The sequence below is a fragment of the Polaromonas sp. genome (genome assembly GCF_039930745.1).
Classification (GTDB): domain Bacteria; phylum Pseudomonadota; class Gammaproteobacteria; order Burkholderiales; family Burkholderiaceae_C; genus Polaromonas.
Window position 1 is genome coordinate 56,028 of the sequence record NZ_JBDTTH010000004.1, and the last position, 55,081, is coordinate 111,108.

The 55,081-nt window shown below is 62.8% G+C and carries 57 protein-coding genes, 1 tRNA gene and 1 pseudogene (2 of these 59 only partly in view); 32 read left to right on the top strand and 27 right to left on the bottom strand.

Annotated features, from left to right (window positions below):
- Positions 1-529 carry the 3' portion of a histidine kinase gene (locus ABI660_RS02755; protein WP_348064703.1) on the top strand. Its footprint begins 515 nt before the window's first position, so the window shows 529 of its 1,044 coding nt (coding positions 516-1,044); the start codon falls outside the window, past its left edge; it ends in the stop codon at positions 527-529.
- Entirely contained in the window at positions 526-1,356 is an 831-nt protein-coding gene (locus ABI660_RS02760) for a LytTR family DNA-binding domain-containing protein (protein WP_348064705.1), read from the top strand. The genes ABI660_RS02755 and ABI660_RS02760 overlap by 4 nt, the downstream gene beginning before the upstream one ends.
- Before the next feature lie 26 nt (positions 1,357-1,382).
- On the opposite strand, the gene ABI660_RS02765 is transcribed toward ABI660_RS02760, so the two are convergent.
- Positions 1,383-3,398, bottom strand: a complete 2,016-nt coding sequence (locus tag ABI660_RS02765; RefSeq protein WP_348064707.1) for a prolyl oligopeptidase family serine peptidase — start codon at positions 3,396-3,398, stop codon at positions 1,383-1,385.
- 112 nt (positions 3,399-3,510) lie between these two features.
- Between ABI660_RS02765 and ABI660_RS02770 the strand changes: the two genes are divergently transcribed.
- From ABI660_RS02770 to ABI660_RS02780, 3 genes are all read left to right on the top strand, one after another.
- A complete protein-coding gene (locus ABI660_RS02770; RefSeq protein ID WP_348064709.1) occupies positions 3,511-4,131 on the top strand; it encodes a DUF924 family protein in 621 nt (206 codons plus the stop codon).
- A gap of 457 nt (positions 4,132-4,588) precedes the next feature.
- Positions 4,589-5,047, top strand: coding sequence for a hypothetical protein (locus tag ABI660_RS02775; protein ID WP_348064711.1), 459 nt, complete (start codon positions 4,589-4,591; stop codon positions 5,045-5,047).
- A gap of 246 nt (positions 5,048-5,293) precedes the next feature.
- Positions 5,294-5,881: a DUF3455 domain-containing protein gene (locus ABI660_RS02780; RefSeq protein WP_348064713.1), complete on the top strand. Its 588-nt coding sequence runs from the start codon at positions 5,294-5,296 to the stop codon at positions 5,879-5,881.
- Between the two features lie 84 nt (positions 5,882-5,965).
- Here the strand turns inward: ABI660_RS02780 and ABI660_RS02785 are convergent, their stop codons facing one another.
- Positions 5,966-6,373, bottom strand: a complete 408-nt coding sequence (locus ABI660_RS02785; protein ID WP_348064715.1) for a hypothetical protein — start codon at positions 6,371-6,373, stop codon at positions 5,966-5,968.
- Positions 6,374-6,520: 147 nt separating this feature from the next.
- On the opposite strand from ABI660_RS02785, the gene ABI660_RS02790 reads away from it, so the two are divergent.
- From ABI660_RS02790 to ABI660_RS02835, 10 genes are all read left to right on the top strand, one after another.
- Entirely contained in the window at positions 6,521-8,347 is a 1,827-nt protein-coding gene (locus ABI660_RS02790; protein WP_348064717.1) for a glutamine--tRNA ligase/YqeY domain fusion protein, read from the top strand.
- 59 nt (positions 8,348-8,406) lie between these two features.
- Positions 8,407-8,637 carry an addiction module protein gene (locus tag ABI660_RS02795; protein WP_348064719.1) on the top strand — a complete coding sequence of 77 codons (231 nt, stop codon included), beginning with the start codon at positions 8,407-8,409 and terminating at the stop codon, positions 8,635-8,637.
- Entirely contained in the window at positions 8,634-8,792 is a 159-nt protein-coding gene (locus ABI660_RS02800) for a hypothetical protein (RefSeq protein ID WP_348064721.1), read from the top strand. Before ABI660_RS02795 ends, ABI660_RS02800 begins: the two co-directional genes overlap by 4 nt.
- A 39-nt stretch (positions 8,793-8,831) precedes the next feature.
- On the top strand, positions 8,832-9,809 hold the full coding sequence (locus ABI660_RS02805; RefSeq protein ID WP_348064723.1) for a hypothetical protein: 978 nt from the start codon (positions 8,832-8,834) through the stop codon (positions 9,807-9,809).
- Between the two features lie 35 nt (positions 9,810-9,844).
- The gene (locus tag ABI660_RS02810; protein ID WP_348064725.1) at positions 9,845-10,681 is read left to right on the top strand and encodes a methyltransferase domain-containing protein; all 837 of its coding nucleotides are present in this window, start codon (positions 9,845-9,847) and stop codon (positions 10,679-10,681) included.
- Between the two features lie 149 nt (positions 10,682-10,830).
- Complete coding sequence (locus ABI660_RS02815) at positions 10,831-11,121, top strand: nucleotidyltransferase family protein (protein ID WP_348064727.1); 291 nt, start codon at positions 10,831-10,833, stop codon at positions 11,119-11,121.
- Between the two features lie 106 nt (positions 11,122-11,227).
- Positions 11,228-11,473: a HepT-like ribonuclease domain-containing protein gene (locus ABI660_RS02820; RefSeq protein ID WP_348064729.1), complete on the top strand. Its 246-nt coding sequence runs from the start codon at positions 11,228-11,230 to the stop codon at positions 11,471-11,473.
- A gap of 142 nt (positions 11,474-11,615) precedes the next feature.
- Positions 11,616-11,837, top strand: a complete 222-nt coding sequence (locus ABI660_RS02825; protein ID WP_348064731.1) for a hypothetical protein — start codon at positions 11,616-11,618, stop codon at positions 11,835-11,837.
- Between the two features lie 8 nt (positions 11,838-11,845).
- Positions 11,846-12,724, top strand: a complete 879-nt coding sequence (locus tag ABI660_RS02830; protein WP_348064733.1) for a peptidoglycan DD-metalloendopeptidase family protein — start codon at positions 11,846-11,848, stop codon at positions 12,722-12,724.
- Positions 12,725-12,974: 250 nt separating this feature from the next.
- Positions 12,975-13,502 carry a hypothetical protein gene (locus ABI660_RS02835; RefSeq protein ID WP_348064735.1) on the top strand — a complete coding sequence of 176 codons (528 nt, stop codon included), beginning with the start codon at positions 12,975-12,977 and terminating at the stop codon, positions 13,500-13,502.
- A gap of 277 nt (positions 13,503-13,779) precedes the next feature.
- Here the strand turns inward: ABI660_RS02835 and ABI660_RS02840 are convergent, their stop codons facing one another.
- From ABI660_RS02840 to ABI660_RS02850, 3 genes are all read right to left on the bottom strand, one after another.
- On the bottom strand, positions 13,780-14,127 hold the full coding sequence (locus tag ABI660_RS02840; protein ID WP_348064736.1) for a metalloregulator ArsR/SmtB family transcription factor: 348 nt from the start codon (positions 14,125-14,127) through the stop codon (positions 13,780-13,782).
- Positions 14,111-14,572, bottom strand: a complete 462-nt coding sequence (locus tag ABI660_RS02845; RefSeq protein ID WP_348064738.1) for an SRPBCC family protein — start codon at positions 14,570-14,572, stop codon at positions 14,111-14,113. The genes ABI660_RS02840 and ABI660_RS02845 overlap by 17 nt, the downstream gene beginning before the upstream one ends.
- Before the next feature lie 106 nt (positions 14,573-14,678).
- Positions 14,679-16,928 carry a PAS domain S-box protein gene (locus ABI660_RS02850; RefSeq protein ID WP_348064740.1) on the bottom strand — a complete coding sequence of 750 codons (2,250 nt, stop codon included), beginning with the start codon at positions 16,926-16,928 and terminating at the stop codon, positions 14,679-14,681.
- A 324-nt stretch (positions 16,929-17,252) separates the two neighbouring features.
- On the opposite strand from ABI660_RS02850, the gene ABI660_RS02855 reads away from it, so the two are divergent.
- Together ABI660_RS02855 and ABI660_RS02860 are read left to right on the top strand one after the other, a co-directional pair.
- Positions 17,253-17,328, top strand: a tRNA-Ala gene (locus tag ABI660_RS02855).
- Positions 17,329-17,411: 83 nt separating this feature from the next.
- A complete protein-coding gene (locus ABI660_RS02860; protein WP_348064742.1) occupies positions 17,412-18,020 on the top strand; it encodes a pseudouridine synthase in 609 nt (202 codons plus the stop codon).
- Between the two features lie 20 nt (positions 18,021-18,040).
- Here ABI660_RS02860 and ABI660_RS02865 read toward each other — a convergent pair whose 3' ends face one another.
- A complete protein-coding gene (locus ABI660_RS02865) occupies positions 18,041-18,592 on the bottom strand; it encodes a DUF2242 domain-containing protein (RefSeq protein ID WP_348064744.1) in 552 nt (183 codons plus the stop codon).
- A gap of 223 nt (positions 18,593-18,815) precedes the next feature.
- Between ABI660_RS02865 and ABI660_RS02870 the strand changes: the two genes are divergently transcribed.
- Entirely contained in the window at positions 18,816-19,472 is a 657-nt protein-coding gene (locus ABI660_RS02870) for a GDSL-type esterase/lipase family protein (RefSeq protein WP_348064746.1), read from the top strand.
- Between the two features lie 149 nt (positions 19,473-19,621).
- On the opposite strand, the gene ABI660_RS02875 is transcribed toward ABI660_RS02870, so the two are convergent.
- Both ABI660_RS02875 and ABI660_RS02880 read right to left on the bottom strand, forming a co-directional pair.
- Complete coding sequence (locus ABI660_RS02875; RefSeq protein WP_348064748.1) at positions 19,622-20,227, bottom strand: hypothetical protein; 606 nt, start codon at positions 20,225-20,227, stop codon at positions 19,622-19,624.
- Between the two features lie 354 nt (positions 20,228-20,581).
- Positions 20,582-21,154 (bottom strand): carboxymuconolactone decarboxylase family protein, encoded by a 573-nt coding sequence (locus tag ABI660_RS02880; RefSeq protein WP_348064750.1) that lies wholly within the window; start codon positions 21,152-21,154, stop codon positions 20,582-20,584.
- Between the two features lie 150 nt (positions 21,155-21,304).
- On the opposite strand from ABI660_RS02880, the gene ABI660_RS02885 reads away from it, so the two are divergent.
- Positions 21,305-21,631, top strand: coding sequence for a helix-turn-helix domain-containing protein (locus tag ABI660_RS02885; protein ID WP_348064752.1), 327 nt, complete (start codon positions 21,305-21,307; stop codon positions 21,629-21,631).
- A gap of 21 nt (positions 21,632-21,652) precedes the next feature.
- Here ABI660_RS02885 and ABI660_RS02890 read toward each other — a convergent pair whose 3' ends face one another.
- The 3 genes from ABI660_RS02890 to ABI660_RS02900 form a co-directional block, all read right to left on the bottom strand.
- A complete protein-coding gene (locus ABI660_RS02890; RefSeq protein ID WP_348064754.1) occupies positions 21,653-22,594 on the bottom strand; it encodes a DHHA1 domain-containing protein in 942 nt (313 codons plus the stop codon).
- 12 nt (positions 22,595-22,606) lie between these two features.
- Positions 22,607-23,020: a hypothetical protein gene (locus ABI660_RS02895; protein ID WP_348064756.1), complete on the bottom strand. Its 414-nt coding sequence runs from the start codon at positions 23,018-23,020 to the stop codon at positions 22,607-22,609.
- A gap of 67 nt (positions 23,021-23,087) precedes the next feature.
- Entirely contained in the window at positions 23,088-23,552 is a 465-nt protein-coding gene (locus ABI660_RS02900) for a YetF domain-containing protein (protein ID WP_348064758.1), read from the bottom strand.
- A 432-nt stretch (positions 23,553-23,984) separates the two neighbouring features.
- Here ABI660_RS02900 and ABI660_RS02905 point away from each other — a divergent pair, with 432 nt between their 5' ends.
- Positions 23,985-25,028 (top strand): class I SAM-dependent methyltransferase, encoded by a 1,044-nt coding sequence (locus tag ABI660_RS02905; RefSeq protein WP_348064760.1) that lies wholly within the window; start codon positions 23,985-23,987, stop codon positions 25,026-25,028.
- A gap of 88 nt (positions 25,029-25,116) precedes the next feature.
- On the top strand, positions 25,117-25,584 hold the full coding sequence (locus tag ABI660_RS02910) for a TerB family tellurite resistance protein (RefSeq protein ID WP_348064762.1): 468 nt from the start codon (positions 25,117-25,119) through the stop codon (positions 25,582-25,584).
- 104 nt (positions 25,585-25,688) lie between these two features.
- On the opposite strand, the gene ABI660_RS02915 is transcribed toward ABI660_RS02910, so the two are convergent.
- Entirely contained in the window at positions 25,689-28,025 is a 2,337-nt protein-coding gene (locus tag ABI660_RS02915) for a xanthine dehydrogenase family protein molybdopterin-binding subunit (protein WP_348064764.1), read from the bottom strand.
- A gap of 139 nt (positions 28,026-28,164) precedes the next feature.
- Between ABI660_RS02915 and ABI660_RS02920 the strand changes: the two genes are divergently transcribed.
- Both ABI660_RS02920 and ABI660_RS02925 read left to right on the top strand, forming a co-directional pair.
- Entirely contained in the window at positions 28,165-28,422 is a 258-nt protein-coding gene (locus ABI660_RS02920) for a hypothetical protein (RefSeq protein ID WP_348064766.1), read from the top strand.
- Between the two features lie 220 nt (positions 28,423-28,642).
- Positions 28,643-29,005 carry a response regulator gene (locus tag ABI660_RS02925; RefSeq protein ID WP_348064849.1) on the top strand — a complete coding sequence of 121 codons (363 nt, stop codon included), beginning with the start codon at positions 28,643-28,645 and terminating at the stop codon, positions 29,003-29,005.
- Positions 29,006-29,224: 219 nt separating this feature from the next.
- Here ABI660_RS02925 and ABI660_RS02930 read toward each other — a convergent pair whose 3' ends face one another.
- From ABI660_RS02930 to ABI660_RS02940, 3 genes are all read right to left on the bottom strand, one after another.
- Positions 29,225-29,410, bottom strand: coding sequence for a hypothetical protein (locus ABI660_RS02930; RefSeq protein WP_348064768.1), 186 nt, complete (start codon positions 29,408-29,410; stop codon positions 29,225-29,227).
- 156 nt (positions 29,411-29,566) lie between these two features.
- On the bottom strand, positions 29,567-29,785 hold the full coding sequence (locus ABI660_RS02935; RefSeq protein ID WP_348064769.1) for a hypothetical protein: 219 nt from the start codon (positions 29,783-29,785) through the stop codon (positions 29,567-29,569).
- 259 nt (positions 29,786-30,044) lie between these two features.
- Positions 30,045-30,266 (bottom strand): hypothetical protein, encoded by a 222-nt coding sequence (locus tag ABI660_RS02940; RefSeq protein ID WP_348064771.1) that lies wholly within the window; start codon positions 30,264-30,266, stop codon positions 30,045-30,047.
- A gap of 192 nt (positions 30,267-30,458) precedes the next feature.
- On the opposite strand from ABI660_RS02940, the gene ABI660_RS02945 reads away from it, so the two are divergent.
- Together ABI660_RS02945 and ABI660_RS02950 are read left to right on the top strand one after the other, a co-directional pair.
- Positions 30,459-34,601 (top strand): CheR family methyltransferase, encoded by a 4,143-nt coding sequence (locus tag ABI660_RS02945; RefSeq protein WP_348064773.1) that lies wholly within the window; start codon positions 30,459-30,461, stop codon positions 34,599-34,601.
- Positions 34,602-34,774: 173 nt separating this feature from the next.
- Positions 34,775-35,176, top strand: coding sequence for a hypothetical protein (locus ABI660_RS02950; RefSeq protein ID WP_348064775.1), 402 nt, complete (start codon positions 34,775-34,777; stop codon positions 35,174-35,176).
- A gap of 127 nt (positions 35,177-35,303) precedes the next feature.
- Here the strand turns inward: ABI660_RS02950 and ABI660_RS02955 are convergent, their stop codons facing one another.
- A complete protein-coding gene (locus tag ABI660_RS02955; protein WP_348064777.1) occupies positions 35,304-35,942 on the bottom strand; it encodes a response regulator transcription factor in 639 nt (212 codons plus the stop codon).
- Between the two features lie 155 nt (positions 35,943-36,097).
- Complete coding sequence (locus ABI660_RS02960) at positions 36,098-36,811, bottom strand: hypothetical protein (RefSeq protein ID WP_348064779.1); 714 nt, start codon at positions 36,809-36,811, stop codon at positions 36,098-36,100.
- 264 nt (positions 36,812-37,075) lie between these two features.
- Between ABI660_RS02960 and ABI660_RS02965 the strand changes: the two genes are divergently transcribed.
- Positions 37,076-37,642: a CinA family protein gene (locus ABI660_RS02965; protein ID WP_348064781.1), complete on the top strand. Its 567-nt coding sequence runs from the start codon at positions 37,076-37,078 to the stop codon at positions 37,640-37,642.
- On the opposite strand, the gene ylqF is transcribed toward ABI660_RS02965, so the two are convergent.
- The 3 genes from ylqF to ABI660_RS02980 all read right to left on the bottom strand — a co-directional run bounded on the left by ylqF (position 37,605) and on the right by ABI660_RS02980 (position 41,225).
- On the bottom strand, positions 37,605-38,561 hold the full coding sequence (gene ylqF, locus ABI660_RS02970) for a ribosome biogenesis GTPase YlqF (RefSeq protein WP_348064783.1): 957 nt from the start codon (positions 38,559-38,561) through the stop codon (positions 37,605-37,607). The genes ABI660_RS02965 and ylqF overlap by 38 nt on opposite strands.
- Positions 38,562-38,689: 128 nt before the next feature.
- Positions 38,690-40,273, bottom strand: a complete 1,584-nt coding sequence (gshA, locus tag ABI660_RS02975; RefSeq protein WP_348064785.1) for a glutamate--cysteine ligase — start codon at positions 40,271-40,273, stop codon at positions 38,690-38,692.
- A gap of 289 nt (positions 40,274-40,562) precedes the next feature.
- Entirely contained in the window at positions 40,563-41,225 is a 663-nt protein-coding gene (locus ABI660_RS02980) for an alpha/beta hydrolase-fold protein (protein WP_348064787.1), read from the bottom strand.
- Positions 41,226-41,440: 215 nt separating this feature from the next.
- Here ABI660_RS02980 and ABI660_RS02985 point away from each other — a divergent pair, with 215 nt between their 5' ends.
- The 5 genes and pseudogenes from ABI660_RS02985 to ABI660_RS03005 all read left to right on the top strand — a co-directional run bounded on the left by ABI660_RS02985 (position 41,441) and on the right by ABI660_RS03005 (position 44,594).
- Positions 41,441-41,677 carry a hypothetical protein gene (locus ABI660_RS02985; RefSeq protein WP_348064789.1) on the top strand — a complete coding sequence of 79 codons (237 nt, stop codon included), beginning with the start codon at positions 41,441-41,443 and terminating at the stop codon, positions 41,675-41,677.
- Between the two features lie 82 nt (positions 41,678-41,759).
- A pseudogene (locus ABI660_RS02990) lies at positions 41,760-41,944 on the top strand (oxidoreductase-like domain-containing protein).
- Positions 41,945-42,036: 92 nt separating this feature from the next.
- Positions 42,037-42,720 carry a hypothetical protein gene (locus tag ABI660_RS02995; RefSeq protein WP_348064791.1) on the top strand — a complete coding sequence of 228 codons (684 nt, stop codon included), beginning with the start codon at positions 42,037-42,039 and terminating at the stop codon, positions 42,718-42,720.
- Positions 42,721-42,796: 76 nt separating this feature from the next.
- Positions 42,797-44,050: an MFS transporter gene (locus ABI660_RS03000; protein WP_348064793.1), complete on the top strand. Its 1,254-nt coding sequence runs from the start codon at positions 42,797-42,799 to the stop codon at positions 44,048-44,050.
- 205 nt (positions 44,051-44,255) lie between these two features.
- Complete coding sequence (locus ABI660_RS03005; protein WP_348064795.1) at positions 44,256-44,594, top strand: hypothetical protein; 339 nt, start codon at positions 44,256-44,258, stop codon at positions 44,592-44,594.
- A gap of 80 nt (positions 44,595-44,674) precedes the next feature.
- On the opposite strand, the gene ABI660_RS03010 is transcribed toward ABI660_RS03005, so the two are convergent.
- The 3 genes from ABI660_RS03010 to ABI660_RS03020 form a co-directional block, all read right to left on the bottom strand.
- Positions 44,675-45,361, bottom strand: coding sequence for a hypothetical protein (locus ABI660_RS03010; RefSeq protein WP_348064797.1), 687 nt, complete (start codon positions 45,359-45,361; stop codon positions 44,675-44,677).
- 240 nt (positions 45,362-45,601) lie between these two features.
- Positions 45,602-46,339: a hypothetical protein gene (locus ABI660_RS03015; protein ID WP_348064799.1), complete on the bottom strand. Its 738-nt coding sequence runs from the start codon at positions 46,337-46,339 to the stop codon at positions 45,602-45,604.
- A gap of 104 nt (positions 46,340-46,443) precedes the next feature.
- The gene (locus ABI660_RS03020; protein WP_348064801.1) at positions 46,444-46,731 is read right to left on the bottom strand and encodes a hypothetical protein; all 288 of its coding nucleotides are present in this window, start codon (positions 46,729-46,731) and stop codon (positions 46,444-46,446) included.
- A 426-nt stretch (positions 46,732-47,157) separates the two neighbouring features.
- Between ABI660_RS03020 and ABI660_RS03025 the strand changes: the two genes are divergently transcribed.
- Positions 47,158-48,045 carry an NUDIX hydrolase gene (locus ABI660_RS03025; RefSeq protein WP_348064803.1) on the top strand — a complete coding sequence of 296 codons (888 nt, stop codon included), beginning with the start codon at positions 47,158-47,160 and terminating at the stop codon, positions 48,043-48,045.
- Here the strand turns inward: ABI660_RS03025 and ABI660_RS03030 are convergent.
- The 4 genes from ABI660_RS03030 to ABI660_RS03045 form a co-directional block, all read right to left on the bottom strand.
- A complete protein-coding gene (locus ABI660_RS03030) occupies positions 47,950-48,945 on the bottom strand; it encodes a tRNA-dihydrouridine synthase (RefSeq protein WP_348064851.1) in 996 nt (331 codons plus the stop codon). The two genes, ABI660_RS03025 and ABI660_RS03030, sit on opposite strands and share 96 nt — an antisense overlap.
- A 396-nt stretch (positions 48,946-49,341) precedes the next feature.
- Entirely contained in the window at positions 49,342-50,742 is a 1,401-nt protein-coding gene (locus ABI660_RS03035; RefSeq protein ID WP_348064805.1) for an efflux transporter outer membrane subunit, read from the bottom strand.
- Between the two features lie 28 nt (positions 50,743-50,770).
- Entirely contained in the window at positions 50,771-54,013 is a 3,243-nt protein-coding gene (locus ABI660_RS03040; protein WP_348064807.1) for an efflux RND transporter permease subunit, read from the bottom strand.
- 142 nt (positions 54,014-54,155) lie between these two features.
- Positions 54,156-55,081, bottom strand: partial view of an efflux RND transporter periplasmic adaptor subunit gene (locus tag ABI660_RS03045; protein ID WP_348064809.1) — the 3' portion only. It continues 304 nt past the right edge of the window; the window shows 926 of its 1,230 coding nt (coding positions 305-1,230); the start codon falls outside the window, past its right edge; its stop codon occupies positions 54,156-54,158.

Genomic DNA, 55,081 nt, shown 5'->3' on the forward strand with positions numbered 1-55,081 from the left:
CACACTGGCCAACCTGCGCGTGTTGATTGCCACCGACCCGCAGCGTGCGCAGGTCATGCTGGACCACATGATTGCCTACCTGCGCGCCACCCTGGGCGCCTCACTGAGCGCCACCCACACGCTGCAGGCCGAGTTCGACCGCCTGCGCGATTACTTCGAATTGATGGCCATCCGCATGGGCCCGCGCCTGCGCTACACGCTGGAGCTTCCGCCCGAGCTGGCACAGCACCCCGTGCCCACCCTGCTGCTGCAGCCGCTGGTTGAAAACAGCATCAAGCACGGGCTGGAGCCCAAGGTCGAAGGCGGGCGCATCACCGTCAGCGCACGGCACGAGGGTGATGCGCTGGTGCTGGAAGTGCTGGACACCGGCGTCGGCCTGGCCGGCACTGACGAAGACCGCCCCGGTTTCGGTGTGGCCCAGGTGCGCGAGCGGCTTGCCAGTACCTATGGCACGTCAACCGCTATCGAATTGGTAGCTAATGGTTCAGGTGGAACAAGGGCTACGGCCAGATTTCCTTATAAATCATGAGCAGCCACCCGGCCACAGCACTGATCGCCGAGGACGAGCCCCTGCTGGCCCAGGCCCTGCAGGCCGAGCTGGCGCGCGCCTGGCCCGCGCTGCGTGTGCTGGCCACTGTCGGTGATGGTGCCTCCGCGGTGACGCAGGCGCTGCAGTTGCTGCCCGAGGTGCTGTTTTTCGACATCCGCATGCCCGGCCAGAGCGGGCTGGAAGCCGCGGCCGAGCTGGCTGACGAATGGCCGCAAGACGAGCCCTTTCCCGCGCTGGTGTTTGTGACCGCCTACGACCAGTACGCCGTGCAGGCTTTTGAAGCGCAGGCCGTGGACTACCTGCTCAAGCCCGTGCAAGCCGCGCGCCTGCAAAAAACAGTGTCAAAAGTGCAGCTAGCCCTTTCAGTACGGGCGCAAGCAGCTATTAATTCAATAGCAGATGCAAGCCACACATCAGACCAGACCCTGGACCAGTTGCGTCAACTGCTGGCCGCCACCCGCGCGCCAGCGCCGGAAAGCGGCCCCCTGAAAGTGCTGCAGATCAGCGTGGGCACCAGCATTCGCATGGTGCCGGTGAGCGACGTGGTTTACTTTGAAGCGGCCGACAAATACGTGCGGGTGCTCACCGCCGACCATGAGTACCTGATTCGCACCCCCTTGAAGGAACTGTTGCCCCAGCTGGATGCGCAAAGCTTCTGGCAGATTCATCGCGGCACCGTGGTACAGGCCGGTGCCATTGACGCGGTGAGCCGGGACGAAGCAGGCAAGCTTAGCCTAAGCCTGCGCGGCCGCCCGGAAAAACTGGCGGTCAGCCGGCTCTACAGCTCGCTGTTCCGCGCCCTCTAGCGCCAGGCGGAAAGCGCGCGCAGCGTCTACCGCGGCATCAACTGGTAATAGTCAAAGCCCGCACTGCGTCCGCCCAGGCAGCCAGCCAGTTTGTCCTCGATGGTGCGCCACATGGCCAAGCGGTTGCGCCACTTCGAAATGCTGTGCCCCTCGTCGGTAAAAAGCAGGTACTCCACCGGGCGACCCAGCTTTTTCAGCCCGGCTAGAACATCGTCCGAATCCTGGCGCAACACGCGAATATCGTTGCCGCCATGCACCACCAGCAGTGGCGCGGTGATCTTGTCCAGGTGCGTGATCGGCGAGTTCGCCAGCATCTGCGCGCGGTCTTCGGGCTTGTTCACGTCGCCGTAGAAACGGGCAAACATGTGACGGCTGCGCCAGAACGCAGGCCAGCTGTCCGCCAGACGCGGCCAGTTGGCGACACCCACCACATCCACGCCGCAGGCGTAGTCATGCGGTTTCTGGATCAGCTGCGCCAGTACCGAAAACCCGCCAAAACTGGCGCCCATCACCGCCAGGCGTTTCGGGTCAGCCACCTTCTGGTCAATCGCCCACTGCACGCCTTCGGCAATGTCTTTTTGCAGGCGGCCAAAATATTCGCGCTCACCGGCCCACATGTGCTCACGCCCGTAACCTGCCGAGCCGCGGTAGTTCAGCGTCATCACCGCGTAACCGCGGTTGGCCAGCAGCTGTGGCGAATCAAACACCGCGGGGCTCCAGCTCTCGCGCACCCAGGGGCCGCCGTGGATGGACACCACCATGGGCACCGGGCCCTTCACACCCCGCGGGCGAATCAGATAGCCGTGGATGACTCGCCCATCTGAGGCCTTGAACGAAAACGGCTCCTCCTTCGCCAGCACCGAGGCCGCTTCGCGCTGTAGTGGATTCAGCCGCTTCACCTGGCCGGTGCGGCGGTCCAGCAGCAACTCGGCTGAATCAAAGTGCCCCACGCTGCGCAGCACCACAAGTTGCTGGTCTTCGCTAAAGCCCTGGGGGCGCGTGATCACCGGCTCGGCCGGCAACAGCCCGGCGGCCAGTGCCTTTTGCACGGCGGCCTGCACGTCGCGTTCCATTGCCGCATCCAGGTAGCTGATGCGCGGCATGTCGGGTTCGAACACATAGGCCATCGGCCCGCCCGTGGTGCCAAAAAATGCCGTGCTCAAGTCCACCTGGTCGTGGGCTGCAACTACCCGCTCCTGACCACTGGCCAGGTCTACTTCCAGCAGCGCACTTTTGTCGCGGCCGATGTTGGATGTCACCCAGGCTTTGCCAGCCGCAGTGTCGACGCGATACATCCAGTAGCTGTCAAACCCGCCCACTGTCTTGAGCGTGCGCCAGCTGCCGTCGGGCCGCAACAGCTCAATGGCCACGTCCGAGCCATCGGCGCGGCCAAGCTGGCGGGCCCGGCCGACCAGTTCGCGGTTGAGGCCCAGAATCCAGCTCGTTACCGTGCCGTCACTGCGTGCCATCTCTCTAAAACTGCGGGTCTGCGCATCGCCTTCGTACAGGTCAAGCGTCGATTTGTCGCGCCGATTGCTGGCAAAGAAAAATTTGGCGCCACTGAAACCCGAGCGCCCCAGATACACCGAGCGCACGCCCCGCCATGGCGTGACGTCCCATGGCGCCAGCACGCTGGACTGCGCGTCCTGTACGAACAGCTGGGTGTTTTCATCACCTGTCAGGTCCTTGCTGTAAAGCACATGCCGGCTGTCGGCCATCCAGGTGAGGGTACCGCCGCCGCGCCCCTGGTTGCCGACGGCATACGTCGTCACGGGGCTGCCCTCGGCAAGCTGGCGCACAGCCAGCCCCCCATCCGTTGCGACTGTTTGCCGCCACATCAGGCGCTGCCCGTCTGGCGACAACACAAAGCCCGCGGCGAAATCAATATTGGCAACAAAGCGGCGAACCGGCACCAACGGCGCAAGCTCTCCGCTGCCTTGCGCAGCGGCCAGATTCGAGTGGGTGGGCGCGGTGGTGCAGGCCGCCAGGGCCAGCAGGACCAGCGCAGCACTGACGGCTGCCGGGATTCGACTGAAAGACATGGGAATCCTCCTCCTTGTTTTGCCCGTTGTTGATCTTGGGGCCTCTGGGTCCCGGCCATCATAGTCGCGGCAACCTTGGCTCAGCCAAAGGCGCAGGTATCATCACGCAGCCATGACACAGCCTTCACGCCAGCCCGGCGCATCCCCGTCGAACGAGTCCTTCACACCGCAACAGGTTCTCGACTTCTGGTTCAGCGGGGACATGAGCAAACGCTGGTTTTCCGGCGGGCCTGAACTCGACGAAGAAATTCGCAGCAAGTTCGGCAGGCTGGTGGCGCTCGCCCAGGCCGGCGGCCTGACCGACTGGGAAGCCGAGCCGCAAAGCCGGCTGGCGCTGGTCATTGTGCTCGACCAGTTTTCGCGCAACATCTTTCGCGGCAAGGCCAAAGCCTTTGCCGGCGACGCCCGCGCCCAGCAACTGGTAACCGACGCACTGGCGCGCGGGTTCGATGAGCAGCTGCCGTGGATGGGCCGCGTCTTCCTGTACATGCCGCTCATGCACGCCGAAAACCTGCCTCTTCAGGAAGAATCGGTCAGGCGCTTCACCGCGCTGGCAGAAGCGGTGCCGGAGGCTTTGCGCAGCGGCGTGCGCAGCTCGCTCGACTTCGCCATCCAGCACCGCGACATCATTGCCCGCCTGGGCCGGTTTCCGTACCGCAATGCAGCGCTGAGCCGAACCAACACCGCGCTGGAATTCGATTTCCTGAAAATCGGCCCGCGCTTCGGGCAGTAGAACTGCCCCACCTACCCCGGGCTGCGCCTCTCGAAAAGCTGCGCGCATCACCGTGCACGGCTTGATTTTTTTCATGCCGTGCCGTCCCGGTGTGAGTCCGCCTGCCTCCTGTGCCATGGACGGTTCAAAACTAACCCTCCACAAGGCCATGTAAGCACCCGCTTCCCGTCACCGCATTGGAGACAGACCTTTTTGCGCCACCCGGGACCGGCTTTTTTTTGATGCATGCACGGAAACAGGTTTTTTGCTCGCACGGCGCAAGCGCGGCGTCCTACAGACGGTTACACCTCGCGCAGATCAACTTGGAACTGACAAAACCACAGCGAGGCCCGCCGTCATGAACCGCCTTTTGCCAACACCACCGCCGTACAGCGGCAAACGGCGGCTTCCTACAAGCCCGGCCCCGTCTTTGCGGTTTACTGAATGCTACCCAGCCTGCCGAAAGGAGTGACCTGCCATGAAAAAAATGCGCCACACATTTCGCGTGATTAGCCTGGGCCTTGGCTTGGCCCTGCTGGTGGTCACCGGCACGGCGGCCATGATCGGTGCCTTTTCCGGCCCTGCTCTGGACCCCGGGTTGTACCCGCCTGTCGCCATCGGCCCCGCCGCGGGCTCCCATCCCCCGCATTCGAGTGATGACAGCGTGCTTTATGAGCGCGTGGCCCGTAGCGACGGTAGCCATCTGTGGGTGCTGACGGAAGAATCTCCTTTGGGGGGAGCGCAGCCTGGAGCGCGCGAGACGCTGGCCGCCACCACAGCGCCCGTCGCAGGCTTGCAACAAGTCAGCTATGCGCTGCAGGCCAAACCGGCCGGCTTCAGCAGGGCGCCCAAAAATTGCACCAGTACCTCCCAGGGCAGCAGCAAACCCAAAGCACTCAGCAGTAGTTATGACATTTCGTGCGTTTCCCTTGGCTAAGTGACACTTTGGTTTTCGGCGTGCCCAACCGGGGGCGCTGAGAGAGCTGCCCCAGCGGGGGCATTCATTGCGAAAATTCCACTGTGCAGATTATTTGGTGTCTGCTGTGTTGACGTTCCGTGCTGCTGGAAGCAGTGAAAAATGTCACCAAAAGCAGCAACGCAAGTTACGATTCGCACGCTACCTGCACCGACAGCCCTGCACAACGGCACCAGTCAATGTGACGCGCTTACCCCTGGAGCCGCCTTGAAAACAAAAAGTCCACGTCTCTTCTTTTCGGCCCGACTGCTGTACAGCCTGCTTGTGGCCAGCAGCAGCGCCGCGTTGCTGGGCGCCTGCAGTTCCCGGCCACTCCAGCCCTACAACACGCAGCAAGACCTGCCCGCCGCCGTTCGTGTGCCGGCGGGCCACCAGGCCGTGTTGGAAGCCAGCGGCAATGGCCGGCTGCAGTATGAATGCCAGGCCGTCAGGCGCGCACCGTATGAGTACGAGTGGCTGCTGCGCAACCCCGGTCTGGAACTGACCGACACCTACGGCAAACGCATCACGCACAAGCCGGGCGCTCGCGCCAACTGGACACACCAGGACGGCTCCAGCGTCATTGCACGCGAATTTATTGAAGTACCCAACGGCAGCCACAACCTGCCGCTGCAACGCTACCGCGCCGAACCCTCCGAAACGCCAGGCGCGCTGCACGACATCACTTACGTGCAGCGCCTGCGAACCGTTGGCGGCTGGATACCCAGCCCCACTTGCAGCGCCCCGCAGCTGGGCATGCGCATGACCGTGCCTTATGAGGCTGACTATATTTTTTGGCGCGCCAAGGGCTCATGAAGCGCAGCCCGCATTGCCCAGCAAAAAGCCCGCAGGCTTGAAGCCTACGGGCTTTTTTGGGAAGCGCTACGAGAATTGATCTTCTCAACGATCGTGCCCGCCATGACCGTGGCCCCGGTGGCCGTGGCGGTAGCCATGGCCGCGGTAGTACACCGGCGGCGCAATGTAAACCGGTGGGCGCTGGTAATACACAGGTTGCGGCTGGTAATACACCGGCGCCGGCTGGTAATAAACAGGCCGCGGCGGGTAGTAAACCGGCTGGGGCTGCACATACACCGGTTGCGGGTGATACACGGGCTGCGAATACACCGGGTAAGCGTTGCTCACGCCGATCTGTGCGCCTGGCAGCGCCACGCCTACTGAAAATTGCACATCGCTGCGCGCCTGGGCGGCACCGCCAAATCCCAAGGCGGCCAGGGCGAGCGCCGCCGTGGCCCCTGCCATCAGAATGGTCCGCCTGGGTGAAGCGGCCTGAACGGTTGACTTAAGCATTGCTTTCTCCTTGAACCGGGCGGAAAGTGCCCATGTAGGTATTAAACGCCGAGGCATACAAACGGCCTACCGCACGCATGGTGAAGAGCGTACCCAAACGTAACCTCTGCACCGGCCTAGGAAGCGGCGAACACCTAGAATCGGCGCATGACCTCCCCTGCAGACAAAGAAACCCCCAAAACCAGCAATTTTTTACGCCAGATCATCGAGCATGACCTGGCCAAAGGCACATATTCAGGGCGGCAATGGGGCGGCAGCCCCGGCGACGGCGCCCACCACGCCGCCGGCCAGCCCGACCCCGCCAAGGTTCGCCTGCGCTTTCCGCCTGAGCCCAACGGCTATCTGCACGTCGGCCACGCCAAGAGCATTTGCCTGAATTTCGGCCTGGCGCGCGACTATGGCGGCGTGTGCCACCTGCGCTTTGACGACACCAACCCCGAAAAGGAAGACACCGAATACGTCGATTCCATCAAGGACGCCGTGCAGTGGCTGGGCTTTGACTGGCACAACGGTGGTCCTCTCGAGCAGGAAGTCAACCTGTACCAGGCCAGCGACTACTTCGACTTCATGTACCGCGCCGCCGAGTACCTGATTGAAACCGGCCACGCCTATGTGGACGAGCAGACCGCCGACGAGATGCGCCACAACCGCGGCGACTTCGTCAAACCCGGCGTCAACAGTCCGTTCCGCAACCGAACCCCGGCCGAAAACCTGGCGCGGTTTCGCGAAATGCGCGACCACCGGCACGCCGACGGCGCCATGGTGCTGCGCACGAAGATTGACATGGCTTCGCCCAACATCAACATGCGCGACCCGGCCATCTACCGCATACGCCGCGCCCACCACCACAACACCGGCGACAAATGGTGCATCTACCCGATGTACACCTTCGCACACCCGATTGAAGACGCGCTCGAGCAGATCACCCACAGCTTCTGCACGCTGGAGTTTGAAGACCAGCGCCCGTTTTACGACTGGCTGCTCGACAGGCTGGCCGAAGGCGGCCTGATTGCCACGCCGCACCCGCGCCAGTACGAATTTGCCCGGCTGAACCTCACCTATGTCATGACCAGCAAACGCAAGCTGGCCCAGCTGGTGTACGACCACAAGGTTTCCGGATGGGACGACCCCCGCATGCCAACCATCGTCGGCCTGCGCCGCCGCGGCTACACACCCGAGGCCATTCAGCTTTTTGCCGAGCGCATCGGCGTGACCAAAAGCGACAGCTGGATTGACTACAGCACGCTGGAAGGCGCTCTGCGCGACACGCTGGACCCCATCGTCCCCCGCGCCATGGCCGTGCTCGACCCCGTCAAGCTGGTGCTCACCAACTGGGACGAGGTCATGGGCGCAGACAAACTTGACGATTGCTCCGCCCCCGTGCACCCCCACCATGAAGACATGGGCAAGCGCCATTTCAAGATCGGCAAGGAAGTGTGGATTGAACGCACCGACTACGAAGAAGTGCCGCCCAAAGGTTTCTTCCGCCTCTTCCCCGCACACACCAACAGCAGCGGCCAGGCCATTGCCGCCAGCAAGGTCCGCCTGAAATACGGCCACGTGATCGAATGCGCGGGCGCGGTGAAAGACGCGGCAGGCAAGATCACCGAAGTACACGCCAAGCTGATCCCCGACACCAAAAGCGGCACCCCCGGTTCCGACGCCATCAAGGTCAAGGGTGTCATCACCTGGGTGGGCGTGAGCAATGCAGTGGAAGCCGAAGTGCGCTTGTACGACCGCCTGTTCACTGCAGAACACCCCGGCACGGGCGACAAGGATTTTCTGGAGGAGTTGAACGCTGACAGCCTGAAGACGGTGACGGCGTTTGTAGAGCCGTCACTGGCCGATGTGCCGGCGGGGATGCGCTTTCAGTTTGAGCGGCATGGGTACTTTGTCACTGATCTAATAAATCACAAGGCGGATAAGCCGGTGTTCAATCGGATTACGGGGATGAAAGACAGCTGGGTGAAATGAAGTCTGTACAAGCTGAAATATAGTAACGTTCTGATCGCCAAGATCGTCTGGAGCCTGCCATGTCAACTACTGAAACCCTGGGCGCACAAGCGGTACAACTTCCTCCCGATGAGCGTCTTGCGCTGGTCGAGAAAATTCTCGACAGCCTGGACGTACCGGATCCGTCACTGGATGGACTCTGGGCAACAGAGACCGATGACAGGCTTGCTGCATATCGGCGTGGCGAGATTCGCGCCGTCACGCTGTCCGAGGTACTTGCCAAGTATCAGGTAACGAGCAAAGCAGGATGAACATTCACCTGCTGGAGCCAGCACAGGCCGAACTTAATGACGCCGTTGCCTGGTATTCAAAACAGGCGCCAGGCTTTGGTGACGTATTTTTGCTTGAGACCCTCAAAACATTGAAGCTGCGGGTAAAACCGTATTCAATCGGGTCATGGGTATGAAAGACTCGTTTAGCAAGCAGCACCACCTTATCTCAACACATGCACCAGTTCTTTCGCCCCAATGGTTTCAACAAAATTCTGGGAATGTGGGGGTTGGCGGTAGCCCTGCTCATGCCGGCCACCAACCAGGCGCAGTTTGGCCGCGTTGATTTCAGCGAGCCCGGTGACTTTTCAGAATCTGCCATCCTGCGCGGCGTCAAAGCCACCCAGGCGCAATGCGCCGCGGCGGCCAACACCGTCTGGTCCGCCACGACAAGCTCGGGCGCTGAATGCCTCAAGTACTGGAAGGCCGGCTTTGGCGACAACCCCGTCAAACGCGCCATCGTGTTCTTTCACGGCGACGTCTTTGTAGGCGTGGGTAAGACCAGCAAAAACTACCTCGGCATGACCAATGCCCAGCTGCAGAAAAACGCCGACGAATGGGCAAAGAAACTGGGCATGCCTTATATCTTCATGGGCCGCCCCGGCACCCACGGCTCGTCCGGGGACCATATGCAGCGCAGACGCATTGACGAGTCGATAATCATTTCAACCGCGCTCGATGAACTCAAGAAGCGCCACGGCATTGAAGAATGGGTAGTCACCGGGCAAAGCGGTGGCGGCCACGTCACTTCCTCCTTGATCACCGAGCGCTCCGACATCGTGTGCGCCATCCCCACGTCAGCGCCCTCCTCGCCCCGCATCCGCTGGGAAATGATGGGGCGCACCAAAGACACCACCAACTACATCGATTCTTACGAGCCGTGGAAATTTATCGTCAAGGAAAAAACCAATCCTACGCTGCGTGTGTTTGTGCTGGGCAATCCAGATGACAAAAACGTGCTCTGGCCTTCACAAACCGTGATGGCCGACGCACTGAAAAAAGCGCAGGTTCCGGTTCAGTTACTGCAAGGTGAAGGCAGCGGGCCGGACATGCATGGCCTGGCAAATTCCTCGCGCATTGTGGCGGGATGGTGTGCGAAGGATTTGGGAACCGAGGAGATAGTAGCGCGGGCGAGTAAAGGGCTTAAGGGCTAACCGAGGAATGCGTCAATGACGAACAGGCCTATCCCATGACCCTGCCATTCCAACTCTCGCTACTTGCCAGCACCCTGTTTGTTGCCACCACCGCAGCCCACGCCCAACCCACCGAAGAAGTCCCCTTCATCACATCCCCCGACAACGTCACGCTAGAGATGCTGAGCAGCGCCGGCGTCAAGCGTGGCGACCATGTGATTGACCTGGGCTCGGGCGACGGGCGCATCGTGATTCTTGCGGCCAAGCGGTTTGAAGCCACCGGCCTGGGTGTGGAGATTGACCCGACGCTGGTGGCGAAAAGCAAGATCAACGTGCGCAAGGCGGGCGTGGCGGACAAGACAGAGTTTCTGGTGCAAGACCTTTTCAAGACTGACCTGGCGCAGGCCACGGTGGTCACCATGTATTTGCTGCAAGAGGTCAACCTGCTGTTGCGCCCCTCCCTTCTGGCACTCAAACCAGGCACGCGCATCGTCTCGCACGACTGGGACATGGGCGACTGGGCGCCTGACCGTACAACGGTGGTTCCAGTGCCAAACAAGGTGGTGGGCCGCGAGAAGTCGAGCAAGGTCCATTTGTGGACGGTGCCTGCGCGGGTGGAAGGCTTGTGGTGTGCGGGCGGGCTACTGCGCGGTGCAAGCATCAAGCTCACGCAGAAGTACCAGACGTTTGAAGGCACGCTGGCCTGGCGCGACCGCACGCGTGAACTGGCCGGCACCATCAGCGGCACCGAGCTGCGCACACCCGCAGGCAAGAGCGGAGAGCTGTTGCTGCAGGCCAGTGAGGATGCGCTTCGCATCACAGGCGCACAAGGCAACATGGCGCTGGCGCAAGGTGCATCCTTCACGCGTGCGGCGGGTGCAAGCTGCAACTGACGCACGCGGCGGTTCGCGTCTGGCCGCCATACATATACCCAAATCAGGGGCTATCGGTTTGCTACTGCATTGATAGCTGATTGCGCTTGCTCCACGGGGGCTGCAGCCTGATTCTGTTCATATTCCCTTAAGCCATCTAAACTTGCCGCATGCGTCCCTCTGAAGCCCTGTCCCTGCACCGCGCCGAAATTCGCGAGATTGCGCTGCGCCATCGCGTCAGTGGCGTCCGCGTTTTCGGGTCTGCGCTTCGCGGCGACGACGGCCCCGGCAGCGATCTGGATCTGCTGGTTGAGCCCACGGCACAAACCACGCTGATGGACATAGGCGCCATCCGATTCGAGCTCAAAAAGCTGCTGGGCCTGGAGGTCGACGTACTCATCCCCAACGGCCTGCCAGTCCGCTTTCGCGAGCAGGTGCTTCGCGAAGCCATGCCCGTATGAGCCGCACCGATCCGCTTCGAATTGCCGACTATTTGACGCACCGCACATCCTCGAAGCGATCCGGAACATTCAGTACTACACGGCGGACATGTCCATGAGCGACTTCATGCTTGACCGAAAAACGCAGGATGCGATGATCCGCAACCTTGAAGTGATTGGTGAGGCGTGCAACAACATCAGCAAAAATCACCCTGACTTTGTTTCGCTGCGCGCATCAGTACCCTGGGGCTTTGCCTATGAGATGCGCAACGCACTGTCTCATGGCTACTTCAAGGTGGATCATGCCGTCGTCTGGCAAACCCTGCAGCACGACCTGCCCGACCTGCAAAAGCAGATCGCAGCACTTTCCTGAGCCTTTTGGGCATGCCTCCGCGGGCGCCGCCAGGAACACCCGAGCTTGCAGTCGTCTTTCTCTGACATACAACTCGTGGCTGCGCGCGTAATATGTTTTTGCTGCCTCACAGGAGGCCGTTCAAACCATCCAGGAGATTTCCATGCCCAAATTCGCCACGATCACCGGTGACGTGACTTTCACACCGGGTGACGGTGTGCCCATTGAAATCCCCCAAGGGCGTGTGGAAGTCGGGCTGGAGCCTGACAGTGCCACCCTGAGCTGGGACGCGGGTGACGGCGTGGCCGCGGTGGCGGCCATTCCCATCAGCCAGTTCAACGATTACCTGCGCGACGGCAAGATCACCTGGGAAGCCGGGGAATAATCAGGCGCATGTTTTTTGCCGGCCCCATTCACCCTGCTTACTTCCTGACCCGCCGTTCAGCCCTGCTCGGTGGCCTCGGTCTGCTGGCCCTTCCCGCTGCTGGCCTGGCTGGCACGCCAGCGCCACCCGGCGTCTGGCCGAAAGCGTTGCAGGTGCCCGGCGGTGTGGCGCGGCTGCCGCTTGGCCCCGCCGCTATGCGGCCACTGGCCTTTCAGAATGAAGTGCCCTTGCTTGTCATGGGTGACACCATGGAATGGACTGCGCTGGTGGGCATTGCGCTTGCTGCCGAGCCAGCTGAAACGTTTATCACAGTGCAGGAAGCCGGTGGCGCACAGCGGCAAGTGAACTATCGCATTGAGCCCAAGCGCTACAGCGAGCAAAAGCTTCGCGTAGAGCCGCGCACCGTAGACCTTTCGCCTGAAGACCAGGCGCGTTATGAACGTGAGCGCGCGCATCAGCAAGGCGTGATGGCGACTTTTACCCAGCCGCTGCCCTCAGGCCTGCGCATGCAGGTGCCGGTGCCGGGGCGGCGCTCCAGTTCCTTCGGGCTGCGGCGCGTGTTCAACGGGCAGGCACGCAATCCGCACAGCGGCATGGACATCGCGGCTGGAACGGGCACGCCGGTGGCCGCGCCGCTGCCGGGCCGGGTGATTGACACAGGCGACTATTTTTTCAACGGCCACACGGTTTGGCTGGACCACGGCGGCGGGCTGCTGAGCATGTACTGCCACCTGAGCGCCATCAACGCTCAAACAGGCGATGTGCTGAAAACCGGCGAGCGCCTGGGCGCCGTGGGCGCCACCGGCCGGGTGACCGGCCCGCACCTGCACTGGGGCGTGATGCTGAACCGCGCGATGGTGGACCCGGCCCTGTTCCTGGCGGCCTGAGAACAACAAAAGGGCGAGGGCTACCGCAAAACAGGGACGCGGTGGAGCTGTTTATTTACCGGAAATAGCAAGCAAAAAGTGCCACTGGCCCAATAGACACGGGCGCAAGCAGCTACTGAAACCATAGCACTTCCACCCCGGCAGGTTGGCCACCGAATTGGATGCCTCCCTCTAGCCCTTTAGGTCGCAAACACTAGTGGAAACCCTGATGATCAGACACATCACTGAACTCCCACACCAAGGAAACACCATGACCGCCAAAAACCTCTCCACCGTTGCCAGCGACCTGATCGAGTCTTACGGCAATACTGCCAAGAACATGATTGATGCCTACCGCGCCGGCGGCGAGCGCGTCGTCACGCTGCTGGAGCAGCGCTGGAACAGCGCCCTGAAAGAGTCACGCTCGGAGCTGACGGCGGAAACCGCCAAAAACGCGCGCGCAGCGCAGGCCGCCTTCAGCGCCTACTACACCAAAGGCCTGACCCTGACGACCAGCGGCGCCCAGCAAGTGGTGACGCAGCTGGTGAAGCTGGCGGAAACCGGGGTGGAACGCGCTGCCGCCAACGCCGCGCTGTTTGAAGAAAAAACCGGCGCCAACACACTGACCAACCTGGCCGCAGCCACAGCGCCCGGCGCACTGGCCCTGAGCAAGGTCGCCACGCTGATCGAGCAGAAAACCGCCGACCTGGCCAGCAAGATTGCCGGCGACGACGTTTCGACCGTCAAGGCCAAGCGCAGCTCGGCCTTCAGCCAGCGCCGCGCAGCCACAGCGGCCTGATTCCGGATTTTCAGCAATTCCTCAGCCCTCCTTGGGCCATCGCACGCAGTCGGGGAGGCCCTCACCCTGACCCTCTCCCAAAGGAGAGGGAAAAAGAAGAGGCTCGTCTTCGCTCCCTCCTCCTCCGGGAGAGGCCTGGGGAGGGGGCAAGCGCGGCGCAAGGGGTTGGGTAGCTGCGATTTGTAAGTAAAAAGCGGCTCCAGCCCTTATGGGGCGGGCGCAACCAGCTATCAAATTAGCAGCAATTTCAGCAAGAGCCGGCGCCCGCGGGGCCGGTTCAACCTTCTTCCACAGCCAGCTTGAGCCTGCTCAGCGCCTGATCCCATTGCTGGGAAATCAGCTCCAGCGAGCGGCGTGCTTCGTCCAGCTGCAGCTGGTCAAACTGCCACAGCCGCTCACGCCCCACCTTGACGTCGTGCACCAGGCCGGCATCAGCCAGCACCTGAAGATGTCTGGTGACAGCCTGGCGGGTCACTTCCGTGGTGGCTGTCAGCTGCGCAATCGACACCGCACCTCCCACGCACAACACGGCCACCAGGCGAAGCCGCGTTTCGTCGCCCAGCGCGGCAAACACCGAAGCAGGCCCCGGCAGCGGCGCCGAATCGGCATTACGCGCCGGTGACATATTTCTGGATGTTCTGCATCTGTCCGTCCCAGCCGCCGCTGTTCATGCGGAAGGCCTCCGCGCGGCGCGACGGGGGGATCTGGTCAAAGCCTGACTCCACGGTGCGCAGCAGCGTGCCGCCATCGGCCTCCTTCAGCTCGAACGCCACCAGTGTCCGCGGCTCTTTGGCGTAGTCAATGGCCGGGTCTACGGCGTAGGGGTGCCAGCGGAAGGAGAAATAGGTCTCCGGCTCCAGGCGCTCGACCAGCACGTCGAACACGACATGTTCGAACCCGGCGATGGTGATTTGCCCCTGTGTGCGCTGGCCGGCTTCAAAGGTTTTCCCCTGGAGTGCCACGCCGAACCAGCTGCCAAACTCTTCAGCGCTGGTCAACGCGCGCCAGACCCGTGAGGGCGGCGCCTTGATAAAAGTACTTTTTTCAATGCGGTCGGTTGATGAAGTCATATGCAATCTCTTCGTTGCATTTATTGTTCACGGGCCAGAGCATTCATGCAACCAAATTATTGCATTAATTTGTATCTACCTTCCGCAGCGCCTCCAGGCTGTGCCGTCAAATAACCCCCGCCGCCTGCCGGCTCAGGGTGAAATAGAAGCTTGCCCCCTCGTCGACCCTGCTTTCAGCCCAGACCCGGCCGCCGTGCCGCTCGATGATGCGCTTCACCGTCGCCAGGCCAATGCCGGTGCCAGCAAAATCGCCGGGCGAGTGCAGGCGCTCGAAAGTACCGAACAGCTTGTGGGTGAAGGCCATGTCAAACCCGGCACCGTTGTCTCTGACAAAAAAGAGGGGTGCGCCGTCAGCGTCCAGCCCGCTCCCCATCTCAATGCGTGCTAGCGGTTTTTTGGAAGTAAATTTCCAGGCATTGGCGAACAGGTTTTGCAGCACGGCCTGCAGCAGGCGCGGATCGCCATGCGCGCCCATGCCGTCCTGAATGAACACCTGCACCTGCACCTGACGCTGCGGCTCGCGCTCGCGGTGGTCCTGCTCAATCAGGCGGGCCATGGCGGACAGGTCCACAGGCTCTGACTTCAGCTGCTCGCGTGACATGTGGGCCAGGGTCAGCAGGCCTTCGATCAACTCGCCCATCTGCTCAACGCCGGCACCGATGCGGGCGAGGTAATGTTTGCCCTTGTTGCTGATGTTTTTTGCATCGATTTTCGCCAGCAACTTGCTGAAGCCGTGGATGGTGTTCAAAGGCGAGCGCAGGTCGTGGGAGACGGAATAGGCAAAAGACTCGAGCTCTTTGTTCGCCGTGGCCAGCTGGATGGTGCGCAGCAGCACGCGCTCTTCGAGCCCGGCGTTGAGGCGGAGAATTTCCTGCTGCTGCTGTTTGCGTTCGGTGACGTCACGCTCTACCGCCACCCAGTGGGTGAACTTGCCGGAGGCGTTGGCAATCGGCGTGATGTCGATCTCCACCCAGCGCTCCTTGCCGTCCTTGGTGTAATTGACCACCTCGGTGCGCAGCGGCGCCCAGCTTCTGACGGCGGTGCGAATCTGCTCCACCTCGGCGCCTTCGGACTTGGGTCCCCACAGGAAATTGGGGGACTTTCCGATGGCTTCCTGCCGGCTGTAGCCGGTGAGGCGCACAAAGGCGTTGTTCACAAAAACAATTTCGGGGTCAGGCTTGCCGGGCCTGACCTTGGCCACAATGACGATGTCGTTCAGGCGCGAGACTGCGGTTTCCAGCAAGCGCAACTGGGCCTGTTCTGCACGTCGCTGGGTGATGTCCTGAAAGTACACCGCGGTCCCGGCTTCGGTCGGGTACACATTAAAAACAAACCAGGTCTTCAGCGGCCTGTAGAACGCCTCCAGGCGAGTACTGCGCTGCTCTGCCACAGCGGCACGGTACTCGTGCTCGATATAAGTGCCGACAATCGCCGAAAACTCCTGCCACAGGTTTTTGCCAAGCAGCTCTCCCTCGGCGCGCCGAAGCATGCGCTCGGCCTGGCTGTTGAGAAAAACAAATCGCCAGTCTTTGTCCATCAGGCAAAAACCGTCGGTGATGCTTTCCAGCGTGGTTCGAAGCTGCGTCTCCAGCGCCAGCGTGCGCGCTTCGGCTTCTTTCTGCTCCGTGATGTCCTGAAAGGCGCCCCGGAGGCGGACAATTTTTCCGTCCGGGTCGCGCACCGCCTCGCCGACGGAGCGCACCCAGATGCGCCGGCCCTTGGCGGTGAGCTTGGGAAGCACAAACTCGTAAGGCGTGCCGTGCTGCGCGCACGCGTCCACCAGACGCCTCACGAGGGGCCGGTCCTCGGGGAAAAAGTAGTCAATGCCTTCCTCCAGCGTCGGCTGGTAGCCCGGCGGCATATCGTGGATCAGGCAGTTTTCGTCGGACCAGGTCAGCACGCGCTCGGGCAGTTCAATCGTCCACCCACCAAAGTGCGCGATCCGGCTGGCAATGCGGGTCAAGGCGAAATCTTTTTCCAGATGCTCCGCAGCCTGTTTCAGCTCGTCAATATCGGTCAGGGTGCCCAGCCATTGGGTGACCTGGCCCGCCGCGTCCCGCTGCGGCAGGGCGCGGCCCAGCATCCATCGGTAAATGCCGTCGGTCCGGCGCAGTCGGTATTCGGTTTCACAGGGTTCGCCGCTGGCGCAGGCCTGCGCCCAGGCCCTGGAGGCGCGCAAGCTGTCGTCGGGGTGGATGACACTGCGCCAGCCATGGCCCAGGCTGTCTTCCATGGACAAGCCCGAATAGTCAAACCAGCGCTGGTTGAACCAGATACGTGCGCCATCGGCTTGTGCCGTCCAGATGATCTGGGGCAGCGCATCTGCCAGCAGGTGAAGCGGTGAGGCCTCGTTCATGCGCCAGGCCTCATCAAGGAGCTTGCCTGCACCGTGCCGGGCCCGGACAAGGAAACCTGCGGGTAGCTAGCTTGCATAGATTGCTCATTACTTTCCATGCCTCGCTTCGTGCCGCGAGAACATGTCCTCACCAGACGCTAGAGGGTCCAGCAGGCGCTGCAACCCTCGAAGCCAGTTTAGCGCTTGGGACAGCAAAGCGCGGTGTTTTGCACGGCTTCGTATTCAGCTTCAGCGAAATGGCAGCAAATTCATTCGGCGCCGGCTGGCTCCCCTCGGAAACCCGCTGGAAAACCCTCGGACATTTGACTAGAATCGTGCGTCTGTGGGGGGGTAGCTCAGCTGGGAGAGCGCCGCGTTCGCAATGCGGAGGTCGGGAGTTCGATCCTCCTCCTCTCCACCACTCATTTTCATCCGGCGTGCTCGCTGCGTACCTGGCACAGGAGTCGGAATTGCCGACAGATCCGCCCGCCACCAAAGGCTTGCTTGCCCTCCAACCACATTCCCCTGCCCTCTCCCTCTTCCTCGCGCCTGATCTGTTTTAACAAGCCTTATGGCGTGCTGAGCCAGTTCACTCCCGAAGGGCGCTGGCGCGGGCTCAGGGATTTCATCACCCTGCCAGACTTCTATGCGGCCGGCCGGCTTGATGCGGACAGCGAAGGCCTGCTGCTGCTGACCAATGACGGGGCGTTGCAGGCGCGTATTGCCGACCCGCGCTTCAAGATGGAGAAAAGCTACTGGGCTCAGGTGGAAGGTGTGCCGGGCGAGGCAGCCCTACAGGCGCTGCGCCAGGGCGTGCTGCTCAATGATGGCCTGACACGCCCGGCCCGGGCCCGGCTGATGGAGCCACCACCGGGCCTGTGGGAACGGGAGCCGCCGATTCGCGTTCGCCAGACTCGGCCCACCGCATGGCTCGAACTGGTGATTCGCGAAGGGCGCAACCGGCAGGTGCGGCGCATGACGGCGGCCGTGGGCTTTCCCACCTTGCGCCTGATCCGCGCAGCCATCGGCCCTTGCCACCTGGACACACTGGCACCGGGCACCTGGTGCGAAGGTGATCCGCTGGCCATGATCACACCGCCTGGCGGCCCGTGAATGCCGGCACCGGCGCTCAGTCAGGACGGTGCGTCCGGCACATCGCCCTGCAGCAGGTAGCGCTTCACCAGGTCAAAGAAGCGTTCGTAAAAAACATCGGAGGTGATGGTCTGGCTGCCTACCTTGACCATCGCGTCATTGCTCGAGCTGAAAGGCAGCGAGACCGAGCCGATGGCGCCTACGCCGAGGCTGGCGGAGTTGTTGCTCTTCTTGATGGTGTAGCTGTCCTGCAGCGCGGTGACAAAACCAAGGCTGACCTGGCCGTCAATACTTTCCGGTGCGCACACCACCCGGATCGCCATTTGCACATGGGCTTCGGGTTCGGGCTGGAAACTTTTCTGACCTTCCACCAGGTCTGCCGCGGCCCGGTTGATGATGTAGCCCTGGCTCAGCAGGGCACGGCGTGCGGCCTCGCATGTTTTGGCGGCAGGGGCGTCAAACAGCCGCGAATAGGTGGCCGTTGAACCGAATTGCTCCTGCAAGGGGTACTGCTTGAGCGGTGCCGCACAACCCGCCAGCAAAACCAGCAGGCCGCAGCAGGCCATCAAACAACAACGGGATCGCCAAGGCATCCAGGACAGCTTCACAGCCGGGCACTCCTTTTCAAGCATAAAAATGGGGTCGCAGTGGCCCTGCATGGGACCGGAGGAAACAGCGTCGCACCCAGCGGGGCTCGGCAAAATCAGCGTACCACAGCGACCGGCGGAGAGGCCCCGGAGACAGGCGGCAATTGATACAAACCGTGCAGAGCCGCCATCCCTTAAAGTTGCACCGTAATCCACAGCCCGACTCACCATGGACATTCTTCCCCACCCGCTTCGCCGCCGCCTCGTGCTTGGTAGCCTGAGCTCTGCGCTACTGCTGGCCACGGCCTGCTCCAAAACTACCAAGCCCACGGGCAAAACCCTGGCCAAAGATGCCACCCTGCTCTGCCTCGGTGATTCGCTGACCTTTGGCCTGGGCGCGGCAGCAGGAACCAGTTACCCGCAGGTGCTGGAGCAGCTCACCGGCCACGTGGTGCAGAACGCAGGCATCAACGGCGACACCACGGCGGGCGCGCTGGCGCGGCTGCCCGGACTGCTGCAGGGCAATGCACCAGGCTTGGTACTGGTGTCGATTGGCGGCAATGATTTCCTGCGCAACATGCCGCCGGAGGGCACCCGGAGCGCACTGAAACAGATTGTGCAGATGGCGAGCGCGAACACGCAGACGGTGCTGATCGCCCAGCCCCGGCCGGTGCTGATGGCACTGGCCACCGGCTCGCTGAAAGACCATGACCTTTACGCCGAAATTGCCGCAGAGACCGGCGTGCCGCTGTTTGCGGGTGGCTGGTCCTACGTGCTGTCGCGGCCCGAGCTGCGCTCAGACCAGGTTCACGCCAACACCGAAGGCTACAAGGTGTTTGCCGAACGCCTGGCCGAATGGCTGCGCGAGAAGAAGTACATCGCCTGAGCGTCACCCGGTTTCCAGGTTTTTCCGGTTGCTACGCTTTCAATAGCTACTAGCGCCCGTTGGATAAGGGCTGCAGCTCGATTTGACCAGGAAATAAAAAAACCAGACGAAGGTCTGGTTTTTTTTGCCAGCAGACGGCTGAGCAAGCCTTAGCCGCGACCGTGGCGACGGTCGTTGCGCATCATGCGCTCCACTTCGTCACGCAAAGCGGTCAGTTCGCCGCGCAACTGGCGACGCTCCTGCGGCGTCACCACACCGTCAGATTTGTACGCCGCTTCGTGGCGTTCGATCAGACGCTCGCGTTTGTGCAATGCACGGGCTTCGCGCTGGGTGATACGGCCGGAGCGCACACCTTCGTCAATGCGCTGGCTGATCTGGGCCTCGCGGTTGTCGATGCCGTTGGTATTGCCGCCCGCCCGGACAACGTCGCGGTTGGCCATCATGCGTTCCACTTCAGCGCTGAGGGCCGCCACGTCGTTGCGCAGCACTTGACGCTCTTGCGGATTCACATTGCCGTTGGCCTTGAACTGCGCCTCACGCGTGGCAATCTCATGGTCACGCCGGTACAGCACCTGCGCTTCCGAAGGCGTGATGTGACCCGATGCCAGCCCTTGCTGGATACGCGCGCCAATGGCCTGCTGCGCTTGGTCGATGCCGGGGGTGTTGTTGCCTTGTTGAGCCATGGCCGGAGCGAAGCCCAGGCCGGCGAACAGGGCAGATGCCAACAAGGAAGTGGTCAACAGTTTCGATGTCATGAGGTTCTCCTGCTTTTCGGATGAATAACCGGCAACCCCATGAACAACTTGCGGTGGCTGGAACAGGTTCCAGGGTCGGCAAGCAGCTGGAAGGGCTGCTTTCTGAATCGCTGCTTTTTAAGGGCTTGTCTGATTCAGTGAGACCATTGTTGGCGTGGCATTGTGAACGCCGTGTAAGGAAAACGGAGATTTACCCGGTATTTACCGCGCGACTGCAATGGTGTCGAGATGCGCTTTTCGTGCCCGTCCATGGGCAGAACAAGTCGCTATATTTTCAGGAGCGCACTCTGCAATCATTGCATGGGGAAAATGACCATTTCACTTGAAGTTTTCTGCGCCGTGGGAGAGGACAGCTCAGGCGTCCACCCTGCGTGGCTGGCCATAGCTGTCCATTTGCGGGCGAATTAACGCGACCAGCATCGCCACACCGGTGTACAGACCGGTGAGCTGGGTCATTTCTATCAATGCCTCCTCGCTGAAATGTGCGCGGGCCAGGGCGAATTCTTCATCACTGAGCTGCAGTCGGCGCACCAGGGCATCCACCAGCACCATGGCAGCGAGCAAGCCCGGCGGCCAATGATCAGCGGAGGGCTGGGCCGCGCGCACATCGGCTATCTGCGCCGGGCTCAGCCCCATACGTGCAGAGATGGTTTGCACATGCAGATTGAACTCGTAGTCATTGTTCGTTGCCACACAGGTGCGCAGGATGATGGTTTCGCGCAGGTCCTTGGCCAGTGCTCGCCGATCCAGCAGGCCAGTCGGGCCGATCAGGCCGCTGTCGACCAGGAAGCCGAAGAGCCCGGCGTTGCGCGCCACGCTCAGGAAGAGCTGCGGCGCCGGCACGCCCGCGGGCAACAGCTTTGACATGTGACCGGCCAGGGGCGGCTCAAGCGGCTCGGGTACAGGAAGGATACGGGTGATCGGCATGAAGGGCTCCTTTCAGGGTGATTCAATTGCTTCTGAAAAAGAAGCAACTGGATTTTGCCCCTTTTCGTCCCTGCATGCTTCTAAAATCAAAGCATTCAGTCATGCAAGCGACAACAGGCGAGCGCCGATCAACAACGACAGGAAGACATGATGGTTACACGCAGCACCAGGACAAGCACCCATCCGCACAAGGACGGCATCAATGCGGCGATTGACCTTTTCCACCGGCGCTGGACCATGCGCATCCTGTGGGAGCTGCGCAGCGGCCCGGTGAATTTCCGCGCGCTGCAGACAGCCTGCGCCGAGGTGTCTTCGTCCGTGCTCAATGTCCGGCTGGCTGAACTCAGGGAAGCGGGCTTGGTGGACCACGCCAGCGGCGAAGGTTATGCGCTGACGCGCTGGGGAGAAGAACTGCTGGGTGCCATGGAACCCCTGGTGCTGTGGGCCGGCCGCTGGCAGAAGGCGCGAAAAGCCTGAGGGCAAACGGGTCAGGCCGGGTTATCGCGCCTGCTGGCCTGCCCCCGGTACTGCGTCGAACACGCCGCTGAGCAGCTCCGGCAGGCGCCCAATGCCCATCTTGAAGCCGCAGGCCTGCGCATGGCCGCCGCCGCCCATGCTCTCGGCCAGGGCAATGCAGTCAAAACCGCGCTGGGAGCGCAGCCCGCCCTTGACAACGCCACCTGGAGCCACCGTCCACATCAGTGCAAAGGTGCCACTTTTCTTCGAAAGCATGTCACCCACCAGGCTGTGAAACACACCAGGCGCATTGACCATCAGGCCTTGCTCACCATTGAAGATGACGGGCTGCGCGCCCTCCGCAATATCTGCGGCGAGCTTGCCGAACTTCTCGTCCATGGCCTGGCCGCGCGCCATGAACGCCGTCACTTCATCGGGGCTGAAGGAGGCGATCTCGGCCCAGCGGGAAAAACTGACGGGCTCCATGTCGAGCGCGGCCAGAAACCCCGGGCTTTCAGGATGACGCCATACCCAGATGTCGCGGTCTTCGATGTAGCGCACAAGGTCCGGCAGCGCGGTATCGGGGTGAAAAAACTCCCAGGCCAGCCGGGCGCCGCATTTGTCCATGTCGAAATGCACCACACCGCAGCGGCAGGAAAAACCAGTGAGTTTTTCCGCCGCGCTCTTGTGGTGGTCCAGCATCACCAGCTTGGCGGCGCGCTCTTCAATACCGCGCAGTATGTCAGCGGGGAAAGAAAAATCAAGGATGTACACCGCGCGGCCGTCGAGGGCCGGCAGGTCGTCCACCGAGCGGATATCGCCATGGTCCAGCCCGAGATACTCGGCACGGTCTGCGTAATAAAGCCAGGCCGCCAGCGCGGCGGCAAAACCGTCGGGGCAACTGCGGCCGTGGTACAGCACCAGGGGCTTGGGGTCATTCTTGTGAGGGGCAATCAGCAGTTGAAGGGGGAGTATGGTTTTCATGGCCCCCGATTGTCACCTCCCGGCCAGGTCCCGGGTTGAGTCGGCAGCCGGAAACGGGAACCGGCGATGCCTGGCTTCCTCATCGCTCTCCATGGTCTCGCGCGGCTGGTCTCTGTGCGACAAGAGATAGCCGTCGGCCACGTAACCGGGGCCTTTCATGAGCATCACGATGATGCAGCCCAGCGCCACCGTCCCGACCATGGACCAGTGAAAAAAAATGGCGCCCAGCACCATGTAGCCCACCATCTGGTTCCAGCGCGCGTGGGCCGCACTGGTCTGCGGATCATTGAGCAGGTAGACCAGCCCCAGGATCAGCAAGGGCAACAGCGTCCCGGCCAGGGCAATGAGGGGCAGCTTGCGCCAAAGTTTCCACTCCAGCCCGCTGGCGGCGCGCCGTGTGCCCGGGAGTTTGTTCAGCCAATTCATTTGAAAGCGCACGCTCCATTCGGTGCTTTTGCATCAAAGCCGAAAAAGGGTATCTGCCGCCACGCTCTCATGGCCGTTTGCGCAGGACACTGATTTTCCCGTCGGCTTCCAGAAAAGCGCAGCGCATGTCCTGCAGTTCGCAGTCGGCTTCGCGCAGGGCTTGCTCGAACTCGGCCACCGCCACATGTTCTGCCTGCAGCGCTTCCTTGAACAGCTGCCCGTCCCGGCCGATCAGGATAGGCCGGCCTTCCACAACAATCTGCGCCCTGCGACTGCGCGCCGTGACAAAAGCCACCGCAAAGTTGATGCTGATCAACGTGAAGGCCACGATCAGGCCACCCAGCAGCGATTCGTCCCCACCGGTCAGCGAATTCGACACGCCCTCGCTCAGAAGCACGACGACCATGAGGTCAAAAGGCGTGAACTGGCCGACGGTACGCTTGCCTGAAATCCTGACCAGACTCAAGAGCACTACGTAAATCAGCGTGGCGCGCACGATGAATTCCCACCAGGGCAAAGTCAGGTCAAACATCTGAAACACCGTTCCCGGCGGTGGCTCTGGCCACCGTGTTGTTCCACTTGTGCACGGTCTGCATCCTTTCCTTGAATACTTTGCGGCATCTCCGCAGTTCGCAGCTGTAGGCCGACGCCGCCCGATGGGATCAGGCGCAGCCTTGCAAGAAAAGGAGACAAACCATGCTCGCCAGAGACCGCGGGTCTGGCGCCGTCAAAGTTCGTTAATCCGCCTTGATTGCTATAGTTCCTCCGACGCCATGACCTCGCAGACAGCGACTGACCGGCTTTGTCCTCCGGCTTCCCAGTGGGGGAAACGTTCACCCGGTTCGTCCGGCTATTCAATGGCAAAAAAAGCCCTGGCTTACATGACGTTACGGCGGCAGTCCGGCATACAGCTAAGGTGGTCCCGTTGATGAGCCGAAAGAATCCACGGTTTAAACCCGCCGCCATGACCACCACCTCCAATTTTCCTGATCCCTCCGATGCTCCGGCTGCAGGCGCAGTCTTCATAAGCAGTGCCGGCCACACCTTGCCAGCACAAGCTGCGCAAGCGCCTCACACATCGGTGATGAAGCCCAGAACATCTTGCCCCGCCTGCATGTCGGCGTCGTTGACGCAGGTTTACGAAGAGCCTTATGCGAGCGAAGGCATACAGAACTACCTGAGGACGCACTACGAGGGCAAAGCGTCGCACACCGCGGATGACAGCCTCTATGTGCTGACGCGCTGTGACCGCTGCGGCCTGAGCTTCCAGAAATACATTCCGGATGACGCCTTCCTCGGCGAGATCTACAACAGCTGGGTACCGGGCAGCGACTTCGAGCGCGAGCATCGCAACTACAGCCTGGAGGAATACCGTTACCTCGCCGAGCAGGTGCAGTTCGTCATCCAGCATCTGGGCCGGCCGCCAGGCGAGCTGCATATGCTGGACTTCGGCTTTGGCTGGGCGCATTGGTCAAAAATGGCCATGGGCTATGGTTGCCGTGTGTCCGGCGTGGAGCTGTCGCAGGAACGGGCAGAACATGGCAGGTCGGTCGGCATTCAAGTGGTCCCTCTCGACCATCTGCCTGACAGGGCGTTTCACTTCATCCATACCGAGCAGGTGTTTGAACACCTGGTCGAACCCCGCGCCGTGTTGGACCGCCTGGCGGCGGCGCTGGCGCCCGGCGGGCTGATCAAGATCAGCGTGCCCGATGCTGTCGCCTCGCTTGAAAAAATTAAGCGGGGGCAAAGTTTCGGCTCGCTTTCCGCCAAGGACAAAATGCCGATCGCACCGCTGGAACATATCAACGCCTTCGATCACGCCTCGCTGGTGGCCTTCGGCAAGGCGGCCGGCCTGCAGCCCGTCCGGCCCAGCTTTTTCCGGCTCTATAACGGCGCCTCCGGGCTGCTGCAGCTCAAAAATCTGGCACGTGTTCTCGCCCGCCCGGTATACCGGCACGTCTTTCCACGCAATACCTTTGTTTATTTCGAGCGGGCTCTTGTGGATTAAGCAGCTTCGCGCTGCGGGAACCCATGGGCCGGCGTCGGCTCCATCGTGCCTCCCTTTGCACCTGTTGGCCACAAGGCTTGCAAAACCCATGCTGAGAACACTCAAAGACCTGTTTGACACCTTCACCGCGCCCGCCGCTGCGCAGTCCCCCGGTGACCGGGAACACACCCTGCAATTGGCCACGGCCGTGCTGCTGGTGGAAGTGATGCGTGCAGACCCGGCCATCAACGCCGCCGAAAGCGCCATGGTGCTGGACACCTTGCGCGGAAAATTTTCACTGGGCAACGACGAACTGGCCCGGTTGATCGAACTGGCCGAAGATACGGCGAAAACCAGCCACGACTACCACCGCTTCACCTCCAGCCTGAACGAACACTTCACCCATGCGCAGAAGATCCGCATGGTTGAGCACATGTGGCAGGTGGCCTATTCGGACGCCCACCTCGACGCGCACGAGAACCACCTGATCAGCAAGATCGCCGGACTGCTTCATGTCACACACGGCGAATACATAGGCGCCAAGATGCGCGCCAGGGAAGCCGCCGACCCACTGTGATACATGCCGCAAGGAGGCCACACGCTACTCTATTAATAGCGAACTATGACTACCACATAAGGGCTTACGGCCTATTTCACTCTCAACCCGGCGAAAGCCAGGCCTCAGCCCTGCATCCAGTGCCAGAGCCTGGACGGCGACAGCGGCATCTGCAATTGGCTGGCCTGGACGGCCATACCGTGACGCGCCAGCGCATCGGCCACGGCATTGACCACCGTTGGTCCGGCGCCTATGGTGCCCAGCTCGCCCACGCCCTTGACGCCCAGCGGGTTGTTCAGGCATGGGGTGGAGGGGTCCATTTCGGTCTTGAACGGGGGCGCGTTGTCGGCGCGTGGCGCGGCATAGTCCATCAGGCTGCCGGTGACGGGCTGGCCGGTTTCCCGGTCATACACCAGGTGTTCGCACAAGGCCTGGCCTATGCCCTGCACGGCGCCGCCGTCGAGCTGGCCGCGAACAATCATCGGGTTGACGACCCGGCCGACGTCGTTGACGGAGGCATAGGCCACCACCGCCACATGGCCGGTCAGGGGGTCGATTTCGACTTCGCTGATGTGGCAGCCGTTGGGCCAGGACGGCCCGGCAACGGCGGTGGTCGAGTCCATGAAAATGCGTTGCTCCTCCTGGCGCGCCGCCAGCGCAAACAGGTCGATGGCCAGGTCAGTGCCGGCCACGGTGAAATGGCCTTCGGCGTAGGTGATGTCCTCCTCCGCCGCCTCGAATTCCCTGGCCGCAAGTTGCCGGGCTTTTTCAATCGTGCGTTCTGCGCCTATGCGCACGGCCGAGCCGCCGGTGAACAGCGAACGTGAGCCGGCACTGCCGAAACCGTCACCGCGGTCGGTGTCGCCCAGCACCACGCGGACTTTTTCGGGCGGCACGCCGAAGGCATCGACCACCAGCTGGGTCAAGGAGGTCAGGATGCCCTGCCCCATGGCGTTGACGGCCGAGAAGACCTCGATCACGCCGTCGTCGGCGCGTACTGAAAGAGTGACGCGTTCCTCCAGGGCAAGGCCGCCGGTCCATTCGAGGAAGGTCGAAATGCCGAGCCCGCGCAGCAGGCCGCGCTGCTTCGATGCGGCGGCGCGCGCTTCGAAACCCTGCCAATCGGCCAGCACCAGCGCCTGGTCCATCACCGCTTCGAAGCGGCCGCTGTCATAAACCTGCCCCATGGGGTTTTTGTAAGGCATCTGCGCGGGCTGAATGAAGTTGCGCCGGCGCAGCGCGATGCGGTCTATGCCGGTCTGGCGCGCGGCTTCGTCCATCAGCCGCTCCATGATGAAGATGGCTTCGGGCCGGCCCGCGCCGCGGTAGGCGCTGGTCGGCGCGGTGTTGGTCATCACGGCGCGGAAATGAAAGTCTATGGTCTGGATGTCATAGACGCTGGTCTGTACCCAGGGGCCGATCAGCAGCTGGATGGCCGCACCCGCGCCAGTCGGGTAGGCGCCGACATTGGCCAGCGAGGCCAGGCGCAGCGCGAGGATTTTCCCGCTCTCGTCGAGCGCGAGTTCGGCCTGGCTTTGCAGGTCGCGGCCGTGCGTGCTGGAGACGAACTCCTCGCTGCGGTCGGCGACCCATTTGACGGCGCGCTGCAGCGTGCGCGCGCAATAGGCCACGGCCACGTCTTCAGGGTACACGCCCGTTTTCATGCCGAAGCCGCCGCCCACGTCACCGACGATGACACGTACACCCTCCTTGGGAATGCCCAGCGCGTGGCAGACCGAGTCGCGCACGCCCGAGGGCATCTGCGTGCTCATGCGGATGGTCAGGCGCTGCGACGCGGTGTCGAAGCCGGCCAGCACCGAGCGCGGCTCCAGGCTCAGCGCCGCTAGGCGCTGGTTGACGATGTCGAGTTTGACAATATGGCGGGCAGCGGCAAAAGCGGCGGCCGTGGCACCTGCATCGCCGTAGCGTGTTTCCGCGGCAATGTTGTCCGGCGCCTCGGGGCACAGCACCGGGGCGCCGCTGGCCATCGCATCGCTCATGTCCACCACCATGGGCAACTCGTCATAGTCCACCATCACCGCTTCGGCGGCATCGCGCGCCTGGCGCAGGCTCAGGGCCACCACGGCAGCGACGGCTTCGCCGACAAAACGCACGCGTTCATGGGCCAGCGCATGCCGTGGCGGCGTGGCGCAGGGCGAGCCGTCGGCTCGAGTGAAACCGCCAATCCCGGGAATCGCCTGGACACCGGCCGCCACCAGATCGGCACCGGTGATGATTTGCAATACACCCGGCATGGCTAGCGCGGCCGATGTGTCCACCGCCGCAATGCGCGCATGGGGATAAGGCGAACGCACAAAAAACAGGTGCGTCTGTTCCTGCAGGGTCACGTCATCGGTGAACTGGCCGATGCCGGCCAGCAGCGCATCGTCCTCCAGGCGGCGAACGGCTTGCCCGCTGCCGAAGCGGGTGGGATGAAGGGTATCAGCGGAAGATAGGCTCACAACATGCTCCTGAGAATGGCCGCACCCGCGGAGGTGCTCGCCCGAAATGACCAGCAACTACTATAAATGCATCAGTGCCTTCCCTGCTGCCAAACCCCCACCCCCGACCCCTTCATCGGGTTTGGCCGACAATCGTGCCATGCCCCTACCTCCTCCCCCCCTCCGCAGGCACAGCAACAAGGCCAACAACGAACTGCTGTTCAAAGGTGTGCTCTGCGCTCTGATCGGGCTGGCTGTGCTGGTTTCGCCGCACTTCATCACCTCGCCGGGCATGCAGGGCATCGTGGCCAGTTCGTCATTGGTCGGCTGGTTTGCCTTGGTGCTCGGCGCCGGCTTTATCGCCGTGTACGCTCGCAGGCGCCTGACCGGCAAAACCGGACCCTCGGGCCCGCTGTAGCTCCGCCCTAACCCGCGATATCTCCGCTATATTTTCCGTAGCGGCCGGCACTTCACGCACCCGGGGTTTGCCCCCATAGAGCGCGCCGTCCTACAACGGCGTGAAACATTCGCCTGCGACGCCCCCCTTGCCTTCGCCGGAAACTGAAACGGTGACCCCCACGAACTTTTTCGCTACATCCGCGGTCGGCCTGTTTCCGGAAACCGAATATGACGCGGTCCTGAAGGCCTATATTGTTGAAGACAATGCCGTCATCCGGGACAACCTAATGGAAACCCTGACGGAGCTCGCCGGCGTCCACACGGTAGGCTATTCGGAAACAGAACAAGGAGCGTGCTTCTGGCTGGCGCAGCACCCGCGCGACTGGCAGTTGCTGGTGGTGGACCTGTTCCTCCAGCAGGGTAGCGGCCTGGGTGTGCTCAGGAAATGCGGCCAGCGCGGCAGCCGGCAGCGCGTGGTGGTGCTTTCCAACTACGCGACCGCCGACATACGCGCGCGTTGCCTGGCCTCTGGCGCCGATGCTGTTTTCGACAAATCCACGGAGCTCGACCAGTTCCTGGCCTACTGCTCACGCCAGCATTGACCTCAGGTTTGCACCCCGGCTCAGGCCACGCTTACAGCAATGCGGCGCGGCTTGGCCTCTTCGGCTTTGGAATGTTCAGCCTGAGGACGCCGCCTCCAGCCCACGTTGATGACAGGGAAAGTGTTGCGCGGCATTGCGCGAATATTGCTCGCACTTGCGGGGCCGGAATGCCCTGCTCGCAGGATCTTTAGCGCGTGCAGCGCCTGACCTGCGGGGGTATCACGCGGGTGGCGCAGGCCAGAGCAGATCCAGCGCGGCGCCGGGATCTTCCTCACCGGCCACCGATTCACTGGACAGGTCCACTCCGGCCGCCGGGGCATCGTCCGGCGCGGGTGGAGCAGGCCGGGCCGGCGCGGCGTTGTCGGAGGTTTCGGGCTTGGAAGGATGGCGGAAAGCACGCGGCATGGGGCGCTCCTGGTAACACGGGCAGTCGATCATGAATGAGGAAGCTCTATTCGTTGAACAGGTAAAAGCCCTGGACGCAGTGCTGCAACCGGAGCCGGGCCGAATCTTGTGTTGCGACCACGTTCAGCGGCACCGCTGGCGCCGCTGCCGCAGGGCTTATTGGCTGCTGCTGCCCGTGCCGCCACTGCCCGAGCCTGGCGTAGCGCCGGTACCCGGGTTGCCCATGCCAGAGCCGGAGCCCGGGCCCGGCGGGGTCGCCGGGCTGGTGACGTCGGGGCTTGCCGCGCCGTCCGGGTTCTTGTTACAGCCGCCCAATGCAGCGGCTCCTACCAGCAGTGCCGTGACCGCCAAGGGTCGCCAGAGATCCTTGTTCATGAAAAACTCCTTCGGTTGGTTATGCCAGACATGGCAAAAAAACGGAGAACCGACAGCGAGCCCAGCTTTCGGTTGTGCTGGACAGACGCTGCATTCCACAGGGCTTCTCCGTGCGATTGCTTCGAGGCCGGCCCCGAAAGGCTGGCTTCCTGTTCCATTCTGGTTGGACCAGCAGGACGAAAAACAGCTGCAAGCCTCCATTGGATGTAGGAGGATCTTCAAGCTCGAGCATCCATGCCCGGCCACCACCCGCCAAGCGTCAACCGCCGTGCAAGGCGACAAAGCGTTCTGATTCGCGCCGGGCACCAGCCCGCCTGTTGGTACGCGCAGATGCATAGGCATGCAGGTGGAGGTCTGCGGCGTCCTTGTCCGAAAAAAATTCCGTCCGGCTACCCGGTTCCTTGCCGGGTGCCACGGAAGAAGAACGATGCGGCAAAGTATCTACCGTCGCCGTGGTTGATCTGATGTGATGAACAAGCATGGTGTACACCCCCTTCTTCGAAGAATTTAGAAACATACCGGCGTGCCAGTTGTCGGACAGTGCCCACAGCCAGGGTCGGCCAGCTTCAATTCATCACACACGGCCCGTATAGCCGCAGCCTGCGGCTTTCCCTCTTCGCTCTTGTTGGGGCTACCATGTGGGAGCTATTTTCAAAAAAGCCCGGTAATGAGCATGTCCGATACGCCCGCCGCAGCCCCTGATCCTGAGAAGCGCCCCGATGAATTCATCCAGAGTTCCTTGAGCTTTCCGGTGGTCGGCATTGGTGCGTCGGCCGGCGGAATGACGGCTCTGCTCCGGTTTTTTGAAAACATGCCAGCAGGCAGCGGCATGGCTTATGTAGTCATCCTCCATCTGTCGCCCCGGCATGAAAGCAATGCGGCAGCCATTCTGCAGCGGGTCACCAAGATGCCTGTCATCCAGGTGGCCCAACCCACAGCAATCGAAGCCGACCATGTCTATGTCATACCGCCCACCGCTGACCTGCTGATGAACGACGGCTACCTGCGGCTGGTCGAGCCCGCACGGCTCAAGGGCCCGCACGTTGCCATTGACCTGTTTTTCCGGGCCCTGGCCCAGGTGCACCGCGAACGAGCCATCTGCATCGTGATGTCAGGTACCGGCGCCGATGGCGCGGTGGGCCTGGCGCGCGTCAAGGAACAAGGCGGCGTGACCCTGGTTCAAACGCCGGACGATGCCGAGCACGACGGCATGCCACACGCAGCCATTCACACCCGCATGGTTGACTTTGTCTTGCCAGCGGTGGAAATGCCGCAGAAGCTGCTGGACCTCTGGGCCAATGCCCGGCGCATCAGCCTGCCAGCCGATGCACCGCCTGATTTGCAGACGAGCCCACCGGACAGCATCGAAGCGGCAGCACAGGCGGAAATCGCGCTGGGGGAAATCATGACCCTGCTGCGCCGGCACTCCAGGAACGACTTCCGGCATTACAAGCGCGCGACTGTGCTGCGCCGTATCGAGCGGCGCCTGCAGGTCAACGGCCTGCCCGACCTTCCGTCTTACCGCGACTACCTGCGCAATCGCCCGGAAGAAGCCCAACCGCTGCTGCAGGACATGCTGATCAGCGTCACCAACTTTTTCCGCGACCGGGAAGCCTTCGAGGCGCTCGAGCGCGACGTGCTTCCTGCACTTTTCAATGACCATGCCGACGACGATCCACTGCGCATCTGGGTGACAGGATGTGCCACCGGCGAGGAGGCCTATTCGCTGGCCATGCTGTTGCGCGAGCAAGCTCAGGGCAGGGCGCCCCCTCCGGACATGCAGATCTTTGCAACCGACATCGACGACCGGGCGATTGCCGTGGGGCGAGCCGCGCTGTACCCGGAATCCATCGTCACCGATGTCAGCCCGGCCAGACTGAAACACTTCTTCACCCGAGAGCAGAACAAATACCGCATTGTCAAAACCGTTCGCGAGAAAGTGCTTTTCGCCAACCACAATCTCTTGCGTGACCCGCCCTTCTCGCGGCTCGACCTCATCTGCTGCAGGAACCTGCTGATTTACCTGGACCGTGAAGCCCAGACGCGGATCCTGGAAATGTTCCGTTTCGCCCTCAAACCCGGCGGCTACCTCTTCCTGGGTGTGTCGGAATCGGCCGACGCTGCCCCCCAACTGTTCACGGTGGTCGACAAAAAGAACCGCATTTACAGAACCAACCCTCTGGCACACGCGACTCGTCACCTGCCCCTCATGCCCAGCGCGCCACCGGAGCCCGGTCATCCTGCCACCCGGCCGGCACCGCGGGAACAGGCACCTTCCCTGGCCCAGATGCACCAGCAATGTATGGCGCAGTTCGCGCCGCCCAGTGTGCTGATCGACGGCAAATACGATGTTCTGCATCTGTCCGACGAGGTGGGGCAGTTTCTTGCGCACAGCGGCGGCGCGCCTTCGCGCAACCTGCTGGCCAATGTGCAACCGGGCCTGCGTGCCGAGTTGCGCACGGCGCTGTTCCAGGCCACCCACGGCGGCAGGTCGGTGACCTGCCGGCCCATTGCCCTGGAGCGCGGCGGACAGAGACAGATGGTCAGGATCAGCGTCAAGCCCTTCGCAGACCCGTCGGCCCGGCAACCCCTGATCCTGGTCGTGTTTGAAGAGGTTCCGGAAACCCTGGCGGCTCAGGCCGCAGCCGACGCGTCGCTTCAGCAGCCCGTGATCGGTCAGCTTGAACTCGAAATCAAACAGCTCAAGGAGCACCTGCAGGAAACCATCGAACACTCGGACACATCCACCGAGGAGCTGAAAGCTTCCAATGAAGAACTGCAGGCCATCAATGAAGAGCTGAGGTCGGCCACCGAAGAGCTGGAAACCAGCAAGGAGGAACTCCAGTCGATGAATGAGGAGCTCATCACCGTCAATTTCGAGTTGAAGGTCAAGGTCGAGGAAACCGCGAAGATCAACGACGACCTGCAGAACTTTATCGGCGCTTCGGATATCGCCACCGTGTTCATTGACAACGCTATGCACATCAAGCGTTACACGCCGCAAGCGGTCAATATCTTCAATCTGATCCCCTCTGATATCAACCGGCCGTTGCTGGACATCAAGGACAGGCTCAACTACGAGTCATTGGCCCAGGACGCGGAAAAGGCTTTCCAGACCCTGCAGACCATTGAACGCGCCATTGAAAGCGCCGACGGCCGCCACTACCTGGCCCGCATTCGCCCCTACCGCACCACGGAAGACCGCATTGAAGGCGCGGTGCTGACTTTTGTCGATGTGACCGCCTTGCGGCGGGCGGAAGAAACCATACGTGCCGGCGAAGAACGCCTGAGGATCGCCGCCGAGACCACCCGCGACTACGCCATCATCGTCATTGATGAGGGCGGCCTCGTCACGACCTGGAACGCCGGGGCCAAACGGGTGTTCGGCTACAGCGAAGAAGAGATCATTGGCCAGCCACTGGCGCTGCTATTCACGCCGGAAGATCGCGCGGCGGGCGTGCCCGAGCATGAAAGGCTCACCGCGCTGAAAGAAGGCCGGGCCGAAGACGAGCGCTGGCACATACGCAAGGACGGGACACGTTTTTACTGCAGCGGCATCATGACCCCCCTGCAGGAAAAAGGCATGAAAGGTTTCGCCAAAATTGCGCGTGACCTGACAGGCAATAAGCAGCAGGAAACATTGCGCGAAGCCATGCTGCAGAAGGAGAAGGCCAACAGCTCGCAGGCCCGGGCCGCCAATGAACTCAAGGACAGGTTCCTGGCGGTGATGTCCCATGAGCTCAAGCATCCACTCAACCTGATCCAGGTGAACACGGAACTCCTGATCAACCAGCCCGAGGTGAAGACCCTGCCGCCGGCGCTGCGTGCAGGAGAAAACATTCGCCTGGCGGTCGCCAGCCAGGTCAAGATCATTGACGACTTGCTGGACCTGTCCCGGGCGCGCACCGGCAAGCTGACCTTCAAGATCACCAGCGTGGCGCTGGATGAACTGCTGGCCACCATTGTTGAAGCTGTCACGGAAAATGCCGGGCAAAAAGGACTGGCGCTGAGCTTCGAAAAACAGGACGGCACCATCGTGCAATGTGACCGGGTGCGAACCGAACAGATCTGCTGGAACCTGATCAACAACGCCATCAAATTCACTCCCCGGGGCGGTAAAGTGAAGGTGCGACTGACACGCGAAGACGGCTTTGCGAGGCTCAGCGTGGTGGACACGGGCCAGGGCATCTCAGCTGACTTCCTGCCCCAGGTGTTCGGCATGTTTTCCCAGGGCCAGAGCACCGAGGGGCAAACCGGCGGGCTGGGCGTCGGGCTGGCCCTGGTGCAGGAACTCGCCGCTGCACAAGGAGGGCGCGTACTGGCCGAATCGCCAGGCCTGGGCCGGGGAGCGGCCTTCAGCGTCTGGCTGCCCCTGGAAAGCCGGGAAGCCCGGAAGACCAGGGAAGACCCGGCGCCTGGCACCGCCGCTGGCTCACTCAAGGGGCTACGGATCCTGGCCGTCGATGACATGCTGGATGCCCTGGAGCCCTTCGCGGACCTGCTGCGCCTCGACGGCGCCGTGGTGGATACGGCGGGCACAGGAGAACAGGCACTGGAAGCACTCGAATCATCCGCCTATGATCTGCTGGTCTCAGACCTGGGCATGACGGGCATGGACGGCTTTGCGCTGATCGAGGCGATCAGGAAACGCCCCGCCCTGGACCACCTCCCCGCGCTCGCGCTGAGCGGATATGGCCGCAAGGCCGATGTGCAGCGTGCCCTGCAGCTCGGCTTTGACGGCCACTTGTCCAAGCCTGTGACGCTGGCCGCGCTGCGCCAGTCCGTCGCCGCGCTTGGACCAAAACGCAGGGCCTGACTGTCTGCCGCGGGTCTGCGGCCGCGGCCTTAAATTGTCCTACGGGTGCTCAGCCTCGATGCCGATGGCGAAACGCCATCGAACTGGAAAACTGCATTCTGGCGACAGTCCGGCACAGCCCCATGGCCGGCAACATCGGGCACCATGGGCAACGGGGCAGTGTTGGGAATCACATGCAAGACGAGGTACAGGCCAAGAGTAACGGCGGCACGCCGAGGCAGTTGGAGGTTCACATCGGCGGAGACGTGGCGACCCTGACGCTCAATGGCAGCCTCACCCTCAACGCACAGCAGGTCGAAGACCTCGTGGCCAGTCTGGCCATGGTCAGGGCACGCATGCAGCCCCAGGTTTCCCCCGATCCGCCTGCGGCAAGTGGCAGCGAATTTGTGCTCAACCCCCGGCATTCGGTGATGGCAGACCCGGTGGAGGGAAGCATTTTCACTTTCATTCGGCACCCGATGTACGGATGGATTGCGCTGTGCCAGTCGCAGGACGAAGCCATGCGCCTGGTGCTGGCCATGGCCGGGCAGCTGAAACTTCTGGAACATGACGTTCCTGGCGGCTGGACCCATTAATTCCATTTCTACATCATTCGTGAACGCGAAGGCGAAGCGACGACAGTACAGACGTACGGCTAGCGATGCCGACAAAGTGCACGGATGATTTAGAAATGGAATAAGCCCACTGGCCCGCTGCGTGGGGTCAGTTCAGGAAGCGGTTTTCGAGCGCAAACCGGGTCAGGTGCGAATTGCTGCTGAGCTTGAGTTTGGTCAGCAGGCGCGAGCGGTGGGAGCTGATCGTCACATCGCTGAGGGACAGAGCGCGCGCGATCTCTGTGACGGTCTCGCCAGCGGCCAGCCTGAGGAAAATCTGGAACTCCCGGGCTGTCAGGTCCACGCCTTCGCCCGGCATGGTGCCGGGCCGGACGGCATCGGCCATAAGTTCGCGGACCTTGCTGGAAAAGTAGCTGCGGCCCGCCGCCACCATCCGGACAGCCTCCACAATGTCGAGCAACGGCGAAGCCTTGTCCACATAGCCTCGCGCACCCAGCCGGATCATCGGCAAGGCGTAACGCTGTTCGGGATAGCCGGTGAAGATCAGGACTTTGATGTCGGGCTGGTTTGAGAGGATTTTCTCGAGCACATCAACCGCGCCATGGCCGGGCATGGCGATGTCCAGGATGAGCACATCCAGCGCATCGTGCGACACCAGTTCAAGCGCCTCCAAGCCATTCTTGGCGGTGGCTACCACGCACAGATCGTCGTACCGTGCGAACAGTCTCTCCAACCCCGCCCGTATTACGTCATAGTCGTCAACAATGCCGACCCGGATAGGTGTCAACGGTAGTTCCTTTGGGTGTTTCCATCTGCATGGGGAAGACTGATTGTCGAGCTGCAGCGAGGAGATTCCAGCCAGGATCAACTCTAAAATGCCGTGGGAGTGTCCCCATCAGCAGGCGTCTCTGCCATGCGTAGGACGGCTTCTTTTTCCGCAAATCAAAAAAGCCCTCCTGGTTCTTGCTCTTCCCGCTTGCGAATAAACAGGGTCACCCCCTCTCCATGATGGGCAAAGCCCACGGATTCGACGCTGGCGATTGCTTCCACATCTTCCCAGTTCAGTCGCCGGTAATTCTCCTGGAAGGGCTGCAGGACACGCTGGCCGGGCCGGGCCACCACATCCAGCGACAATGCCAGGTCATGCGCGCCGGCCTCCGAGGCGAGGATCACGTCGGAAGGGCATGGGGCCGTATCGATAGCCGCCAGCAATGCCGAAGTCAGGGTATGCCGGAGCGCATCGCGTGGAATGACGCATGCCGTGCCGTCGACCCGGTTGACCAACGTGAACCCCATAAAACCGAACGTGCGTCCCAGCATGGCGACACTTTCCCCCACGCCTTCGGCCAGCGAGACCAGCGCGCCCGGGTCGCGCTCCAGCCAGGTCACGCTGTCGATGCAGGAGGTCAGCGCGGCCTTGGCAAAACGGCTCATTTTGGCGCTGCTCTCCTGCAGCGCAAGCATGTCCTCGCGCCGGGCCGCCACGCGGTGTTCCATGAGTTCATAAATCATGCCGATGGGTTGCAGGTTCACCACCATGTCATGGCGTATCGCGGGCGCGATTCTCTGGAGCACCGCGTAGCGGACGGCATCTGCCCGGTCATCGTGCGGGCTGCGGTGCTGCGCCTCGCGCGCGGAAGTTTTCTCAGCGATCATGGTGTTTCGTTTTCCTTTGCACAGGGCTCCCCAGTCTGACAGCCACGCAGGCGCACGGCAGCATTTTTTGACATAGACATTTCGCAAATTTTGTAAGTTGCTGCAACAAGCGTGGGCAAGGTACGTGGAGGAAATTTCTGCCCCCTCTTGGGGGCCCGCGCCACCTGAAGTTTTTCCTACACGCGCAATATCCACAGGCGGACACGCAGCCCTTTCCAGGCACACCATAGTGATGGTTCTTTTTGCCCTGCCGTGCGAGGTTTCATGTCCAACACTCCCTTGAAAGAGGTCGCCGGTTTCATGGCGGCGCATTCGCTGGTACTGGCCACGGCGGAGTCCTGCACCGCCGGCCTGATCGCCGCTCATCTGGCCGAGGTGCCGGGGGCCGGCGAGCTGCTTGAGAGTGCTTGCATCACCTATTCCCCCGATGCCAAGCAGCAGCGCCTGGGCGTCAAGCCAGAAACGATAGCGCGCTTCAACCTCACCAGCGAGCAGGTGGCCGGCGAGATGGCGCAAGGTGTGCTGCGCAACAGCCAGGCCAACCTGGCCATTGCCAACACCGGTGTGACCGACGACACCGACCCGGCCATCCCGGCCGGGACCCAATGTTTCGCATGGCTTTTTGCGGGGCGGAACGGCCAGGCGGCGGAAATGTTCACAGAAACGCGGCGCTTCACCGGCGAACGCAATGAAATCCGCGAACAGGCGGCCCGGCATGCGCTGTCAAAAATTCCGGTGTATTACGCTGCCTTGAGCGGCAAGGTTGCGCCGGCGAAGGAGCCGGCAAACAACCTCAGAAATCTTCGCGCGCAGGCCGTGGGATCTTCTTGAAACGGACCAGGCGGTCGGTTTCTATCCTGTCTTTTTTGACCTGCCGCTCAGCATCGAGCAGTTGCCCCGCGGCCAACCACTGGGCAAACTCTTCGGGCGTTTCCAGCGTGATGCGGCCCAGCGTCGCGGCACGGAATTCGTAGATAACGATCTCTGCGGCTTTCTGCAAGTTCACACGGCCTTTGCTTAACACCGCACCGCGCTTGCGGCCGATCTCTTCAAGCAGTTGCTCGTCGGTGACGCCGGGCGCCAGCTTGAGCTTGTAGCGCGCCTCCAGCAGAGCCGGATAGGCCTGGATCAGGTAATCCAGCAGCTCGAGCGCGACCTCTTCCTCGTTGAAGGCATTGCGGCCAATCGCGCCGCTGGCGGCCAGGTTGTAGCCGCTCTTGGCAACGATGATGCGGGGCCACAGCATGCCGGGCGTGTCCCACAGGTAAAACCCGTCGGCCAGCACGATGCGCTGCTCGAGCTTGGTGATGCCGGCCTCGTCGCCGGTTTTGGTGGCGCGCTTGCCCGTCAAGGTGTTGATCAGCGTGGACTTGCCGACGTTGGGAATGCCACAGATCAGCACGCGCATGGGCTTGACCATGCTGCCGCGCGTTGGCGCCAACGCATGGCAGGCGTCAATCAGGCGGCGCGCCGGCGTGGTTTCGCTGGCGTCGAGCGCAATCGCGCTGGTACCGGACAGGCTGTTGTAGTGCGCAAGCCAGAGTGGCGTGCGCGCAGGGTCGGCCAGGTCCTGCTTGTTGAGCACCTTCAGCGCGGGCTTGGCGCCGGTCAGTTCGGCCAGCATGGGATTGGCGCTGGAGCCGGGCAGGCGCGCGTCCAGCAGCTCGATGACCACATCAATTTCCTTGATGCGTTCACTGATGGCCTTTTTGGTCAGGTGCATGTGACCGGGAAACCACTGGATCGCCATCGGGGTGTTCTTTCTTGGGTTCGAAGTCTGGGTCGTGGCGGGAAGGAGGACGGACGCGCGGTGCGCTGCCGTCCGATACATCAGCCAGCCCCGATTATCGGTGCGCCGGCCGACCGACGCGCCGCACCTCAGGCTGCGTGCGCCAGGCTGCGGATACCCAGCCGGTCCGGCGACACGTACTGCTGGCGGTAGATCTCGAAAGGCAGGGTGTCGGCCGCTTCTATCTTTTTCTGCTCGGCCATGGACTGGCGTGTGAGCGCCTCGAAGGCGGCTTGCCGGGCCGCAGAAAACGGCAGGCCCAGCAGCGTCTGCCTGGTTTTGACCGACTGGGCACGGGCAAAGGCCACGAAGGAGTTGTCAAAGTCGCGCGCCATGGCCTGCAGCACACGCGCCGAGGGCAGCGTGCTGGCATCCAGCAGGGCAGACTCAGCGGCCACCAGCGTGTCGCTGTATTGCGTGCCACCATGCGCTGCGTCGAGTGCTGCGGCAATCGGCGCGCATTGCGCCACCACTTCCGCGCCCCACGAGGTCAGCGACACCTCCTTGCCTGCGCGCCTGAGCAGCAGGCCGGGCTGGCGGCCGCGCGCGGCCGTGTGGTGCTGGTTGTGTTTGAGCTCGGCAATTTCCTGCGGCGTGTCCGGCGGGCTGTCGCTCAGCAGGCAGTGCAGTAAGAACACATCGAGAAAACGCATGGTCTGCGCGGTGATGCCGACGGGCTCGAACGGGTCCAGGTCCATCAGGCGCACTTCGATGTATTCGACGCCGCGCTCGCGCAGTGCATGCAACGGACGTTCGCCGGGGTAGATCACGCGCTTGGGACGGATGGTGCCGTAGAACTCGTTTTCAATCTGCAGCAGCGTGGTGCCGAGCTGGTTGTAGTCGCCGCCGGGGTTCTGGATGCCCACCGACTCATAGGCGGGATACGGGTGGGTCAGCGCGTCCTGCAGCGAAGCACCATAACCCTCCAGGCTGTTGTAGCTGACCGCCAGCGAAGCCTGTGCATCGCTCTGGTAACCCAGGCGGCCCATGCGCAGCGAGGTGCCGTGCGGCATGTACATGGTGCTGTCGGAGAGCTGCTGCAGCTCGTGCTCGCGCCCGGCGACAAAGGTGGAACACACGGCCGGCGAGGCGCCGAACAGATAAAGCAGCAAAAACGCATGGCGGCGGAAATTGCGGATCAGCGCAAAGTACTGCTCGTTCGACACTTCCGGCAGCGACCAGTTGTAGTGGATGCCCGAGATGGTCTGCATGCGCCGGCCATATCTGTGCGACAGGCCCATGCGGTAAACGCTTTTGGCGCGCCCGACGTTGGACGAGCCGAAGCGTGCAATCGGAATGGTTTCGTCGGTCGGCAGGCCGCAGGGCATGCTCGAGACCCAGAGCATTTCGTCGCCGAGCGCCTGCATCGCGCGGTAGGTGAACTGGTGAATCTGCGTGAGTTCGCCGAGCGCGGCGTCTGCGCCCTCGGCCAGGCCCTTGTGCGCCGCGGTGACCAGCTCGACCTGCGACTCACTGAAGTCGGTGGTGATGCTGGGGTGCGTCAGGGCCGAACCGAGCGCCGCCGGGTGCGGTGTCAGTGCCAGGGTGCCGTTGGGTTGGGCGCGCAGGCTTTCTTTTTCAATGCCGCGGCGCATGCCTTTCAGCCTGGCGGGACCGAGCGCCTGGAGGCGGTCTCCCAAAAGCGCGGCATTGCGCGCATGCAAGCTGTTCATAACTTCTTCCCTCAGAATCTTTCGTGGCGTGCAAGGTATCACAGGCCGGGCTTGTTTGCAGGCCGTGCGGCGCGGCGGCAGGCCGTACCACGCCGCCCGGCGCGGCCTGCCGTTGTTGGGGTTTGCAAGTTACTATCTTTTTGATAGCCTCTTACGCCCGCCCTGCTTGGGCTAGAGCATGATTTCGTTTAAAAATGCGCCTATTCGCAGCAGGCGGGCCTGAAACCCGGCGTGGCGCATTGAGGGAAAGCCCTTACGGCTGCCGGATTTCGCCCGAGTCGCTAGGACGCTAGGACAGTATCTGCAACAGCCACTGGTTCATGTCGGCAATTTCCTCCATGCACACCGAGTGCTCCATCTCGTACGCATGCCAATCGACCGGGTAACCCAGTCCCGTCAGCGCATCACGCGTCGCGGTGGCCGCGGCCAGTTGCACCACGCCGTCGTGTTTTCCGTGTGCCAGGAAAACCGGCAGGCCCTCATTGGCCGCGCTGCGCTCTGCTGCCACGGTGTGCGCCAGCGGCAGGTAGCCGGACAGACCCATGATGCCGGCCAGGCGCTCGGGATAACGCAGGCCCGTCATCAGCGCCATGGCGCAGCCCTGCGAGAAGCCGGCCACCACGATGCGGCTGGCCGGCATGCCGCGCTCGACTTCGCGCGCTATCAGCTGGTTGATGGCGGCCTGGGTCTGGCGCATGCCTTTTTCGTCCTGGCCGGCTGTCAGGTTGGCGCCCAGGATGTCGTACCAGGCCGGCATCTGGTAGCCGCCGTTGATGGTGACGGGAATAACCGGTGCGTTGGGAAAGAGGAACCGTACCGGGCCCACGCTGGACAAGTCGAGCTGCTCGGCGACCGGCACAAAATCGCGGCCGTCGGCACCCAGGCCATGCATGATCAGAATGGTGGCAACAGGCTGTTCGCCGGTCTGGGCTTCAATCACTTCAAGAGACATGGGGACCCTGTGGGTTGGTGGTGGGACGGCTGCCGCATATCGGTGATGCGGCAGCAGGAAGAGGAGAGGAAGAAGCACCGATCTTAAGTGCCTGGCCCTCTCCGCCCCAGCCGCCGGTTTGGACACCGTCGCTGCGGGCAAGCGCGCTTGCGGGCAGGCGCCGGTTCTTGCTAACATTTCCCGTCAGCATTTTCTGACGCGCATTGGAGATTCGCATGAAATTCATCCTTGCTGCCGCCGCACTGGCCGCTTCCTCGCTGGCCATGGCTCATAACTGTCCCAATGAAATGAAGGCCATTGACGCCAAACTTTCAAGCAACCCGACTCTCTCAGCCGCCGACATGGGCAAGGTCAAGGCCCTGCGCGCGGACGGCGAGAAGTTCCACAAGGCCGGCAAACACGACGATTCGATGAAGGCGCTGGGCGACGCCAAAAAACTGCTGGGAATCTGACCGGCTGGCTGGAACAGTGACATTGCGGGAAGGCGGCTGCATAGCAGCGCAAGCAGCAGCGCCCTTCCCCATTACCGACCGCATGTCGGCCAAGGCCATGTTCAGCGCCCTGCAGCGGCAGGCAGCTGCGCAGGGCCAGGTTTTGCGCGAACCGCCGCCGGAGCCACCACTTGCTGCGGCCGCGGCTGCAATGGCTGCGTGTGGGAAAGTTACTACGCGGCAGCGGCCTGGTGGCAGGAAGAAGCGCTGCAAACGCTGGACGCTTGACTTGGCTTCCCACTTGGGCGACCATCGATTGGCATGCCACCTTCACGGGGCCGGACCACCCCGGCCCGGCTGGCAGCAAGGGGACGCCACACATGATAGAAGCGATCAGCAGGCTGCTGGGCCTTAAAACAGCGGCCTCAAAAGGCAAGGCTGACAAACCATCGGCTGCCAGGTCGTCCGCCAGGACGCCGCCGGCAGACAACCGCGACGGCCAGCACACGATTGAGGACAACTCCGACAATGGCATGCGCCGCCAGCTCGTACAGACGCTGCTGCGCGAATGCCTGCGCAGGAACGGCATTGTGCCGGGCTGGATCGAATGCCAGATGCTGGTCGTCAACAGCCGCAGCCGCGGCCCGGGCATGTATGCGCGCCTGATCCTGCGCCGCTGGGACCCGCGCCTGCTGACCTACGCGTATGCTTTCCAGAAAGAGCTGCTTGCCGCGATCAGCCAGTTCGAGCCGCAGTCCTCGACCTGGCTGCACGGGGTGTCCTGGGAGTTCAATGTCGGAGACAGCTGCCCTTATCCCGACATGCCCGACCCGGCTGTCTGGCGCGAACCGCCGGCCGCTGCCGTCCCTGTCGCTGCAGCGGTGGCGCTGGCTGGCGCAGCGCCGGCGGTAGCCGCACCCGCAGCTGGCGCAGAGGATGAGGTGCTGCGCGACCTGAAAGACTTGCAGAGCATGTTTGCGGCGCGCGATGCCAGCATGGAAGAAAAAGCAGCCTCGGGCGCCCAGGCCGATTTCCAGCCCACCGAGCCGTCAAGCCTGGGATAAACCGCCAGCGCAGGGCTTGCCGCCGCACCTCTTACTTAAAGCAAGAGGAAAAGAGCGCAGCCCGGCGCTCATAGTCATGAGCCCTCCCGCCGCCCTGCACGATCCGTCTGCCCTGGCCGATTCACGGTATGCCGTGGCGCGCCTGATGGTCACGCTGGCCCTGATGACAGTCGGCGCCAGCGGCATGTATGTGGTGGCGGTGGTGCTGCCTGCGGTGCAAGCCGAGTTTGGCGTCGCGCGCGCTGACGCCTCGCTGCCCTACACGCTGTTGATGATCGGTTTTGGGCTTGGCGGCATGCTGATGGGCCGGCTGGCCGACCGCTTTGGCGTGACGGTGCCGCTGTTGATCGGTGCGGCAAGCCTGGGCCTGGGGTATGTCGCCGCAGCCATGGCGGGAAGCATCTGGATGTTTACGCTGGCGCATGGCTTTCTGATCGGACTGTTCGGTAGCTCGGCCACCTTCGCGCCGCTGCTGGCCGATACCTCCCTGTGGTTTGTGCGCCGCCGCGGCATCGCGGTAGCAGTGTGCGCCAGCGGCAACTACATCGGCGGCGCGATCTGGCCGCCCATCGTGCAGCATTTTGTGGAAACCGCGGGCTGGCGCCACACCTATCTGGGCCTGGGCCTCTTCAGTTTTGTCAGCATGACGGCGCTGGCCCTGCTGATGCGCAAACGTCCGCCGCTGGCCGTGCCGGCGGCGCCCAATGCCCGTTCCCCGGCCACGCCCAGCAGCCTGCCTTTCGGCCTGTCGCCCGGCAAGGCGCAAACCCTGCTGTGCGTGGCCGGCGTGGGCTGCTGCGTGGCCATGGCCATGCCGCAGGTGCACATTGTTTCCTACTGCACCGACCTGGGTTATGGCGCTGCGCGCGGCGCCGAAATGCTCTCGCTGATGCTGGCCTGCGGCGTGGTGAGCCGGCTGGTGTCGGGTGCGATCTGTGACCGCATAGGCGGCCTGCGCACGCTGATGCTGGGCTCGGCCCTGCAGGGTATCGCCCTGCTGCTGTTCCTGCCTTTCGACGGCCTGGTGTCGCTGTACCTGATTGCCGCGCTGTTTGGCCTGTTCCAGGGCGGCATCGTGCCCTCGTATGCCATCATCGTGCGCGAATATTTCCTGCCCGCCGAGGCTGGCGCGCGGGTCGGCATGGTGATCATGGCCACCATGATCGGCATGGCGCTGGGCGGCTGGATGTCGGGCAAGGTGTTTGACCTGACGGGCTCCTACCATGCGGCTTTTGTCAACGGCATCGCGTGGAACCTGCTGAACTTCAGCATCGTGTTTTTCCTGCTGTACCGTGTGCGCCGGCGCGGCGCGGCGGTCCAGACGGCGTGAACCCGGCGCGGTGCGCCAAGCTGCGAGATTCAGCATAAAAACAGCCACTAGCCCATATCCAGCGGGCGCAAGCAGCTATTTATTTCATAGCAATAAACAGGTAAACCTCGCGATACCAGCGCACCGGCTGACACGGCAACCCGCCGTCCGCCTGCGCGTCCGTCGACGCGGCGGACGGAAGATGGGACTTTTGAAAGGCCTGTCCATGAACACCGTCCTCAGGTACGCCCTGGTCGCCCTGTTTCCCGCCCTGTCCGCCAGTCAGGCACTGGCGTGCTACACGGTTTACAACCGCAGCAACCAGGTGGTCTACCACGCCGCTGCGGCACCGGTGGACATGCGCTACCAGCTTCACCAGACCCTGCCGGCTGTGTACCCCGGCGGCCACTTGGTGTTTTCGGTGACGGACACCTCCTGCCCGCCGGTAAATAGCCCACGCGTCACTGCCAGCGCGAGGCTGGATGCCCTGTCCCGGGGAGAGTCTTATGTCGAACGCCCCGGGCAGCAGGGCTCAGGCACCGCCATGCCACGCACCACGCGCTGATGCGGGGGCGAGCGGCGAACCTCAGGAATGGAGGGCAGAGGGAAGTAGAAGGGGATGAGGGCGACGAGCACCTTCACCGATCAAGGCAGGCTGCTGCCGACCTGGTAAGTGCCAAACAGCGCATGGACAGGCCGCGTCTCGGGCAGCACATACACCACGCTGTAGCTGTTGCCCAGCAAAGGCGTCACGACGTTTTCGTAAAAAGCCACCGGTACGACGACGCAGCCCAGTGAAATCCGGTTGTCTGCCGGCGTGCTGGAGGCCAGCCGTTGCAGGCGCTGCTCCTGGCTGTTGTCCGGACGCACGCGGTGAATGGCCAGGCCTTCGCTGTAGTTGACCCAGATCACGGCTTCGCCCGTCAGGTTGCGCCCCGGCTGGGACAGGAAGCGTCCGGCCGGGGTGGTGCGCTCGAAAGGCAGAATGTCGGAAACCTTGCGCAGGCCTATCCCTGGTACCGAGTGGTCGCCAGGAGCCAGCCCCAGCAAGGCGGCTGTGACGCCGCGCAACTGGCCGCCGGCTTCGAACACATACATCCGGGCGTCTTTTTTGTCGACGATGACAAAAGGCAGGCCCCGGTTGTCCGAAGCGTCGAGCACCCAGCGGGCGGTGTAAAGGGTGTCAGGGGAAGCCCCTTCGGCAGCCAGGCCGGCCAGCAACATGGCGCGCGGCATCGGCGAAACGCCCTCCCCGGCGGCCACGGGCCCGGAGAGCAAGAACAGCGCGCCCAAGGCAGCCACGGCGCACAGCGTCTTGTATTTCAGGTTCATCCAGGCGTCCGGTTGAGTAGAAGGTCGTACAGAACCGGGACCAGCCCGGGGTGTAGGACATATCCTACCCAAACCCGCCTGAATCAGGCAAGACTGGGGTTATTCCAAGGGAAAATTTGCTACCATATTAATAGCACAAAATGCTTTACCTGAAAGGACTTTAGCCGATTTTCTGCAGAAATCCGGAATTTCCCGGAGACCGCGGATTTTGTAGGTTTTCTCCGACAGTACGTCGGAAAATCAGGATTTACCCGAGGCTACGCCGTAGCCGTCGAAAACCGCCTGCAAGGGACGTGTTTCAGGCAACACATAAATCACGCCGCGCGCTGCACCCAGGACCGGCTTGACCATGGTTTCATAGAATTCGACCGGCAGGTTGATGCAACCAAAGGAAATGCGGTTGTCATCCGTGGTGGCGGAGGCCAGTCGCTCCAGCCGGCGTTCACTCGGCTCCTTGGCACGCACGCGGTGCATGGAAACAGCCGCCTGGTAGTCCACCCAAACGATGTCCTCGCCGTGGGAATTGACGCCCGGCATGGACACAAAACGGCCGGCCGGTGTGGTGCGTTCGTGCGGCCGGATGGCCGACATCTCACGCTCGCCGATACCCGTCACCGAATCGTCACCCACCGCCGAGCCCATCAGCGCCGGCGTGACGCCTTTGAGCTTTCCGTCCGGCTGAAATACGTACACCGTGGCATGCCGTTTGTCGACAATGACAAACGGCATGCCACGGTGATCGCGTGACCCCATCACCCAGTTGGCCATCTCGCGCACTTCGAGCGTTGCCTGCCCGTCTGCAAAATCGGCGGCCCGCGGCAACTGTTCAAGGACCGACTGCTGTTGCAATGCTGCCGGAGCTTGCCGGCTCTGCCTCGATGTGACCTGACCCGGCATGATCAAGGCCAGCATGGCGCAGCCTATGCCCAGACCTTTGAGGACAGCGTCCAGTTGCGAAGAGTCGTCGTTGTCTTTCATCGGCGCGTGGAGTTGAGAAATCTATGACGAAATACAGGGAAGCCGAATGAAGTCACCCGGCTTCCCTGCAGGCATGAAACGCATGACGCGAAACGCGTCAGGCGTTAGTTGCGGTCAGCGCGTGGCTCCAGCGTTCCTGTGTCTGCAGGTGCAGGTGTTGCACTGGTGGTGCTGTCCACCGAGGAGCCGCTGGTGGACGTGGAAGGCTGCGCCTCCATGGTCGTGCCGGTGGCTGGGTTAACGTCAGGTGCTTTCATCTCTGCGGCACGCTGGCTGTTCAGGTCACCGGGCGCACCGGGTGTCGTTCCGGTGTTTTGCGCATAAGCGAAACCTGCGCCAGCAACAAGGGCGGCAGCAGTGATGGCAGCGGTCAAGGATTGGTTGAATTTCATGTGTAGCTCCTGGTATAAGCCCCGTGAAGGGTATTAAGGTGAATGCCGACCGGGGGGCCGACTGAGTTCAATCTAGAACAGTGAAATTCAGCTGCAGGTCGGCCCGGGGCGCGCATAGCTGTAGGACAGGTCCGGTCTGTTGGCACATGCTTACTTCCGCTTGCACGGCGAACAATTGTGTAGCGGCTGATGACGGACAGGGACTACATCAGCCATCACCACCGGCCTGCATCGCAACATGATGCGACTTCAGACACTGTGGCTGTGCCAGCCGGGCTTCCGCGCTACAAAGACAGGTATCCAAGCTCCGCCCTTCGGCGAAACGTCGGAACATTGTCCAGCGGACCCGGCTGCATTTTTTTTGTCCCGTCCAGATTCACCTGGTATGCCGCGAGACTCTGATAGCCTCAATGGCCAGGAGCCATCATGGAATTGAATCTGGAAACCGTTACCACCCCGCCGCGACCGGCAGCCACCGTGGTGCTGCTGCGCGATGCATCTGCAGGCCTGGAGGTGTTCCTCATGAAACGCCACGGCCTGTCGGACGTGCTGGGTGGCGCCTATGTGTTTCCAGGCGGCAAGGTCGATGCGGCGGACGCCGAACTCGACATGGCTGCGCACCTGGACCAGCCGCTGGCCCTGCTGCATGCCGGCCTGAACGAGCCGGAGATTGACCAGCGAACAGCAGGCGCGGTGTATGTGGCGGCCTTGCGCGAAGCCTTTGAAGAATCAGGTGTGCTGTTCGCCGATGGCCAGCTTCCTTCGAGCCTCTCCGGTCTTGCCGACCGCGCGGCAGCGCTGCTGCGCGAAGGTCTGGGATTCAACGCGATGCTGGCGCAGATGGCGCTACGCCTGCGGACGCTGAACATCGTGCCCTGGTCACGCTGGATCACACCCGTCACGCCTTCGGTGACCAACAAGCGTTTCGACACGCGTTTTTTTGTTGCGGCCGTGCCCGACGGTCAGGTGGCCAGTCACGACAACTTTGAAACCACCGAGAGCATCTGGCTGAGCCCGCGCCATGCGCTGCAGCAGTACTGGGACCGGCAGATAGAACTTGCACCGCCGCAGATCATGAGCCTAGCCCACCTGTCGCGCCACGCCGGTGTGGCCAGCGTGCTGGCCGCAGCTCGCGCGCGCCTGCCGCCGGTGATCCAGCCCGAACCCTTTGATCATGAGGGCAACCGGGTGATCTGCTACCCCGGCGATGCCAGACACTCAGTGCGCGAGCAGGCCCTGCCCGGCCCCACACGCCTGAGCTACCGCAACAGACGGTTCGAACCCGACGCCGGCTTCGAGGCCCTGTTCGGCTAGCCAGTGGGTCATGGCCGCCGGCTGATTGACAGTGCGCAGCGCCTGGAAAGCCAGCTCGGCCTCGGGGTAACGGCGTCGCAGGAAGTTGAGCCATTGCTTGAGGCGCCCGGCGCGCGAGTGCGCATCGAGCCGGCTGCAGACCAGCTCCCAGAACTGGGCAAGCAGCGGCAGCATGGCTTCCCATGCATGCCCCGTGTGCTGGTTGCCGCCGCGGATGGCCAGAGCCAGCCCGGGGTCCGCCACCGCGCCGCGGCCCAGCATCAGCATGTCGCAGCCCGAGGCCTGCCGGCACAGGCGTGCATCGTTCACCGTCCAGATCTCGCCGTTGGCTACCACTGGAATGCTGACGGCCGCACGGATATCGGCAATGCGTTCCCAGTAAGCCGGCGGCCGATAGGCCTGCGCCTTGGTGCGCGCGTGCACCACCAGTTCGTCGGCGCCGCTGCCGGCAATCGCTTGCGCGCAGGCAATCGCCTTGCTGTCGTCGTTGAAGCCGAGGCGCATCTTGGCCGATACCGGCATATGCGCGGGCACCGCGTGCCGCACGGCCGCCACAATGGCTGCAATGGTGTCGGGCTCCTCGAGCAGCGCAGCGCCGCCACCGTGGCGGTTGACCACCTTGGCCGGACAGCCGAAATTGAGGTCGATGCCGGCCGGCCCTAGCGTCGCGAGCCGGGCCGCATTTTCTGCGAGACACACCGGATCAGAACCAAGCAGTTGCGCACGCACTGGCACACCGGCCAGCGTGCGCCCGCCGGTGTGCAACTCGGGCACGATGCGCGTGAACACACGCTCCGGCAGGAGCTGGTCGGTGATACGAATGAACTCGGACACGCATCGGTCAATGCCCCCAGCCCGCGTCAGGATGTCGCGCAGCACGAAGTCCAGCAAGCCCTCCATGGGGGCAAGCAGGATGGTCGCGGCTGGAAGAGGAGGATGGGCAGGGGCAGGGGCAGGATTAAACACGATCCAGCTGTTTTAACAGAAGGCTGGAGCTGGCCGGAAGAGCGATTCGCCGTTTTTATGACAAAACAGGCTCCAACCCTTATAGAGCGGGCGCAAGCAGCTATTAATTACATAGCATCAGAGACTACAAAGCCACAAGGCTCAGCAGACCGCAAAACGTTAGAAGCACACTCTTGCCCAGCAGGGGCCGCGGGTCCGGCTCCGCCGGCCCGCAGGCGCCCGTCCCCTGTAAGGGGAAAGGGTGCTACACAAAGTGAGCGCCAATAGGGGTGTGCCTATTTCCCTGCAAGAGGAGAGGAGGCTACACGAAGTGAGCCTCAACAGGGGTGTTCACGTGTTCCAGCCGCCGCCCAAAGCACGTATCAGCCCGACCGTGGCCAGGTATTGCGCGGCACGCACCTGCAAGGCCTGCCGGCGGTTGCGCAGCTCGCTGCGCTGCGCATCGAGCAGCTCCAGCTGGCTGACAAAGCCGTTGCGGTAGCGCGAATCCGACAGCACGGTGGCGCGGCTGCTGGAGGCCACCGAGCGCGATTGCGCTTCGGACTGTTCGGCCAGCAGCCGCAGTGCCGAGAGCTGGTCTTCCACATCCCTGAAGGCCACCAGGATCTGCTCGCGATAACTGGCCAGCGCCATGTCGAGTTCGGCATTGGCGCCTTGCACACCGGCCTCGCGCCGGCCGCCGTCAAAGATCGGCAGCGACAGCAAGGCACCCACGCCCCAGGCACGGGTGGACATCTTCAACAGGTCGCTGATCTCGGGCGCGGCATAACCGCCGCTGGCCGTCAGCGAGAAGACCGGGAACCAGGCGGCCTTGGCCACACCGACACGCGCCTGTGCCGCCTGCATGCTGCTCTGGGCGGCTGACACATCGGGCCGGCGCGCCAGCACCGTGCTGGGCACGCCTGCGGGGATCACCGGCAAGGCAGTGGTCCACTCTGCCGGCGCCACCTGAAAACTGGAAGCGACCTCGCCGACCAGCACAGCCAGCGCATGTTCAAGCCCGGCGCGCTGCCGGTCCAGGGCCAGGGCTTCCGACTCCGTGGAGGCAACTTCGGTGCGCACGCGCGCCACATCAAGCTCCGCCACATCGCCTTCCCTGAAGCGCACTTCGGTCAGGCGCAAGGTATTGCGGTAGGCCTGCAGCGTGTCACGCACCAGTACACGTTCAGTGTCGAGTGCGCGCAGGTTCAGATAAGTCTGGGCCACGTCGGCTTGCACCAGCAGCCGGGTGCTGCGCAGCAGGGCTTCGCGGGACGCGGCATCCAGCGAGGCAGCGTCCGATGCCCCCGACAACCTGCCGAACAGGTCAACTTCGTAGGACAAGTCGGCGCCCACGCTCACCAGGGTTTTGGGCCGGTTGTTGGCGTTGGGATCGGTCTGGCGCACCGCGCCCGCGCCCAGGCCCAGTTGCACTGAACGGTTGGCGTCGGTAGCACCCGCAATCGCGCGGGCCTGTGCGAGGCGCCCGGCGGCCACTTGCACGCTGTTGTTGCTGCGTGTGGCCTGGTCCACCAGTTGGTCCAGCGTGGGATCGGAAAAGACCTTCCACCACTGCGCCTGGAAGGGCGCAGCGGTAGAGACGGCCACGGCCTCGCTTTCGCGAAACAGGGTGGGGGTCACCGGCAATGCGGAAGGATCAATGGGCGTGGGAGCGGTGGCGCAGCCGGCCAGCACCAGCGCTGCAAGCAGCGGTGCCAGTGCGGAACGGGCGGAAAAACGAAGGCGGTTCATGGTGATACTCCTGAAGGGGGACTCATGGTTATTCGTGATGCTTGAGGGCAGAGGCAGGCTGTGCATGCAGCGCCCCAGCACCGCTGGCTGAACTTCCTGCAAAGGCTTCCACATGCGGCACCTCGCCATGCAGCTTGAGCGGGCGGTTGCCGGTGAGGCTGCGCAGCACCACATAAAAGACGGGTGTAAGGAACAGGCCGAAAGCCGTGACGCCAATCATTCCGGAAAACACCGCCACACCCATGGCAGCGCGCATCTCGGCACCCGCGCCGGTGGACAGCACCAAGGGCAGCACGCCCATGATGAAAGCCAGCGAAGTCATCAGGATGGGGCGCAGGCGCAGGCGGCTGGCTTCGATCGCGGCCTGTACCGGCGTGCGCCCGGCAAACTCAAGCTCGCGTGCAAACTCCACGATCAGGATGGCGTTCTTCGCCGACAACCCGACCAGCACCATCAAACCAATCTGCGTGAAAACGTTGTTGTCGCCGCCTGAAAGCCAGACACCAGTCATCGCCGCCAGCAGGCTCATGGGCACGATCAGGATGATGGCGATCGGCAGGGTCAGGCTTTCGTATTGCGCGGCCAGCACCAGAAACACCAGCAGGATGGCCAGCGGGAACACCAGTACCGCCGAATTGCCGGCCAGGATTTCCTGGTAGGTCAGCTCGGTCCACTCGTAGCTGATGCCTTTGGGCAGCGTCTCGGCCGCGATACGCTCAATCGCTTCCTGCGCCTGGCCGGACGAATAGCCCGGCGCCGGCCCGCCGCTGACGTCGGCCGAGAGGTAACCGTTGTAGCGCATCGCACGCTCGGGGCCAAAGCTGGGCTGCACCTTCATCAGCGCTGACAGCGGCACCATCTCGCCGGTGGTCGAGCGCACCTTGAGCAGGCCCACGTCTTCGGCGCGCGCACGATAAGGCGCGTCAGCTTGCACCCGCACGCTGTAGGTGCGGCCGAACTTGTTGAAGTCGTTCGCGTACAGGCTGCCCAGGTAAATCTGCATGGTGTCGAAAATGTCGGTCACCGGCACGTTGAGCTGGCGCGCCTTGGTGCGGTCGATGTCGGCGTACAGCTGCGGCACGTTAACCTGCCAGCTGGTGAAAGTGCCGGCAATCTCGGGCGCCTGCGCCACCTTGGCCAGGAAGGCCTTGACGGCGCCGTCCATGGCGTCGTAGCCGAGCGAAGCGCGGTCTTCCAGCTGCAGCTTGAACCCACCCGTGGTGCCCAGGCCCTCGACCGGCGGCGGCGGGAACATCACGATGAAGGCATCCTGGATGCCCGCGAACGCCCCGTTGAGCTGACCCGCAACGGCGCCGCCGCTCTGGTCGGCCTGCTTGCGTTCTGCAAAAGGCTTGAGCGTGGCAAACACGATGCCGGAGTTCGAACTGTTGGTGAAGCCGTTGATCGACAGGCCGGGGAAGGCAATGGCATCTTCCACATTCGGATTCTTCTTCATGATCTCACCCATGCGCTGGATCACGTCTTCGGTACGGTCCAGCGTGGCGCCGTCAGGCAGCTGGGCAAAACCAATCAGGTACTGCTTGTCCTGCGCCGGCACAAAACCGCCGGGCACCAGCTTGAACACGCCCACCGTCGCGCCGACCAGCACCAGGTACATGACCAGCATCAGGGTCTTGCGCGAGATGGCGCCTTTCACACCGGTGCTGTAGCCGGCTGCGCCGCGGCCGAACAGGCGGTTAAAACCTGCAAAGAAACGGCCAAACACCTTGTCCATGCCGCGCGTCAGGGCGTCTTTCGGCGCATCGTGGCTTTTGAGCAGCAAGGCTGCCAGCGCCGGCGACAGGGTCAGCGAGTTGATGGCCGAGATCACGGTCGAGATCGCAATCGTCACCGCGAACTGGCGATAGAACTGCCCGGTCAGCCCGCTGATGAAGGCCAGCGGCACAAACACCGCCACCAACACCAGCGCAATCGCAATGATGGGCCCGGACACCTCGCGCATCGCGCGGTAGGTCGCTTCGCGCGGGGTAAGCCCGGCCTCGATGTTGCGCTCCACGTTTTCGACCACCACGATGGCGTCGTCCACCACGATGCCGATGGCCAGCACCAGCCCGAACAGGCTGAGCGCATTGATCGAAAAGCCGAGCAAGTGCAGCACGGCGAAAGTGCCGACCACCGACACTGGCACGGCCAGCAGCGGAATGATGGACGCGCGCCAGGTTTGCAGGAACAGAATCACCACCAGCACCACCAACGCGATGGCTTCGAGCAGGGTGGTGATCACCGACTTGATGGAGGCGCGCACAAACTGCGTCGGGTCGTAGGCAATGCGGTACTCCACGCCTTCGGGCATGTTCTTCGCGAGTTCGTCCATGGTCTGGCGCACAGCGCTCGAAATTTCCAGCGAGTTGGAGCCAGGTGCCTGGAACACGCCCATGCCGACGGCAGGCTTGTTGTTCAGCAACGAACGCAAGGCGTACTCGGAGGCGCCCAGTTCCAGGCGGGCGATATCGCGCAGCCGCGTCACCGCGCCATCAGCGCCGGTCTTGACGATGATGTCGCCGAACTCTTCCTCGTTCTGCAGCCGGCCCTGCGCGTTGATCGACAGCTGCATGTCCACGCCGGCCAGGCCCGGCGAGGCGCCAACCACACCGGCGGCCGCCTGCACGTTCTGCCCGCGGATGGCCGCGACCACATCGCTGGCCGACAGGCCGCGCTGCGCGACTTTTTGCGGGTCCAGCCAGACGCGCATCGAGTAATCGCCGCCGCCGAAGATCTGCACCTGGCCCACGCCCTGGATGCGCGCGAGCCTGTCCTTCACATTGAGCACCGCGTAGTTGCGCAGGTAGTTGATGTCGTAGCGATCATTCGGCGAGACCAGGTGCACCACCATCGTGATGTTGGGGGCGCTCTTGACCGTCGTCACGCCCAACCGACGTACTTCTTCGGGCAGGCGCGGCTCGGCCTGCGAGACGCGGTTCTGCACCATCTGCTGTGCCTTGTCGGGGTCGGTGCCGAGCTTGAAGGTCACGGTCAGCGTCATCACGCCGTCGGTGGTGGCCTGGCTGCCCATGTAGAGCATGCCCTCGACGCCGTTGATCGATTCCTCCAGCGGCATGGCCACCGTCTCGGCGATCACCTTGGGATTGGCGCCGGGGTACTGGGCACGCACGACGACGGAAGGCGGTGCGACTTCCGGGTATTCGGAAATCGGCAAGCCGCGCAGAGCCACCAGGCCGGCAATCAGCATCAGCAGCGACAACACGCCGGCAAAAATCGGCCGGTCGATAAAAAATTTGGAGAGATTCATGACAATTCTTCTTGTTCAAATGTCGGGGCCAGGCTTAGAACCTGTTTGCGGCCTAAACGGGGCCGCGTTGGGGTGCAATCGAGATGAGTGGGTCGGCCGGGTCCGCTACATGGGCTCATGCCCATGCAAGGGCGCGGGTGGCTCATGACTTGACCGCGATCTGGACGGGTTTGGCGTTGAGTTCTGCCTTGGCCGACATCTCGACCTGTTGCGGCGCCACCAGTGCACCGGGCCGGACGCGCTGCAGGCCGTTGACGACAATGCGTTCGTTGGCGGCCAGTCCGCCCTTGACCACGCGCAGGCCGTTGACGGAAGCACCCAGCGTGATCTCGCGGTACGCCGCCTTGTTGTCGGCGCCCACCACCATCACAAATTTCTTGTTCTGGTCGGTGCCGACGGCGCGCTCATTGATCAGCAGCGCCGAGCCCTTGCTGGCCTGGCCCATGCGAATGCGCGCAAACTGGCCGGGCATCAGCTGGCCATCCTTGTTGTCGAACACGGCACGTGCGCGCACGGTGCCGCTTTTGGCGTCCACCTGGTTGTCGACGAGTTGCAGCTTGCCTTCAAATGGCGTGTCAGTGCTGGCGGCCGTGCCCATCTGCACGGGAATGCGCTCCAGCTGGCGCCCGCCGGTGCCGCCGGCCTGCACTTCTTTCAGCGCCTTGGCCACCACCTGCTCGTCGGCATCAAAACTGGCGTAAATCGGGCTGACTGACACCAGCGTGGTCAGCACCGGCGCGCCTGGGCCGGCCGCGACCAGGTTGCCAACCGTCACTTCCAGCCTGCCGACGCGGCCGGCCACCGGCGCACGCAGCTGCGTGTAACCCAGGCTCAGCTGCGCCGTCTGCAGGGCCGCCTGCGCCGCACGCAGGTTGGCGTCGGCCTCGCCCTTGCCGTTGGTGCGTTCGTCAAACTCGCGGCGGGAAATCGCCTGCTCGTTCCAGAGGCGCTGCGAGCGCTCGTGTTCTCCCCTGGCCTGCGCCACGCGGGCCTGTGCAGCCGCCACCTGGGCCTCGGCGCGCGCCACCTCGGCGGCATACGGCGCGGGGTCGATGGTCAGCAGCAGCT

Excerpts from the sequence above, each read along its gene's own strand:
- ABI660_RS02875 (WP_348064748.1), bottom strand. The coding sequence starts at position 20,227 with ATGACATCGAAACTGTTGACCACTTCCTTGTTGGCATCTGCCCTGTTC.
- ABI660_RS03005 (WP_348064795.1), top strand. The coding sequence starts at position 44,256 with ATGAACACCGTCCTCAGGTACGCCCTGGTCGCCCTGTTTCCCGCCCTG.
- ABI660_RS02805 (WP_348064723.1), top strand. The coding sequence starts at position 8,832 with ATGCACCAGTTCTTTCGCCCCAATGGTTTCAACAAAATTCTGGGAATG.
- ABI660_RS02815 (WP_348064727.1), top strand. The coding sequence starts at position 10,831 with ATGCGTCCCTCTGAAGCCCTGTCCCTGCACCGCGCCGAAATTCGCGAG.
- ylqF (WP_348064783.1), bottom strand. The coding sequence starts at position 38,561 with ATGGCGATCCAGTGGTTTCCCGGTCACATGCACCTGACCAAAAAGGCC.
- ABI660_RS02995 (WP_348064791.1), top strand. The coding sequence starts at position 42,037 with ATGATAGAAGCGATCAGCAGGCTGCTGGGCCTTAAAACAGCGGCCTCA.
- ABI660_RS02900 (WP_348064758.1), bottom strand. The coding sequence starts at position 23,552 with ATGTTTGACCTGACTTTGCCCTGGTGGGAATTCATCGTGCGCGCCACG.
- ABI660_RS02960 (WP_348064779.1), bottom strand. The coding sequence starts at position 36,811 with ATGATCGCTGAGAAAACTTCCGCGCGCGAGGCGCAGCACCGCAGCCCG.
- ABI660_RS02890 (WP_348064754.1), bottom strand. The coding sequence starts at position 22,594 with ATGAAAACCATACTCCCCCTTCAACTGCTGATTGCCCCTCACAAGAAT.
- ABI660_RS02870 (WP_348064746.1), top strand. The coding sequence starts at position 18,816 with ATGGACATTCTTCCCCACCCGCTTCGCCGCCGCCTCGTGCTTGGTAGC.
- ABI660_RS02950 (WP_348064775.1), top strand. The coding sequence starts at position 34,775 with ATGCAAGACGAGGTACAGGCCAAGAGTAACGGCGGCACGCCGAGGCAG.
- ABI660_RS02935 (WP_348064769.1), bottom strand. The coding sequence starts at position 29,785 with ATGAACAAGGATCTCTGGCGACCCTTGGCGGTCACGGCACTGCTGGTA.
- ABI660_RS02800 (WP_348064721.1), top strand. The coding sequence starts at position 8,634 with ATGAACATTCACCTGCTGGAGCCAGCACAGGCCGAACTTAATGACGCC.
- ABI660_RS02945 (WP_348064773.1), top strand. The coding sequence starts at position 30,459 with ATGTCCGATACGCCCGCCGCAGCCCCTGATCCTGAGAAGCGCCCCGAT.
- ABI660_RS02880 (WP_348064750.1), bottom strand. The coding sequence starts at position 21,154 with ATGCCGATCACCCGTATCCTTCCTGTACCCGAGCCGCTTGAGCCGCCC.
- ABI660_RS03030 (WP_348064851.1), bottom strand. The coding sequence starts at position 48,945 with ATGGAGGGCTTGCTGGACTTCGTGCTGCGCGACATCCTGACGCGGGCT.
- ABI660_RS03015 (WP_348064799.1), bottom strand. The coding sequence starts at position 46,339 with ATGAAAGACAACGACGACTCTTCGCAACTGGACGCTGTCCTCAAAGGT.
- ABI660_RS02905 (WP_348064760.1), top strand. The coding sequence starts at position 23,985 with ATGACCACCACCTCCAATTTTCCTGATCCCTCCGATGCTCCGGCTGCA.
- ABI660_RS02940 (WP_348064771.1), bottom strand. The coding sequence starts at position 30,266 with ATGCTTGTTCATCACATCAGATCAACCACGGCGACGGTAGATACTTTG.
- ABI660_RS02820 (WP_348064729.1), top strand. The coding sequence starts at position 11,228 with ATGCTTGACCGAAAAACGCAGGATGCGATGATCCGCAACCTTGAAGTG.
- ABI660_RS02965 (WP_348064781.1), top strand. The coding sequence starts at position 37,076 with ATGTCCAACACTCCCTTGAAAGAGGTCGCCGGTTTCATGGCGGCGCAT.
- ABI660_RS02980 (WP_348064787.1), bottom strand. The coding sequence starts at position 41,225 with ATGTCTCTTGAAGTGATTGAAGCCCAGACCGGCGAACAGCCTGTTGCC.
- ABI660_RS02865 (WP_348064744.1), bottom strand. The coding sequence starts at position 18,592 with ATGCCTTGGCGATCCCGTTGTTGTTTGATGGCCTGCTGCGGCCTGCTG.
- ABI660_RS02825 (WP_348064731.1), top strand. The coding sequence starts at position 11,616 with ATGCCCAAATTCGCCACGATCACCGGTGACGTGACTTTCACACCGGGT.
- ABI660_RS02795 (WP_348064719.1), top strand. The coding sequence starts at position 8,407 with ATGTCAACTACTGAAACCCTGGGCGCACAAGCGGTACAACTTCCTCCC.
- ABI660_RS02770 (WP_348064709.1), top strand. The coding sequence starts at position 3,511 with ATGACACAGCCTTCACGCCAGCCCGGCGCATCCCCGTCGAACGAGTCC.
- ABI660_RS02830 (WP_348064733.1), top strand. The coding sequence starts at position 11,846 with ATGTTTTTTGCCGGCCCCATTCACCCTGCTTACTTCCTGACCCGCCGT.
- ABI660_RS02845 (WP_348064738.1), bottom strand. The coding sequence starts at position 14,572 with ATGACTTCATCAACCGACCGCATTGAAAAAAGTACTTTTATCAAGGCG.
- ABI660_RS03020 (WP_348064801.1), bottom strand. The coding sequence starts at position 46,731 with ATGAAATTCAACCAATCCTTGACCGCTGCCATCACTGCTGCCGCCCTT.
- ABI660_RS03025 (WP_348064803.1), top strand. The coding sequence starts at position 47,158 with ATGGAATTGAATCTGGAAACCGTTACCACCCCGCCGCGACCGGCAGCC.
- ABI660_RS03010 (WP_348064797.1), bottom strand. The coding sequence starts at position 45,361 with ATGAACCTGAAATACAAGACGCTGTGCGCCGTGGCTGCCTTGGGCGCG.
- ABI660_RS02765 (WP_348064707.1), bottom strand. The coding sequence starts at position 3,398 with ATGTCTTTCAGTCGAATCCCGGCAGCCGTCAGTGCTGCGCTGGTCCTG.
- ABI660_RS02920 (WP_348064766.1), top strand. The coding sequence starts at position 28,165 with ATGCCCCTACCTCCTCCCCCCCTCCGCAGGCACAGCAACAAGGCCAAC.
- ABI660_RS02885 (WP_348064752.1), top strand. The coding sequence starts at position 21,305 with ATGGTTACACGCAGCACCAGGACAAGCACCCATCCGCACAAGGACGGC.
- ABI660_RS02850 (WP_348064740.1), bottom strand. The coding sequence starts at position 16,928 with ATGAACGAGGCCTCACCGCTTCACCTGCTGGCAGATGCGCTGCCCCAG.
- ABI660_RS03000 (WP_348064793.1), top strand. The coding sequence starts at position 42,797 with ATGAGCCCTCCCGCCGCCCTGCACGATCCGTCTGCCCTGGCCGATTCA.
- ABI660_RS02910 (WP_348064762.1), top strand. The coding sequence starts at position 25,117 with ATGCTGAGAACACTCAAAGACCTGTTTGACACCTTCACCGCGCCCGCC.
- ABI660_RS02985 (WP_348064789.1), top strand. The coding sequence starts at position 41,441 with ATGAAATTCATCCTTGCTGCCGCCGCACTGGCCGCTTCCTCGCTGGCC.
- ABI660_RS03035 (WP_348064805.1), bottom strand. The coding sequence starts at position 50,742 with ATGAACCGCCTTCGTTTTTCCGCCCGTTCCGCACTGGCACCGCTGCTT.
- ABI660_RS03040 (WP_348064807.1), bottom strand. The coding sequence starts at position 54,013 with ATGAATCTCTCCAAATTTTTTATCGACCGGCCGATTTTTGCCGGCGTG.
- ABI660_RS02840 (WP_348064736.1), bottom strand. The coding sequence starts at position 14,127 with ATGTCACCGGCGCGTAATGCCGATTCGGCGCCGCTGCCGGGGCCTGCT.
- ABI660_RS02760 (WP_348064705.1), top strand. The coding sequence starts at position 526 with ATGAGCAGCCACCCGGCCACAGCACTGATCGCCGAGGACGAGCCCCTG.
- ABI660_RS02835 (WP_348064735.1), top strand. The coding sequence starts at position 12,975 with ATGACCGCCAAAAACCTCTCCACCGTTGCCAGCGACCTGATCGAGTCT.
- ABI660_RS02810 (WP_348064725.1), top strand. The coding sequence starts at position 9,845 with ATGACCCTGCCATTCCAACTCTCGCTACTTGCCAGCACCCTGTTTGTT.
- ABI660_RS02895 (WP_348064756.1), bottom strand. The coding sequence starts at position 23,020 with ATGAATTGGCTGAACAAACTCCCGGGCACACGGCGCGCCGCCAGCGGG.
- ABI660_RS02930 (WP_348064768.1), bottom strand. The coding sequence starts at position 29,410 with ATGCCGCGTGCTTTCCGCCATCCTTCCAAGCCCGAAACCTCCGACAAC.
- gshA (WP_348064785.1), bottom strand. The coding sequence starts at position 40,273 with ATGAACAGCTTGCATGCGCGCAATGCCGCGCTTTTGGGAGACCGCCTC.
- ABI660_RS02790 (WP_348064717.1), top strand. The coding sequence starts at position 6,521 with ATGACCTCCCCTGCAGACAAAGAAACCCCCAAAACCAGCAATTTTTTA.
- ABI660_RS02785 (WP_348064715.1), bottom strand. The coding sequence starts at position 6,373 with ATGCTTAAGTCAACCGTTCAGGCCGCTTCACCCAGGCGGACCATTCTG.
- ABI660_RS02775 (WP_348064711.1), top strand. The coding sequence starts at position 4,589 with ATGAAAAAAATGCGCCACACATTTCGCGTGATTAGCCTGGGCCTTGGC.